Raw genomic sequence first — 49283 nt, 5'->3', positions numbered from 1 at the left:
GATAGGTAACCACAGTTTTGTGTCTATCACTGCAGGCGGGAATCATACGTGTGGGGTGACCACGGATGGTGACGCCTATTGCTGGGGTTACAATACTTATGGCCAGGTGGGGATCGGGAACACGATCAACCAGCTTACGCCGGTGTTGGTGGTAGAACCTTGATAGTACAAGGCTATTGGTATCTAGGGAAATGTCATTTGGGCACCTTTAGCCTTGTTTAGGTTCAGGTTTTTGTAATCAACCAGGATGGTATAGGGACAAGTGGCACCCTCTAGTGTTTTGTTGTTTTCATAGTGACCATTACACACACGGTTTGTGGTATCAATTATAACCTTGTGTAGCAAGTTGAACTAGCACACAAAAGGCTAGCACACACCCAACACTGCCAGTCCTAAGAACAGGACGTACCTAAAAAAGTTTGGGACCCCGACGGTTGTTTCACACTTGTTTTAGCTGTGTGAAACAACAATATAGACGCTACACAATAACTGACACCCGTCTCTTATGTTAAGGAGCTGACACAGAAAATATTGAAAGTATGGTTTCACCAAACATTAAAATAAAAATTCGGCAACACCGCATCGGCACAACACCAAAACCCGGTGTTTTCGATGTGTATTACAACGAGAAACATATTGGTCAAGTCCAGAGACGCCCCTGGATAGCGGAAGGCTATTGGGGTGCTTGGGGTATCGGACCAACATCTGTGGGTTATGAAACTAAACGTGACGCTGTAACAGAACTAGTAGAACGACACGAACGTCAAACCGCTAAACATAAAGAACTTGAAAAACAACTCGGGTTGGAACCATTGAAGCTGCTTTAAGAGCTGTTGGCGGAACACCACAAAACCAGCACCATAACCAACGTGGAACATTCCCCAAAACCCGTGGTCGGAGCCACCTCAACCATGAACCGGTCCGACCGCCAAAAACCCAACACACATCTGGGACACCACAACCCCGCCTGGTTTGAGGAGCTACCCGTCGAAGGTGACACCCAACCAACTATTGAACTATTTGGCCACAGCGGGTTCTACCCACAAACCTTATACGCTGTTAACAATCCTTCTACCCCGGACAAAAAACACCAGATTATACGTTCTGTTATCGGCGGGTTCATAGGAGGGTTTGTGGCTTTAGTGGTGTTGTTCTTTTTACAGGTAGGCCCGCAACTGTCCCCCTATGTAAAAATTGTTCCGGGGCCTGTTACCAACTTGAAACAAGCGGTAACTATTAACAACGCGTTAGCGTCTTATGAAACCGAAAACCCTATCCTGTTCACCACAATCCAAATAGAACCCTTAACTTGGCAGGCATGGTTGGGAACAAAACTACCATGGGCAACCAGCGTAGAAACCCAAAGAACAGTTGGTTTAGGGGACAGTTCAGACACACAAATCAACGCCCACATCCAAATGGTTGAATCTAAAACGATTGCTGTACAAACAACCCTGCAACATCTCGGTATCCCGATCCCAGAGGGTTACGGTGTGATTGTAGGTTCCACAAAACCACAATCGCCAGCTGAACACGCCGGACTCAAAACAGGCGACATTATTGTGGCTGTAAACAACGAACCTGTCCAACAATTTGAAGACCTGATCGGTTACATCGAAAAAGCTGGAGCTAACAAACAAATCCAAATAACACTCCAACCACCCAACCAACCCAACGAATCCTACACTGTGACCTTAACCGTAGGTCCCGACGGTAAAATCGGGGTCGAAGGTGCTACCGCCACCCCACCATTTTGGTTAGACGCCGAAACAGGAAACGTTAGCGGCGGCTCGGCAGGGCTCATGTTAACTTTAGCGTTCCTCGACGCGTTATCCCCAGGGGACCTAACTGGGAATCATGTGCTTGCTGGGACAGGAGCGATCCTAAATGATGGTTCTGTAGGAACAATCCGTGGCGCGGCCCACAAAGTTGTTGGGGCACAACAAGCCGGTGCCGACATATTTTTTGTGCCAACCAAAAACTATAATGAAGCGCTCACACACAAAAACAACACACTAATGTTGGTACCTGTTGACACCTATCTAGACGCATTAGAATGGTTGTGTAACAACGGGGCAACCGACGAGCTTTGTGAAACACTATGAAATGACAAACCAACCGTCTACACCAAACACAAAGCAACACACACAACACCTAAACAGTGACAACCCCGGCCAAGGTTGGTTCAAAAACGTGGAACAGCAAGAAACAGAGAGCAACACTTTTGGGATGCCTGGTCAACGTCGAGCGCAACACCCTTCATTTGGCCATCAAACAACACTGCACCGGCCGTTAGTGTTACATAACACAACCAGCCCAGGACAAACAACCCAACCTGGTGTCACAAACCCGACCTCTAACCAGACCCGCCCGCTACGGGTTGTTTGGTGGTTTGTGTTAGCCACAGTTGTGTTAGTTGTTGTTATCCTCGGGCTTAGATAAAACAATCTCGCCCCGTTTAGTGGCCACAACTAAAGCGTCCGCCAACCTAGATACCCCTAATTTTCGGTAGATAGTTCCTAAACGTTTCTTGATAGTCCAACGTGAATAGTGCAACATCCGAGCTGTTTGGGAAACCCCTTGTTCCGCTGTTAAAAGCAACAAGTCACGTTCGCTGAAAGTTAGCAAAGGTTCTGGTGTGTAAGCAGCTGGCACACCACTGGCTGGCAGCTCGTGCTGTTCAGTACGTAAAAACCCTTGTAAAACATCTGGCGATAACACCAGCTTACCGGTAGTAGCGTCACCAATAGCGTCCAAAACATCAGCGAAACTAGCGGTCTTTACCAGGTAGCCCCCAGCCCCTTTAGATAACGCTAACTCCACAATACTACTATCAGCATGCATGGTAAGCATCAGTACTGTTATCCCAGGCACAGCTTCCACCAACGGTTCTATAAGATCGACACCTAAACCTGAAGGTAATGTGTGATCAAGTAAAACAACATCAGCACCACTAGCAACAATAGCGTCAAGAGCCCCAACCGAATCGGTTAAGGCACCCACCACCTCAAAACCTGCTTCTGACAGCGAAACCTGCAAAGTTTGTAGCAATGATTGGTGGTCTTCCACCAAAAAAATCTTCATACCGCCCAACCCCACCAGCTGAACCGAATACTAAGAACTACCAGGATAGTCACGGTAACCCCCTAGGTCACCTTAAACAGGTATCAGACTAGCGTACCACTGACCGGGCGACTAACGGCACTCACCAACAACACCCGAGGTTTACACACAAACCGGTACAAGAGTAGCGGTGTTCTACAAAGTTGGGTTGGTATCGTAGGCGACGATAGTAGCTAGTGTGCAGCAACCACATTCTCTAGTGGGCACTCTGGTCACAACTAACTTCGGGACGGACTCTTTGGTCCGTACCCCTAAATGGGTAGCTAACTGGTTAGCCAAAATTCATTGTGACCCGTCTACTAGCGATGCTGATAGGAGTGCGATAGCGCACCACGCACGAAACCTGCCAAAAACAGGGTGTTGTTTGTTTGGAACTTCCGACGAAAACAACCCCAGTTTTGACGGTACAACACCGTTGTGTGAATGCCGCTACATAAAAATCGCTGAAGAACTCCTCAACGAGTACACCCAACACCCAACATTACGTTGGGGACAGGTCTCGTCGCTGTTTAACCTTCCCAATGAAACATCCGGGTTGTTACACAGCAAACATGCACAGCAACAAAAGTTGGATCATCTTGTTTGGGCCGCTCAACAAGCAACCGTGCCGTTCGTTCTAGAAACTGTTGCTAAATGGGTGAAAACCAACTTTACAACACCACAACCCAACGCAGCTTCAACAGTAGGGTTGGTGGACGGTAGGGACGCCGCACGAAGTTTTGAGACGTGGCTAGTTAACACTATCCTCACAAACCATGAGGTAATACGGCAACACGTAAACAGGCAGCTAGCTAACCAACAACAAAATCCGAACCTTTACAACATCCAGGTGAACAGGTTCGAAACGGTTTCTGGAGGGTCAAACACAACCCGCGCACCTTGGGATATAACCCTACAGCTACAACTTGTAGGGCCAGACCCAACACAAAACACAGTTTTTGATATCCATATAAACATCAAAAACGTGTTAGGGGACCAGGCGTGCAACACGGGCGGTAAAGCCATGTTTGACTGGGTTTTGTTAGGCGACATTAGAGGAACACCAACTGTGATCCAATCATTTGCGCAAGCGAAACACCTCTTAGATAATGGGGACCGGTTACCAGCAAATGACTACTGGTTTTGGGTGTTCGAAAAAACCAGAAACCCTGACGAACCTTTCGGGGAAGTGTGGATATCTTCACTTTTGAGCGCTGACCCTGACAAAGCGTTCGTGTACAACCCTACCCAAACGTTTCCTGGTGTTCAGGCCCGGTTCGAAACCGCGGCGAAAACACGAGAACCGTTAGCAACAGCAGGGGAAAGCCGGCTCCGGTTTTTACGGTGGCAACGCTCCAACCATTTCATGGTCTTATTTGAACTAGCTCAACATTTCGGGCCGAGCGACAAGATCAACATCGAAAAAATGGTGAGCCGCGAAAACGTTTCGGTCGAATATTTAACATCGTTACGAAACGCGTTGCTGGAAGTAAATAAACAACACAAGCTTCGATAATTAAACGGGCTTAACTGTTACTACGGGTGAAACAACGATGTTTGTTGTTTCACCCGTTAGTTGTTAACAACCCTTTCGTGTCAACACGACACAAATCTGGACGATGCCCCTTATGGCATCTTCCCACCAAACCCAACTGGGACAGTTTTTTACGAAATCACCTAAAGTACAACAACTAATAGCAAACCTCATCCAGAACCCCACCGGACATGCGTTAGAACCTTCCGCCGGTGAAGGCCACCTAGCCCAAGCCATCGGACAACACCATCCGGCACTGACCCTCACTAGCGTAGAAATTGATGGTGAGCTCCCCTGGGTAGGCCCCAACCGTCCAATCATCACCGATTTTTTTGTGTGGGCAACACAAACCACGAAACGTTTCACAACAATTTTTGGTAACCCGCCCTATGTGGCCTGGAAAAACGTCACAGACCAAACAAAACAACACTGCCACGAAATTAAACAAAACTATTCTGGCAAAACAAACCTGTACCACCTTTTCATCGACCGGTGTATAGACCTGTTAGAACCCAAAGGGGAACTGATCTTTATCGTTCCCAAAGAATGGTTGTACGCGACCGCAGCAGCACCGCTACGCCACAAACTTTTAACCCATGGGGCCATCACACACCTAGTTGATTGTGGCGAAGAAAAACTGTTTGGTGACGCTACACCACCAGCACTCATAGTGTTCCGCTACCAAAAAAACACCCAACAATCCACAATCAAATTCGCCAAAACTATAGACACAGCCTTAAGCACAACCTGGGATCGTCTAAAGTTACATACCAACGCCGATCGATGGATACTACTTGAAGAGTCCTTAGCTACACAGATAGCTTCCTGGGGACAGTTCAAAGACCTCTTCGACGTGAAAGTAGGGTTAGTTACAGGTCTTGACCGGGCCTACAAAACCGGTCCTGACTGTGTAGAACCAGAAGCGACACAAACACAAATAACCACCAAAAAAACGGTGGAACATTTTATCAACGTCAACTGGGCAAACACCGAAACAGAAATACCTCCCCTAGCGTTAAAACATCTCCAAACATGGAAACCTCAGCTACTAAACCGAAAAATAGCGGACTTTAACGAAAACAACTGGTGGAAATATGGGGCGGTACGTAACGAAGCGCTCATGAGTTCAAAAACCAACCGGTTTTATGTGCTCGCCAAAACCAGAAACCCGGAACCATTCTTTGAAAACCCGCAAGGTAGTGGTGCCTACACCGGGGGAGTGCTTGGTGTGTTTATCAAACCGCATTGTGACACACCCGTAGCGTCCTTGGTAGCGGCCGCTAACAGTGCCTTGTTCAGACAAGTCCTCGAAGCAATGTTTTTAACCACCGGAGACCGTTTATCGTTACAACCCAAAACGTTAGAAGAAGCGCCTTTTCCTACAACACCAGAAGGTATCGAAACGTTAGCAGCAACCAACAAAAACACACCTTAAGGCCAGCTACGGTGAACAAAGACACGGTTAAATCAATGGCACCCACAAAACTATCAGTGTTCCAAAAAAAACTTGGGCAACACAAAACCAGGGCTAAACAACGAGGAACAACACTGTTAGAACAGGTGTTGACCTTGACTTTAACTATGGCGTTAACCATCACTCTAGGAGTATGGCTGTTAAATCTGGGGACCACTATCAAACCAGACAACCAAAAGTTTGGGACCTACCCCAGAAATGTGTCGGTTTTAAAAACCAGGTTTCAGGATGACATCAACCATCTACAATCCTGTGATAAACACCAAAGTGTCAACCCGCTAATCATGTTATCACCAACCAAGGTTGTGCTGACTGTGACAGACGAGACTCAACCAGGGAACGTTAAACAAATCGGATGGGAATACATACAGGAACCGGGCAACAGTTACACAAAACTGGCAAGAACCGAAACCGCTTCGATAGAAAATTGTGAAGAGCTTCTACAAACCCCACCACCACAAGTCACCCTTGAAGAACACTTAATGGTAAACACCGGGCTTGTGGATGCATACTTTACCGGATGGGCCGAAAATCAGTTGTACGATTTCACCGATAGTGAAGGTGTGTCGTGTGTAGAGGACAACACAAACCCACAGTGTGCCCTAGACCGGCTTGTCCTCAACATTATAAACCCACCAAAAATTGGTGACGACCATACACGCATAGAGACCCACATCCCAAGATAACTACAGCGCTCAGATTTTGACCGCTGTTGGGGTCGCTCAACATCACAGACAACACCATAGGCCCCTAAACATCTGTTTAAAAAACGGTTTGTGGAAACCGTTTGCCTTATTATTCGGGTAGGTCACCAGAGATACCAGCTGGCCAAAACTCGTTGATAAACCGGGAAGGGTTGTCTTTGTTTGCTACGATCACAAGTTGTTGTGAAGCGCGTGTGATAGCAACATGAAACACACGGCGTTCTTCTTCCAAATTTGAGGCTAACTGGTGGGGGAACAATTTGTTGTTTAACCCCACAACCACCACAGCAGGGAACTCTAAACCTTTTGCTCGATGGACAGAAGATAACCGGACCCCATCTGGGTTTTCTTTCTGATGTAAATGTTGCGATAACCAGCCTTCTAAATCACCGTCTTCGATGTGGCTGGCAGCTAAAACAACCGCTTCAACATCGTCAAGATGTGCTGATGCCCCAACCGGGCTTGAAGAGTCAAGTTTAGCTAAAGCGTCGTTAAGTCCAGTGTGTTGTTGGATGTGGCGTAAAGTTTGAACAAGATCGCCGCTACTACCAAGTGTTGCTAAAAGCGAAACAATGTTTGCCCCATCTTTTAGTTCGCGTGTCAAAAACTCGGCGGTAACCGAAAGACGCGAAGCTAACATAAACCGTTCTTTTCGAGAAACAACAAACTTTGATCTTGCCAAACACTCTGCAACCACAGAACCCTCCCAAGGCCCCACAGGGTTACGGGCACAGCGGTACCAAGCCAGCAAAGCACGCACACCAGCTCTAGACAACAGTTGCGAACCTACAGTATGGACCACTGGAATATCTCTGGAGTCAAGTTCCAGCTGTAACCCTAAAAGCTGGCTGTTAGTCCTCGCAAGAACAGCAATATCGGCAGGTCGCGTTCCAGTGGAAACCCAACGAGATATCGTGTCGGCAACAAAACCAGTTTCTTCGTCACTAGCACAATACTTGATAGCAACCCCACCAGGGTTTGTTTTATGTGCCACAACCGTTTTAGAGATCCGTTGCCGGTTATGAGACAATCCCAGGTTGACCGACTCTACCACACTTGGATAGCAACGATAGTTGGTGGTCAACATGTGGTTGGACGACCCAAAAAAATGGGTGTCGAAATCGATCAGAAAATTAGGGTTGGCACCCATGTAAGAATAGATACATTGGTCGTCATCCCCAACCGCGAACACCTGGGCTGTAGGACCTGCTAACAGTTTCAAAAACAGAAGAAACGCTGGTGTTAAATCTTGAGCTTCGTCTACCAACAAATGCCGGCAACGACGTTGCGCTCCACGCCGCAAAGCAGGGTTTGTGAGCAACAGTTCGATCGCTGAATAAACCTGATCATCAAAATCGGTAACCCCCAACGCTTTCATCCGGGACCGGTATTTGAGGAACCCCGCAGCGAACCCTGGGATATCTTGTTGTCGTTTCTCAACAACCTGTGGTGATACAAGACCTAACCGTACAGTGGCTAAAGCATCAATATACGGGCCGAACGGGTCAGTGTTTTTCACAAAAGGCACATTGAAACACTCTGCTAAAAGTGCTCGCCGTTCATGCTCATTCAAAACTTTTGCACGTCCCCTACGCCGTAGCAACGCATAAGCCAACGCATGGATAGTTTTGATTTGGGTCAGATCGTTAGAACCTATCCCTAACCGGCTACCCATCTCTTTAGCAGCTTTCGTGTTATAAGCCACAGCGGTGATTAGCCTGGGCGACAACCCACAAACATCCCGCAAAAACTGGGTACGAGCTGTCAACACACGGGTTTTACCGGCACCAGCCGGAGCTAAAACCCTAGCCGGCCCAACCCCATGCAACACCGCAGCACGCTGATCGGGTGCCAAAGACATCGTAGGAACACCCCAACGCAGCGGCGACAAACTACCAGCGTCAACTTCTTCACGATGTAGGAGACGTAACCCCCCGGCTTCTACAAGAGGTCCCCTGGGTCCCGCATCAACCCAAAACCGTTCCCCACCAACCACAACATCACCCACACCATCCACAACTAGCTCAGCACCCAAGTTGTGGGCATGATGCGACCACCACCACATAGGGTCTCCGCTGCGAACATCCACATTGTTAGCAAACACAAAGAACGCTAAACGTTCTTTCACGAACTGGAAAGAAGCCCCCAAATGGTATGGTTCTCTGGTTTCAGTTTCTGGTTCTACTAAAACCTCGTCATCAACTTCTAACACTACCACTACCGGCACACGGTGTAACCACGCTGTATGTAACCGTTTAACACGCGAACGAAGATGGGCTGTATCCAGATCAGATATTTTAACAACAGGTAGGTGTTGTGCCCATGAAGGGACAGGGCCTTTCGTGACAAGACCTCTACCTAGTTCTGGTGGGCCTAAAACCATATATTTACAGGCTCCTAACTCGAATGACTCCTCCTAAAGTGCTCACACCCCTTGATTCGGCAAACAAACCCAAACCGACCGTCACCAAAACCAAAACCCAAACGGCCCTGTTTAGATTGTGACACCTAAAAACCGTTTTAAGGTTTGAGGCAAGAACCTCAAGTTCTGATGCCCGCATGCCTATATCTGGGGGGCTGTTGCTCGTCAGTGGTGGTTCTGCGCAGCGGTAACTATTGTTAAAAGGTCTTCCAACAACTCACCGGCCAGCTTATAGTTTTCGACGGTTAGTTTTAGAGGTGTTTGGTTCGCTATCGGGTCTTTCACCGCTAAACGGGTAGCTGTTAAAGCCCGAGCGACATCCCAAATTTGGAACGCGTTCCACCGCTGCAGCGGTAACCAGCGAAGTGCTGTGGATAAAACCACCACCCGATTTTCGGCTAAAGTTTGGAACTGTTGCGGTTCGGTCGCTACTAAAACAGGGTTGGTTGTTGTGTTTGGTGAGCTAGAAAGTGTGTTTATGGTTTGAACCAAAACAGTTTGTAACGTCTTAACAACATAGGGTTCCCAAAGAAGGTCAACACTTGTTGGGGTTTGGGTAAGATCGGTTTTGAACCAGCCTTTAGGGGAAACTAAAATAGAACTTCCAGGGAGGTTAGGGTTGGGGTCGGTCGGTTCGGAGTCTGGATCGTGGTGTGGGACGTGTGTGGTCATAACGCCATCCCGTTTGAAGCTTTAATACCAGCGGTTAGGAAACGTTCCAACCAGTCCTCACATTCAGAAAACGACCCAGAAGCAACTACAGACTCACCAGTTTGGGTGATCTGGGTTGTTAACAATGATGCTTCTTGGTATGTGATGTGTAACACTTGGGTCAATACGTAGGTGAGATAGTGGACACTGTAGAGGGTGCTGTGGGAAACAACCACAACAAAAGGTATTTCAAAATCAACAAAAAGACCTTCATCTATCCGGTCCAACACAGCCATGAACACTACTTCCGATCGTACGACCAAATCCTCTGTCTATAAGAGTGCCTAAATAGCACCGGAACGGCTTGCAAGGGTTTCCCAACACAGCCCCTAGAGTTTGTTGAGGGTTGTTCCACCAGCGAAGCGACCCGTATCAGGGTCTATGGTGTGTTCTAGGGTGCTGGCGTTGTTTGAAGTAGGTCCCTTGGTGGTCTCCTAACACGCAGCCACAACAGTAACGTTTTGTGGAACGCATGCTTATCTTGTGTGAAAAACCATCTGTCGCGGCAGATGTGTCTCGGGCGTTAGGAACAAACACAGAACAGTTCCGTAAAACCAGCTGGGGTTACGAATCACCCCGATGGCTTGTCACCGCGGCGGTTGGGCACCTGGTTTCTGAACTACCCCCAGAAAAATATGATGCCACCTACAAAACATGGTCGTATGAACATTTACCGATCATACCTACCAAGTTTTTATATCAACCTAAAAACGCTGATGCTGCTAAACGACTAAAAACTGTTGCAGAGCTGATGCGCCGTGAAGATGTCACAACCATAATAAACGCTTGTGACGCTGGTCGAGAAGGTGAGCTGATTTTCAAACTCATCTACCAATATGCGCGTCTAACACCACAAAAAACAGTGTTGAGGGCCTGGTTTGCTTCAATGACAACCCAAGCTATCCAAACAGCTTTCAACAATCTCAAACCTGATGTGGAACTACTACCCCTTGAAACTGCTGCTAGATGCCGAGCAGAAGCCGACTGGCTGGTCGGTATGAACGCTACCCGAGCAGCAACAACAACATTAGGTGGTCAACGGGTACTACTTTCTTTAGGACGGGTCCAAACCCCAACCCTTGCCCTGGTGGTAACACGAGACCTGGAAATAGAAACGTTTCAACCCGAGAACTATTGGAAACTTAAAGCGACCTTTACACACCGAAACGGTACCTATGAAGGCTACTGGTTTAACCCCACCAAAAACCCGCAAAACAAGTTCGACAAAGAAACCGACGCTACAGAAACCCTCGAAAAGCTTCGCCAATACAAAAACGGTGCTATAGAAACGGTTGAAACGAAACCTGAAACGATCAACCCACCAAAACTTTTCGACCTCACCGAACTGCAACGCGCCGCCAACAAAAAACACGGTTTAAGCGCCGCGCAAACATTAAAAGCAGCGCAAAGCTGCTACGAAATACACAAAGTGTTGTCTTATCCGCGTACGGATAGCAGCTACATCACCTCCGACATGGCCCCGGTGATCCCCAGCCTATTAAACCATGTAGCTAACAGCGACCCGGACCTGTATCGACCGTTAGTTGAGCTTGTCACAAACCAAAACGAACTTCCAATACAAACCTTAGTAGCAGACCACAAAGTCACTGACCATCACGCCTTGTTACCTACAGACACAAACCATGACTTAACAAAACTTAGCACCCCTGAACGTCAAATCTATGATCTGGTAGCTCACCGGCTGATCGCAGCACTTTTACCAGCCCAAAAAAAGTTACGAACCACCATAATCACAACTTTAACCCCCGAGCTAGAAGACCGGTTCAAAACAACAGGAACACAAATAATTGTGAACGGTTGGAAAGATGTTGAACCAGACACAAAAACAACTCCAATCAGTGACGAAGACCAAACAGAGTTGTTACTCCCACAAGTACAAAAAGGCGATCCGGTCGACGTGTCCGAAATGGTTAGCACCAAACATGTTACTAGCGCACCGAAACATTTCACAGAAGCAGCGCTGCTAGCGGCCATGGTCGGCGCCGGCAAACTTGTGGAAGACATAGAACTTAGTGACGCCATGAAAGGAACAGGTTTGGGAACCCCAGCAACAAGAGCAGCGACGATAGAAACACTTTTAGGACGCGAATATTTAACCCGAGAAAAAAGAATCCTTAAAGCAACAAGCAAAGGTCGGGGTTTGATCTTAGCGTTAGGAAACAACCCGCTTGTTCTACCTGATCTGACCGGGCAATGGGAACGACGGTTAGCGCAACTCGAAAAAACAGCTCCGAACGAAGCGTTAAAAACAGGGCAACAGTTCTTAGTAGATGTGAAACACTTCACCAAAGAAATAACAGACAGTTTCAAAAACGCTAGCCCTGACCAGCTTCGCGCCGGCCGACGAGTTTTAACCAGCTGCCCAGTCCCACAATGCACCGGTTCGATAGTTGAAACAGCTAAAGCCTATGCGTGTGACTCGTGGCAAAACCAAGAAAACCCTGGCTGCGGGTTTGTGTTTTGGAAAAAACAAAACAACAAAACAGTAGGGGAAACACAGCTCTACAAATATGTGGACGGTGTAACCACCGGAAAAATAGTTGTTGAACCCCCACCAGATGGTACCCCGCTAGGGGAGTGCCCTTCACCTAACTGTCAAGGACAAATCAAAGAACGAGCCAAAACGTATGGTTGTACGTCTTACAGGTCCCCTAAAGAACCAGGTTGCGGTTATCTACTATGGAAAACAAACCCGGATGGCACACCCCTAGACCGTGCCAGTGCCACCAAACTTATAGCGACCGGCCAAACCAACAGCAAACCGAAACCTTTAGCGTTTAGGGCGTGTCCTCGTTGCGACGGCACCATCAGAGAACGAGACAAGGTGTGGTCCTGCGATAGCTACAAATCACCCAAACACCAAGGATGTCGTAGCACTGTTTGGAAAACACGTCGAGATGGCACCACGGTAACATCCCAAGAAGCACACGAACTGTTCGAAGCAATGGTAGGCACACCCTCACCCCAACCGTTTAAACGCAACAAACGGTCCCCCCGAAAACCATCCAAATAACTCTCACCCGAAACAAACACACAAATCGAGAATGTTATGTTATACCACCAAACCCGAAAACAAACCCGTGAAACCCACCAAGCACACAACCCAACCCGATGCCAATGGTGCGGACGGCTAATCGAAACATACCCCACCCCTAGCTGGGACCCGACAGCCACTTTTGGGACGAAACAATCTGTTGAACATAACCCGGTGAGATACTTTGGGAACGTCACCTGTTTTAACGGTCAATGTGTGACTGGCTATAACACAACACTAAACACCGCCAGCTAACACCACCAGCACCGGACGATAACAACCCCAACAATATCCTGTGTTGTCACCTGCCCTATTGGGGTGGCCACCAAAATTGGGTCAACCCAAACAAAGATGTGGGCCACCTAGATGGTGATGGAAACAAAAAGGTTTGTCGGGTTGGTCACAAATGTTAGCACTAGGGGTAAAGACATGTTGATAACAACCACCTAGTTGTGTGCATGCCACGCAACTGTTGCCTTTAGGAGGCTCCCCTTATGAAATTGTCTTTACCAAAAACAGTAGCAGTGTTAGCGTTAACATTTTTAACAGCAGGTTTTGCGGGGAACGCACAAGCAGCCCCCCAACAAGACACCTCCGAAAAGTTAACATTAGCAAACAGTCATTGTGTGGTACGGGTAACAGACCAGCAACCGGACGGCGAGTACGTGTTAAGCGACCCTGCATGTTATGAGACGTTGACAGAACTGAACACGGCTTTAGGTTTCCAAAACCCGGATAACGAAAAAAGTGTTGGCAAACAAATCAGAAACCAAACCAAAGTAAACAGCGACATGTTATCGTTTTCCCAACCAGCGATGACCATGGGCGCTGAAGAAGAACCAGAAGAGTGGGTAATAGGACGCCACTATGACTACCTAGACTGGATCGGGCCTCCCACCTTTACCATCATGGGCTCTGACTGTGCCGGTGGCTACATTTCCCTCTATGGGCATCTGTGGGATCGTCGTATCAGCTCAACTATAAATGGGTGCGAACTGATCACACATTTTGATGGGTACAACATGTTGCCAGACATCTACGGTGGTGAAACCACCTTCGCTCCTGGAGGTAACTTGACCACCCTCAACAACAGAACAAGTTCTGTGCAATACTTCAGTTGGGACCTAAACTAAACCAGCCTTTGTAGGTGTTTAGCTGGGTGCGAGCAAAGACCTATGACCTTGGGCACCATTGTGGTCTATGGTCTTTCGGAACGACGCCACTGCGGATGGGGACCTTGTTACTTTGGTAGTGACAGGGAACCCGTCCGCATATGGCGAACTGTACAGACGGCACAAAGATGTTGTGTTCAAATATGTGCTGTACAGAACAGGTTCCCCCGAAGAAGCTGCCGACATCACAGCAGAAACGTTTACAGTAGCGTTAAAACGTCTCTACAACTACAAACCCGAAAAAGGAACGTTTCAAAGCTGGGTTTTAGGGATAGCGTCGAATTTAACAAAAAAGTTTTTTAGGCGACGCACCGTAGAAGCCAAATATCGCAACAAACTAGCTATCACAACCCCACCGGATTTATTGGAAGAGTTTGTTGACATCGCAGCCTACAAAACTGTACACCCACACCTAAAAAACGCGTTGGATGCTCTGCCACGCTCCACCGCAGAAACAGCTTGGCTTCGAGTTGTTTTAGGTTTCAGTTACCAAGACATCGCACACATTACCGGCGTGACAGAAGCCACCGCACGCAAACGTGTTTCCAGGGGACTGCAAACCTTGAAACAAAAACTGGCATCCGAATACACATTATTATCTGAACTGTTAGGAAACTAGTGTTGCCTTTAGAACAACAGCTGGTCGCCGCAGCGGCACAACTGTACCCGAGAGAACCCAAAACAAACTGGTGGAAACCTGTCACACAGGTTGGTCTCAGCGTTGTTCTTATCTGTCTCGCTACTTTTGTGATGACCACAACTAACCAGGACACTGTAACAGCTGATCTGCCCACCCCTTACACCGTGATCCGTATCAGTAACACCACCCACACCAAAGAAGAGTTAGTGAAGCTCATTACCAGCCATGACTTGCGATGGGACATTGTGGAAATACCGGTCCCAGCCGAACAGGTAGGGCAAATAATTTATGTTAACAATCTTTGGTTACAATCTAACCCTGATTACGTTTCGATCCGGGGGACACCTGAGCTAGGTACTTTAACTCTAGGGCGTGACCCCATGCCTGGGGAAGTTATTGAAGAAACGTTACAGACGGTCCTGCCAAACGTTACCGGAGATTGCCAGGCGTGGTTCGGGCGTAAGTTGAGCTCCATAGTTGAAGAGCTAGAAACCCTCGCAATACTAGGTGTTGATGTGGCTTATGTCGGTCCCAATGACGGGATCATAGTGGGTGTTACAACACCTGACACCAACAAAATTGTTGTTGCGACGGTAGAGCTCTCTACCTTCAACGAGAAACTGTGGAACACTGTTAACTGCAACCAAAATAGTTAGCCACAGTCGACCAGAGAAACTAGGTGTTGTTGTTAAACGGTCACAGCCCGACAAGATGTTGAGCAACCCATTCAGGTACTTCTTGTTGAGCAACAACTTCGATAACATCTTGGAAAGGGCGAAGCTTCGGATCTCCACACATGAAACCGGACCAGCCAGACACACCGAACGTTTCATGATCTAACCACATTCGAAACGCTGTCTCTATATTCGCTGCAGGATCTAACGGTTCTAACGTTTCAGGTAAATACTTGTCGATAGCCCCAGTGTCTAGTTGGAACAACCCTTGCCCGGTTTCTAACTGTCCGGTTTGGGGATGGGGCGACTCAAAATATTTGCCGTTGAACGCTACCGCTGCTGGGTTAAACCCAGAAGCACAGTTCGCTACAAGTAGCGCTTCCGTCACAATCGTCACAACATCGTTTTCAGAAAAGCCTTGTGTTCGTAACCCGCAACCCCAAATCGTAACAATCAGCTGTGGCACAGTTTTGTTTCGATTAGGGTCACAGTCACTAGCCAAATCGGACTCTAACGGAATAGCTAACTCAAGATGGTTTGGGCTGTTTCGTACAGGGTTGGTAAGCCCATAGGTAGAAAGTCGTGACACAGGAATCGTCTCTGAGGGACAAGGTAGCTGGGCACTGAACGTACCGTTGTCTAAACAACCAACGGTTTCGTTAAGCCACGCTAAAACGTCAGGATCTGGTTGGATATCAACAGCGGTCCCGGCACAATGTTTAGACCAACACTGGGTTTCTGTAGCTGGTGTAACCCATTTTAAAGCCTGTTCAACTCCACCATAATATTTTGTGGCCCGTTCAAATCGGGCTTGTTGTTCGGTGGTGGTTCGTAACCCGTCAAGAAGTTTTATAGAAATACCAGCCGCACCAGCATCCTCACAAAGAATGTTCATAAGCGCTGCCAGTTCGACCAGCATCAACACTTTTGGTGTGCCACACTGGTCCGGGTAGTCAAGTTCCCATGTTTCGGGGGCTGCGACCGGATTATGGGAACCCATCCCTGTTTGTGCCAACGGTAAATGTTTATACCACACAGGACGCACAGCGTTATCCCCAACTTCGAAATACAATGTTGAAGAACGATAAGGGGAAAGTAACGGTAGCCGTGTTGGAAGATCACAGTTCGTGTCCCAAAACACTAAAACTTTCCAATAGGCGCGTTCTGTGTTGTAGGGCAGTTCAGCAGCGATCGCTGCTACTGTGCGATAATCATCGCAATGGGTGGCAGGTACCCCCACAAAGAACGAAACCCACCTGTCACGATTATGGCTGGTAACAGCAGCTTCCATTATTTGGGCTGCAGTGGCGGCAACAACACCAGAATCGGGGTGGTGTGTCACAGCTTCTTGTTCAAAGTTGTGTAACACATCCTCGGTCAATAAAGCGTCACCACCAAGATACGGTTGCCACCAATCTGGTGCCCACACATCCGGCGGGTCAAAGTGTTGAACAACAGCTAAAGACGTTTTATCTGTGTTTGTACAGCTTGCTAACACCCCAACAAAAAACAGGACCAATAGCGGTATAAACCAACGTAGGGACCGGGCTGGGCGCATGGTTGTGTGTGCGTCACACCTTAGTAGGGTCGACCCTGCGGACGGTGTAAGGGTTTTTGTAGATGGGTGCAATATGGACAAAATCATTGTAACGGTACGTGTGTACCATCCAACCGTCCGCTAAAACCATGGCCACGTGACCAGGCGACGAAAAAATAAGATCCCCAGGTTTTTGTTGAGAACTATCAATTTCGACAGCCCAACGAGCAGCCCTGATAGTAGCGGTAGTTTGAGCGTTTTGACCAGGTGGCGCTATAGGCACCCCAGCCGCTTGCCAAGACCGGGACACTAAAGAAGAACAATCAAAAATACCTACCTTGTTCCGCTCGGCTTGTGAATAGGGGGACCCGATTTGTTGTATAGCCCAAATCACAGCTTTAGCTGCTTCTGCGGTTGGTGCTTGTTCAACAGAACGCTTACAAATCTCATAAACCCCAACTGACTCTGCCCCGTTACGTAACCCGTTAGGCAGCACCGAAGTTGGGCAACCATCTGGACCGATAACGTTCTGGGTTCCTGCTAAAGCTTTAGCTTCTTCCGCTTTTCGTGCTAGTTCCGCTTGGCGACGTTCTTCAGCAAGTTGGCGGGCCGCAACCGCTGCGTTTAAAGCGTCTTCCCCGATAGCCCCAATCGATAAAAGATCGGCAACTACTACTTGTTGTTCGCCACCCATAGACAACACCGAGGTGGGGGACAACGCCCCACTGATAGGATCAAGATCGGCGAGACTTTGTGGCGACCAGATCAGCGAATCAACCCCACTAGAAGTAACAAAAGATAACTGATTACCTCCCAAACCAGCACCTAAAGTGATATCTACACCACCCCCATACGGATCTGTAGCACCAAACGCGTTCGACGTTCCAAACCACAAACCTACAGTGGTAACAACCATAATAAAAAGGCTTGTGAAACTGAGACGTCGCATACCTACCCACAGTTATAGGGACACTGGTAAGAACAACTAGCACAAACCCGACCCCGAAACGTGTTCCCCGCCAAAGATCAGTGCTTGTTTTTGTGGTGATCCCAGAAACAGTTATGAGGGTCTCGCACATGAGACCAATTATAAGAAAGAAGTGTGTAACAAATGGTGAAACAAATCAACGACCGGTTGTGGAGTTGGGCATCATCCCTTGACGATGGGACTCTCCGCCAGGCAGAAACACTGTCGAGACTACCGATCATTGAAAGCCACGTAGCTTTAATGCCCGATGCGCATCTTGGTATAGGTGCCACTGTAGGTAGCGTTATCTCTACCCGCAACGCCATTATACCCTCAGCTGTAGGGGTCGATATCGGATGTGGGATGGCCGCCACCCAAACTTCGTTGTCAGCTTCAGACCTACCTGAGGATCTGAACCCGTTCCTAAACATTTTGGGGGCTAAAGTACCAGCTGGGGTTGGTAACTCTCACAAACATGCTGGTGACCCGGCGTTGGAGTTTATGGCCAAAAACCCTACCCCTCAACAGCTGGAAACTAAACAAACCCAAACAGCTTTAACACAGTTCGGGACTTTAGGGTCAGGTAACCATTTTGTAGAAGTCTGCTTAGATGAAAATGAGCAGGTATGGCTAGTTCTACACTCAGGTTCTCGTGGAATCGGTAATCAGCTAGCACAACACCATATAACCAAAGCAAAACAGCTAGCAGAACATCTAGAGGAACGTTTAGAAGACCCAAATTTGGCGTATTTTATGGAAAACACCCCAGAGTTCCAAGCGTACATTGCAGACATGCTTTGGGCGCAGCGCTATGCACTTGGCAACCGCGAAACCATGTTGGGCACCATCACTACCGAGTTTTACAACTTTGTTGGGGCAGGTAATACCGTTGAAATAATCAACTGTCACCACAACTTCGCCCAACAAGAACTGTTTCCGTTCAACAACAACCCATCAGATATGCGACCAGTATGGATCACCAGAAAAGGCGCTATAAAAGCAGCTGTAGGCGATCGGGGAATCATCCCAGGTTCGATGGGTACCAACAGTTACATAGTAGAAGGGCTCGGGAACCCGTTGTCGTGGAACTCATGCTCCCACGGAGCAGGCCGAAAAATGTCTCGCACTAAAGCAAAACGTACGTTTAGTACCGAAGATTTAGCAAACGAAATGCGAGGTAAAGTGTGGTTAGAAACCAAAGCTGAAAAGTTGGTTGACGAAATTCCAAGCTCATACAAAAACATTGAGCAAGTTATGGCAGACCAAACAGACCTGGTACGAAAAACACACACTCTAAACCAAGTTTTGAACTACAAAGGCACCTAAACCGTGTAGTTATGATAGAAGGGAACTCTATATGGAGTTCCCTTCATTTTTGTGTGTCTCCACCTTACAACCGTGAAATAAAGTTGCGATCATCACCTGTTATGGGACAGGGGTTGTGGCTGGTAACAAGGTTTAGTGTTGTTCCCAGTCACAGAACAACCTGCATGTGGGATGTTGATCCAGTGAGAGGGGCTGTGTGTTAGGTATCCCACCAAACACACAGCCCCAAAAGCCTCACAAACACAAGGTAGTAAAGGTTGTTGATGGCACAGCGGACCCGATCAGAACAGAAAACACACCATGGCGGGCAGCTTCCCTTATCATGATGTCCTGTAAGGCCCAAAGACCACCTATCCTGCAGTCAACGACACTAGAGCCGGGGTCCTAATCGGATTTAACTACACCTGTCGGATTCGTGGTGTCCGGTAGGAACAGTAACGCGACATGCCATTAGCCACCCCAAAACCCGCTACCCCTACCTATGTTCATAGAGGTTTAACTCTTGTAGAAATCATTTTGGGTTTAGTGGTGGGTGAGTATGTGGGTGTTCGCAGTGTTCGTATCATTCCAAAACGTTTTCACTAAAACCCGTGAACAAGCTGAGCTTGCTGCGTTGAAATCGGTGGCTCGTGAAGCCCAAGCCCTGCTCGCCATATCAGGTGCAGATCGGTGGGATACTCAGGATGGGCTCGATGCTGTTATGAGTGTGTTAGAAGATTGGCCCCCAACCCAAGCCCTGAGCGTTGGTGTTGTTGCTGATGATCATGGGGTAGTGGTTACCGAAGCAGATGTGTGGCCTGAGGTGTCCGAGCTCACCTTTTCCCGTTCTCTCGACACCTTATTGATGGTTGTGGCGTTGGATGCTGGAGCATGTGTAGTAGCAGCCCCTCAAACCGGTGCTTCCCAAGGCGGCTGTGTAACCAACCTAGATGCTATTGGTGAAAGTTCTCCGTCCGAAGCGGTCACAAACAAGCAAATACCAGGTATCGACAACACCACCGCACAACCAGAACAACCAGTCTCAACAACGACCACTACCGAACCTGAGCCGGAATCAGGGTTCTGGGCGCAAACCGCTGCAAGTGAGGAGCACTCGTGCGGGATAACCTCAAACGGTGATGCCTACTGCTGGGGCCGGAACAATTATGGCCAGTTGGGAATCGGGAATGTTATAGACCAGACCACACCCACCAAAGTCTCAAGTCATCTTAACTTCCGAGAGATCACTGCTGGTTTCAACCATTAGTGTGCGCTAACCACAGACGGTGACGCCTACTGCTGGGGAAGTGGTGGTAACGGCCGATTAGGTTACGGGAGCAGCATAGACCAACACACCCCTGTAAAAGTGTCAGGCAACCACAGTTACGAGTCTGTCTCCGCAGGTGGGGATCACTCGTGTGCTCTGACTGTGGGTGGTGACGCCTACTGCTGGGGAGCTGGTACTCGTGGCCAGTTAGGGATCGGGAACACCACCACCCGTACCTCACCTGTAAAAGTGTCAGGCAACCACAACTTTAAAGAGATCTCTGCTAACAGCTCACACACCTGTGGAGTTACCACAGCTGGTGACGCCTACTGCTGGGGTTCAAGTGTCAATGGTCAGTTGGGGACCGGGAACACCAACCAGCAGACCACACCAGTCAAAGTGGTAGGCAATCACAGTTCTATGGGGATCATCGCAGGGGAAAGCCACTCGTGTATGCTAACTATAGGTGGGGATGTCTACTGATGGGGCAATGGTGGTAACGGTCGGTTGGGGAATGGGAACACCACCGTCCAGCTTATACCTGTGCTGGTAGCGGAACCGTAACAAAACACTACCGATGGTCACGGCCCAACCGTGCTACTGTTTAGGACCTCTGCGACACTAACTGTAAAAATATAGGTTCAAACAAAAAGCCCGTGTGTCCTCACAAGACAGCTCACACAGAAAACCATGTAGTTAAGAAGCTGAGCCACCCGGTGTAAGCCGTTTTTCGTAAAAACAAGGGGCTCAGCACAAAACTAGCGGCTGTAACCGAACGGAACACACTTTAACAACAAGTGTTGAGTGAAACTTTCGTAGCTCACAAGACCCCACATCTGACACTATCCCTAACCCCCAAAACACGAGACATTTCAAATGTGTTTCACCCTGAAAACCACAAAACCCGACGTTTTAGGGCAGGGTGTTGTTTAGTGCTGTGATCGGCCCGCTTGTTTGTGGAGTTGGGTAGCTAAAGCTCTTGCATCAGCCGATCGCGAGTTCAAAAATTCAGGGTCAGGAAAAACGCTGCTATCCGCATCACGGTCACACCCCGTTCCGAGTTGGCGCAAACTACGCAGATTCACAAAATCGGCGTAGCGTCTCAAAGGGGAAGTGAAACGAGCATAAGCGAACACGTCAAGATCGGGCCGTAAGGTTGGTTCTGCTACATAGGCACCTACCTGGCGTGGACCTTGACCGTTATGAGGAGTGTCTACCACCCGACGATAAATAAGCGGAAACTGTGTTTCACTAACCAAAATCGTGGCAGCAATATTAGCTGAACGCATAAACAACCCATACGTGTCAGCAGAGGTTAAACCTATAGATCCTGTAGAAGGTTCCCACCGTTGTTCAAGACGTTTCACTACCTGTTTCGCGGTGGCAAAGCTCACCAGTTGTGGGAGACCGGTTTCGAAAGTGTGTTTGTTAACCAACACGACATTAGAACGAACCACCCCAACAGGAACTATTTTCCCGCAACGTTCCACCAGAAACGAAACCCCTACCGCCGGTTTAGGTTGATACAACGAAAACCCGGTATGTTTAGCGACACTAATATCAAAAATTGGGGCGACCGCCCCAGGAGTGTAACAAGCCTCCCCCACAGACCGTGCGGCTTGTTCCGGGAAACTATCTTTAGAAACAACACTGGGCACATCAACAACCCATACAGTTACCAAACCTGATGTTTCACAAATAGTGATAGCGTCCTCCGCTACACTGTCACTAAAACTGTCAAGAGCGACAGCCTCAACAACAGGACGACACCCTACAACTCTACCCTCGATACCAGTTTGGATTGGTGGTAAAACAGGCCAATACCCATAGGTAGCAAGAAGTTGTGCCGATATCGAACTAGTAGTGTCATGCGGTGTTGGTTGGGTAACAACAGTACCGTTATGCGCGATACCCCATGTTTGGCGTTGTCTCACATGTTCAGGGTTAACAATAGACAACGTAGCGTTACCAGCTGGCGCCCCGATTTTTAGCTGTTGATCTTCAACTTGGCCCCAAACAGACCGCAACGGACGTTCAACCACATTAACCGCTCTAACTTGAGGCAACAGTTGTGAAACACCTTGTTTAGACCGGTGATCACACTGCCCAACTGTGGAGGTAGTGTTAATCTGATCCCCAGAAAGCAACCCTTTTGTCAACCTGTTCGGGATATGGGCAACACTGACACCATTGTTAGTAACAAACGAATGGCCTTGGCGGTTAAACGCAACTCTCCCAGTGATCGGCACAGCCACCGAGACAGCCCGTTTCTGAGAAGTTCTAGACATAGCTAGTGTTACCTTACCCCACCTGTTTTGTGACCAGACAGCAACTACCTGTGCGCACCGCAACCGCTACCAACACCCCACAAAAACATCCACAACAAGACGCTTATAGGTCTGTGTCGGGTTGTGTGTCAAACACACAGATTCATCACAATGTTAAACAGCACAACCAGTGAAGGAGCTGCTTTGCCACATGATGCTGACCATTCAGCTAACCTAGACCTTGCTACAAACACAAACCGCTATTCTTATTGCAACACAGTCACGCTAGACACAAGTGTGCTAATAGCAGACCCTGACGCGATCCTAGCGTTCCCAGATACCGATGTAGTGCTACCGTTTGTGGTCGTTGAAGAACTAGACCAACACAAAATACGTCAAGACAGCGTAGGGCAAGCAGCCAGGGAAGTGTTACGACACCTTGAAGAACTAAGAGTCAGTGCCGGCGGATCGTTAAACCAACCAGTCGCTATAGCAAACGGGGCCACACTTCGTATCTCATCCGAAACAAAAATAGCGGCGCTAGAACAAATCGGGCTAGATATCCACACCCCAGACAACCGAATATTAGGCTGTGCTTTAGCTTATGCAGAACGTTCCCGGACCACAGTAGTCACACAAGACACCGCTCTTCGGTTAAAAGCCGGGCAGCTAGGGTTAGCTGCCCAACTCTATTTACCATCAAAAACATTAACACAAGAACGCAACCGTAAAGGATGGCAAAAACAGCAGGTATCTCAACAGTTAATAGACACGCTACACACACAAAACACGGCACCTATTGAAACGTTACACCCAATAGATCTTTCCACAGCCCAACAACTTGGTATCAACGAATACCTACAAGGAGTCTGTGGCTCAGCATCTGTTCTAGCTAGAAACGTGGGCGACACACTAGAAAAAGTAGATACCCACACCACCGCCTGGGGTTTACAGCCACGATCCACAGAACAACGCTTAGCGCTAGATTTACTGTTGAACCCTGAAATCCCCATCGTTGCGTTATCCGGTCAGGCTGGTACCGGCAAAACAATCTTGGCGTTAGCTGCAGCGTTAGAACAAACATTTGAACCCAACTCGAAACACCACCATTACGCCCGAGTCATGATCGTAAGACCTGTGGTGTCAGTCGGCCGAGCCGAACTAGGTTTTTTACCAGGCACCGTAAATGACAAAATGGGTCCCTGGATGCAAGCCATAGTTGACGCTATGGTAGCCCTAGGTACCGACGTGTCCCACCAACAAGCAGCGTTGACATTAGCTGGCTGGGAACAAGACGACCAGCTCCGAATGGAATCAGTGACCTATCTACGAGGACGTTCCCTCCAAGCCACCTACGTGTTAATAGACGAAGCACAAAACCTTGACGCGTTAACATTAAAAACAGTGCTCACACGTATCGGGCAAGGATCGAAAGCAGTCCTTGTAGGTGACACCTCCCAAATTGACAGTCCTTGGCTTTCAGACACCAACAACGCTCTAGAAGCCGCTAAAGCTAGTTTCGCTAACCACCCCATGTTCGGATACCTACATTTGGAACGAGGAGAACGGTCCGCTGTAGCTGACCTTGCAGCCCAAGCCCTCTAAACAAACAACACCCCTACACCAAAAATAGTGTAGGGGTGTTTCTAAAAGTTTAGGTCATAGGTTAATAGTTGGTAGTTATCTTGTAGCTAATACCATCCGGTGTTGTGTAACAGTTGGGGCATACCTTGGTCTAGTTTGTCAAGATCAACATGGTCTATATGTTCTAAAAGATATTCAACAACAGCCGTGTAATGCTCTGGGACAGACAGCAGTGGTTCTTCAGCCCACCCAAACTGGACGTTGTAATGTTCAAGGATTGCTGTTATGCGCCCATGTTCGTCTTGGGTGAACTCTGATAAATCAAACGTTACCCATTCCACTTCAGGGTCGTGTTGATCTGTCAGAAGGTCTTGTTGGGACATGTCAACCATTGCGGGGTCGATTAGGGCGCTGGTCGGGTCGAACCCATAGTCAACTAGTACTTCAACAGCAACGCTAGAATCGCCTTGGATTGCTAACATGTTATGCACCCAAACACCTTGAATACCTCGATTAGATAAAGCCCGGCGAAGTTCTTCTTGTTCAAGGTGTTCTACATCTTCTAACAAAAAAGCAGCGTCGAACGGTTCAGGGCTTTGCATGTTGTGTGTTACTGAAGAATGCATAAGATCTACAGTGCAGCGCTTGGCAAGAACCGCAGCCACGACCACACCGTCAAATCCCGGTTAAAGATATAGCCCCAAACCAGCTAAGGGTATTCCACGGACACAATCACAAAAGGCAAGTCACCCTGAGGTGTTTGAGCACAAACATTGTCCCCAACCTGCGCACCAATAAGAGCCTCACCAACCGGAGAGTTAGGTGTCACTACAGGGTATTTGCTGTGACGTTCCACGATACTACCAACAACAAACGTTTCAGTATCACCCTCACCCCAAGCGATTGTAACAACAGCACCCACCCCTATAGACCCATCATCCGCACCTTCTTGATCGGTGTTGGTAGCATTCTTCAACACGTCTTCTATGTAGCTGACACGACTCAATAAACGTTTCTCATCTTCCAACGCAATAACAAAATCGGTGTTCTCTGAAATGTCACCAGCTGAACGGGCGTCTGTAACACAAGCTCTAGCAGCAGGTAGTTTCACATTTTGTAAATCGTTCAACTCTTCAACAAGAGCAGCTCTAGTTTCACTACTAATAACCATTTCGGGGCCTTTCTAAAAAAATATGGTTGTGGTAACACCAGGGTGCCAGGTCACATTTTCTGACCTGGCACCCTGGTGTTACCTACCTAAACTATTTGTATGGGTACAGTGTCGCCCCCACCCCAACAACCCACCACCAAAACAGGAGGTGACTATTCTTTAGAAGGTTCTTGGGCAAGGACTTGCACACGGGAAGCAGATAACCCTGTCAGACGCACAATGTCCGCATTAGTTAACCCGCACAAACGTAACTTTTGGACTGCTTGTTGCCGATCTTTCGAAGCGACTTCTAAATCTGCGGTAGCTTTATCCATCCGATCAGCAGCATCATAAAAAGCATCCACTGCTTTAGCAGCGTCCTGGGCTTGACGCAAACGTTCCTCTGCTAACTTCTTGGCAGCGTCAGCGTCACGTTTCCCACCAAAATTGCGACGTTTGCTACCCTTAAAACTCTTCTGCACATCACCCTGGCCACCGTTGTCAATGTCTGTTGCTAACGGGTTTGAGGTTGGCGAGTTCCACTCCTGGATTTGGTCACTCACAATAAACAACCCTTTCTTAGTGAGCAGCAACCGTGTGTTGCCACCGCACACATGTTGTTGCAGTAGGCCTAAACCCAACAGAGCTGGCTACCAACTAGCCGTATGAAACAGTTGGTGCAACACACCTCCAAACCAGAACAGACATATCAACAACACACAACGTTTAGATGTGGTCGGAACACAAAAACAGGTCGTGTCTAGAACACCTGGTTTTACTATCAAACTCTACGATGCGTACAACAAGAGCCGTAACACTATGTGATAGGCACAGCCAATGTTGTTGTGTGGCCCACTAAAACTATGGGTTGTTGGACAACCGGACGCTTTAACAGTGGGTAAAGCAGCCACATAGATAGTGGTGCTCAGTCGAACAAAAAGAAAGGAAACAGAGTGAAGCTCTCTGTCGAAAGAGACCTCTTAGCTGATTTAGTGAACCGTGCTAAAAACGTTTCAAGAAACGGCAGCATCCAGGTTGAGGCCACTACAAACAATGAGCTCATTGTTACTGTGGGCGGCCCGTACGCGTCCCTAGTGCAATCCTGTGAAGCTAATGTCACAACAGAAGGCGAGGTAGTGTTACACACCCCAACTTTTAACGACATTCTCTCCAGAACTAGCGGGACCCAACTTGAAATAGAAGCTGACGAAGATCAAGTCGAAATCAGAGGTAACGTAGCAGCATTCAACATTGGCACGGTTAAACAACCACCGCCAACACCGTTTGAGATGCCAGCAGGAGAAGGGCTAGTTATCGAAACAGATCAGCTGTTCTCAGCCATCAAAACGGCTGCCACTGCCACCGCAACAGGTTCTTCTAACGCTGCTCTTAACGGGGTGAACATTGCACCCACACCTGAAGGGTTACGTATCGTAGCAACAGACCAGTTTGGGCTCGTATCTATCAGCTTACCAGATCAGTTGGTGTTTAGCGGAAGCGTAACTATCCCACAAGAAGTCTGCTCCCAAGCCTCCACGATACTTAACGGCGAAGACAAAGTTGTGTTACACCTCACCGACAAACAAATATTTTTTGAGAGTGATACGAAACAACTTAGGGCACAGCTAATATCTGAACCGTTCCCTAGAATCGACCCGCTCCTCAATGTTGGTGGCAAACACGCAACGTTTGATACCACAGATTTTGAAGAAGTTGTGAAAGCAGTAGGTATCGCCCCGAAGGCAACGTTCACATTCACCCCGATCTCAGCAACGGAAGCAAACTGTATCGTTACCGGACGGCTGTTAGAAACCGCGGTAACTGCACAAGCTGTCGTCGGCTGGGACGGTGGAGATATGGAAATATCGTTCCTTTTGGCACAACTCACCGCCGCCCAAAAATTCATGGCAGACACTGAACAGGTGAAGCTACAAATCGCGGCGCCACTAAAACCAGTGATGGTCCAATCGGAACAAAAACCTGACACACTATATGTGATGTCACCCACCCGGTAGGTTACCGGGTACCTAACAAAACAGGACTCCTTTTCTTAGGGGTCCTGTTTTTGTGTTCACCACCCACACCAGCCACCAAACCTTCGAACCCGCATCTACCCTCAGCTAGATACCTGCACCCACACTCACCACCCGCCAGGAAAACAAGTTGATCTCAACCCGAACAAACCAACAACCAAACACACCTGTACCCCAAGACAGGCCTATCAAGAGATCAACAAACCAGAACGCAACACCAAATAGCCCACGCAGAACTAACCTCAACACACACCACAGGCAACAACAAAACAGACGCTTAACACCTAGGCCTAGCACCAGTCCCAAAACATCCCAGAATCGGACGGTAAAGACCCGCACAACACACAGGCCGCTAGCTATCACAAAGTTGGGGCACACCACAAAAACAAGCTGTGTTTAACACAAACCTGCTAAACCCATATCTACTAGGCACAAAAACCTTATAGCCGGGCCCTAGCAGCAACAAAACCTAGACACCCACAAGGTCACGTAACCCTAGCTGGTTAGATGCTGAAACCGGGCAGTCCTGAGGATCGACAAACATAAAAAACTGTGCAACCGGAGACACCACCCGATCGTGTGCCACACGCAACGCATCAGACACAAAACTACGCTCCACACCAAGAGTTTCTGCCACGCCCCGCAAACTTGACGCACCCCTCCCGTTACCTTCTAAACGTTGCTGGACCGCAGAATACATAACAGGGTCTAAATCGTGTAGCAACACTGAAACCACATCACCATCAAACAACCCCACTGCATCACCATCAAAACTTGACGAACCCTCTCTGGGAACATCAACACCATTGTAGGAATGCGTATCCAACGACACCTGCGGCTGTAACGACTGGCGAGCCTGACCAAACTCGTCACGCAGAACTTTAACCAGCCCCCTCTTAGTTAACTTAGCTAAAGCCAACCGGTACTGCTCTTCCTCATCCAGCGCGGTACAAGCAGTAGGCAAGTTAGAAACTGTCTGTGCAATAGCCTTATCCAACACTAACGTTCGTAATGTGTCCTCACCAACAGACACACCTTCTGCTGCCAAATCCGACTCTACACTAGCTGCTAAGGACGCAACTTGTCGCCACACACGCGGCACAGACACCCCTTGGCGGCACGAACGAAACGTTTGCAGCCGGGTCCGCACTGACCCTGTAACTACAGATACAACGTTCTTGTCACTAAACACGTCAAAAGAAGACAGGCCTTCTAACAAACCCGCAAAACCTTCTGCTAGCAACTCATCTAAAACACTTTGCCGTTCCGAACCAGACACATCCTTGGCTTCTAACAAAGCTTCCCTACGCACAATACCGCCCAAGGAATCCAAAAAACGTGTCTCAACCTCTGCCCCAAGACGCAACGCCCTACGTACCCTTCGGTCACGACGACTAACTGAACCGGACCGCTCCGCAGCGTCTACCAACCAACGATAAGCATTACGAGCCACAACACACTGCCGCATCCCCTCATCACTCAAACGCACCCGCCCCCCAACCAAAACCGCCTCGGAAAGCGCCACGTCCCCCAACGAAATAAACCCCAAAACTTCATCCAACGAAAATTCTTTAAAAACATCCATACCAACACCGTGGCCACACACAAACCCACCACCACACCCCCAAAACCAGTTACATCCATTACAAACACAAAAACCCAAAACACCAAAAACAGTTAGGCAACAACAAACCACCTAAAACCCCAGCACAACCACTACAACCACCAACCCCACCAACATGCAACCGACGCCCAAAAACGTTGCTTACCAGATAAGAGCTTCTTTAGCTCGTCGTCTGTAACCCAAGTTTCTAGCGTGTTTTTGGGTTGATCCTAGGGTTTTGGGTGGGTTTTGGTCTAGTTACCTTGTTGGTAGCGGTTTCTTACATTACCTAGGTGGTGTGTTTGTTGGGTCGAAACTAGTGGTGTGTTTTACGACCAAGACGCCGCAGTTGTGACAAAACCTGTTGAGCCGAGATGGCTGTCTGATTTACAAACCTCCAAAAAAGTTGTGTGGTTGTTTAGACGTTCGTTGTTTGTTGGTGGGATGGGTTCGTTGGCAGCTGTTATGGCGTCTAACTCTTTGAAGGTGGGTTTAGTAGTTTTTGGTGTGTCTGTAGGGGTCAGCGCTGTTTTAGAGGTAGAACGCACACGGTCGTTATCAACAACGAAACGTTTGAAGGTGTTGTCTTATGCTCGTTTAATCGATGCTGCCCCGTCTCGGGACACAGTAGCAGGTTTAAATGACTGTCTTGGTCGGATTGAACAGGCTCAACAAAACGCTGCCAGGTTTAACACTTTAGCTTTCAAACACTCACCACAGGAGGCGTTAGCGTTAGGGGACACCTACAATCGTTTAACGGAATCCGCTTTAGCGGTGTTAGATGACACTGTGATTGGTTTGGAAGCCAATACTTGGCCGGGGATACGTCCCAGCGACCAGGTAGCTACCGCTTTAGACCACGCAAACTCATTAGTTACCCAAAGCGAAGCCATGTTACAGAACCTTATAGAGCTAGACACTAAAGCAACCTAACCAACACTTCTCATAGTTTTGAAACCGTAAAACCGACCAAGTTGAGGGTGTTCGCCTCAAACAACAACTAGGTAGTAGGGGAGGCCCAAAGATTGTAATAGGGTCTTTAGCGTCAAATGTGACCGACAGTTACCCCTACCGGGTTTAAAAGTTGTGTAACACTACACCTGGTACAGTCACTTCACACAAAGGAGCCCAGGAATGGTTACTACACCTCATAGCCATCTATGTGGCTTACTAACCTATGTGACCTCAGAAACAGTATTACAGATCGCTTTAGATGCCCGAAACGAACTCTTAACAGCAGCTGTGGCCCAAAACGCTTTAGTGTCTTTACCGTTTTTCCACAAAAACGTGGTGTTAGATCGCAGCAAACATGTTGAACAAATAGTTGCTGCAACCCAAGACAGTGACCTTATCGAACACGTTGCCCGAAACACTGAGGGCTATAAACAAGCGATACCAGCCCTGTTAGACCACTGGTATCTACCAGAAGAGCTCTATGAGGTTTGTGTAGCAAACATGTCGTCTGACAAAGTGCTATTCACACTACTTCGGGGTGATGGTTACTCTAACGAAACAAAGACCCGTGTTGCTCACACAGCGGCTCTAAGTGATGTGGATCGGATTTATTGGGATTTGTTAAACGGGTTACCCGTTTCGGACCGTCGAATCATCCGGGCTACTTCAGCGCTTTTGAAACCTCATTCTGCATCAACACGTTGGCTTGTTTCCGAACTGTTAGCGTTACGGGAAGATATCATTTGGGAAGCGTTAAGCTATCTAGGCCCCCCATTACTGTGGGCCGCAGCGTTACATGCTAACAAACGTAACGTTTTAGAGAGAATAGTTGGTTGGGCATCATTTGATGGTGCAGGAGAATCGGACAGAACCCACAAAGAACAGTTACCTGTTCTGAGTCTGATGTGGGGTCGGACAGATGTACCCACAGACATATCTCTACGAGCATTTGAAAAAGCGATGCGTAACCTAAAACCAGGCACAGCTAGCCCTGTTCTATCAGATATAGCGTCTATGCCTAAGGTTGGGTCGTTACGTACCAACACCAACCCTGATGAGGTTCTAACCGTCCTTGGGAGTGTGGCAAACAACATCCGTACCGATTTGTTTCTAAAATGGGTGTTAGATTTAGCGTCGAACCCGGTTTTGTGGCAAAACCATAATATCCGCCAGTGGGTAGTGTCCCCTCCGACAGCGTTTTGGGGCAACATTTCCACACGGATAGTACCCACAGCGACTATCACACCTCTGCAACAACTGGTTGATGACCCAACGTTAGACTGTCACCCAAACTTTACTAAATGGGTATCGCAACTACCGAAACAAGATGTTGATGCTTTGGTTAGGGAACCCGTTTTGGTACCTACACGCAAACCTAACAACAAGACTTGTCAGGATAACCCAATCAGTTATGACGCAGCTGTTGTTGCAGAACAACGTTTAGGGGATGGGAGCAGCACCGCTTCCCAAGCACAGTGGCAAGTGTTCTGCAGTCTTCTACCTGAATGGGAACGTTCGTTAAACGATCTGGTAGAAGCTGCTCAACGAATCACCGCACCTTAACAAAACAATCGTAACAGCCAGCTCACAGATCGTATAGTGACTGGCTGTTTTTGTTTTCGGAAACACAGTTGTGTTACCCAGAACACGTTTACGAGAAACTCTACCCGACATGGCTCATCTTACAGCAAGGCTGTTACAGGTCGTCCCCAACCAAGTTATACGGACTATTCTAGCAACAGAGTTCAACAGCGACCTGGTTGTTGCTGCGGCTACAAATCCGTGTTTGTCGTTAGACGTTATCAAAGAATACCCAAACAGTTTCAAATCTATAGAGCCGGCTATACAACTAGCTGAACATACCAACGACCCGGAAATCATTGAGTGGTTGGTAACAGATCCTCACACACCGTGGGTGGCTTTAACACATGTGTTGAAAAATTGGTATGTGTCCGAAACGATTTTTTATAAGCTGACAACCTCTCCAACACGTCTTCCCCTGTGGTTCAGAGCATTCGAGTTTTATCCACCAGAACTGGTTGAGAAAGTTATCGCCGCTGTGCCGCCAGAGCAACAACTTCTTTGGTATGGGCTGCACAAACCCACGGTGGCTCAAAATGTTGTTCTAGAACTCTCTTCACAAGTTGGGGTGTTAGATGTAACTACACGAGCCGCGTTAGCAAACCTGATGGCCGCTCACCCTACATTACCGGCACAGTTAGTCACCCAAGGAAATGTTTTTGTAGGTGAGGTTATAGCTGCGGTAACTACTGATGTTACGCTTCTTGTCGATATTGTTGAAAACACGAAACGGTTCGACAATCGAGCTGTGCGTAACACGTTAGCCACGATTTGGGAACGTCCAGATATCCCGGCTCGTGTTAAGGGTTTGGAGCAATCCCAACTACAAAGCCGCTATGAGGACTATGCCCCTAAAATGTGGGACGGTCCTTGTGAGACACACAAAGCAGGTTCCTGTACTCTCATAGATGCTGGTATAGTGTTAGGCGCCACGCTGGCAGGTTGGTTGGAAACCACACAAAATGCTAGCAACGCTTGGGATGTCGCTAGTTGCGTCGCTAGTTACAGAAACTATTTAGAACAATACTACGGGTTGTTATGGGAAGGTGGGATGTTTCGCAAAGAGGGCCAACCGGTGCCGTATGTGGATATACCTACCCGTCGTGTAGAACCCGCTAAAAACTCTCACCTTGTAGCGGGCGCAGTTACCCAGTTGTTAGATTTCAGAATGTTACACCCGAAGGACACCGTTGACCTTCTTCTTGTATGGGAAGAGGTTGGTTCGTGGCTGGTGGAGAACCTGGGGGACAGCTCGACTCCCAAGTCATCGAGGCATTGGCAACTCTTAGTAACATTGCTGCCTAACTGGGACCGTAGTTTTAACAGCCTTTTAGACGCTGTTACCCGTCTCTAACTAGCATAACACCACCAACACTAAACAAAAGCTGTTATTGGGTTGGTGGTGTTATCTAACTATAGTGTGCGTGTTTATTGCGGTTTTCCACATACACAACCATGATTATAGGAGGGTAACATCACTGGTTGGTGTGTACCGTTGTTTTGTTACAGGTTGGTTGGTGTGGTGGTTATGAGTGGTTTGGGTATTGGGTGTATGTCGTGGGTTGGTAGGTCGGTGCATGCCGGGTTGGTGCAGATTTGGCGTAACAGGTGGGTGTGGGGGATGTGTGGCCAGGCGTGGGTGTGTGTATAGGTGCCGTGTTTGTGTGGGGCGGGGGCGGAGAAATCGGCTCGCCAGCCTGGTTTTGGTAGTTGGGTTTTGTTGATTTTGGTGGCTGGTGTTGGGGTTGGGTTGCCTGGTTCAAGTTTTAGGATGGCGGTGGTGTTGTTGGTGTAGAGGTCTCGGTAGTCGCGTTTTCCTGTGATTGCTTCGTAGGCGGCTTGTGTGTTGATGGGTGCTGCTAGTCGTGTGTTGGTCGTTGGGGGTTTCCAGGTTGCGTACCATTGTTGGTTGGGGTGTTGCCATAGGTTGGCTGGTGCGTTGGGGTCTGGTAGGTAGGTGTTGGTTTGCATGGTGGGTGTGTTAGCTTTCTTTCGGGTTTAGGTATTGTGTGGGTTGTTGTTTGGGTTCCACAGGTTGTGGTGTGTTTAGTGTTGGCCCTGTGCCGGGTTGGGTCCTCATGTTTTAGTGGGGTGTAACAGTTTGTGGGTTACATGTTTTGGTGACAGCTCTTCATCTGTGTGGCTGTCGCTGTTGTTGTTGTGTGGTTAGCGTGTTGTTTATGGGTGGTGTTGGTGGGACGGTGTTTGTTATGGATAGTGGTGTGAGACCGGTTCGTGGGTTGTTGTTGGTTGGGTTGTTGTTAGTTGTGGTGGTGTTGGGTGTTGTTGGGTTGGTGGCTGCGAACACATATTTGGGTGACAGCGGGGTTGGTGGTGTTGGTGGTGTTGGTTCTGGTGGGGTGGTTGGTGGGGTTGAGGATCGTGTGACGGTTGATCGGTTGAGGGTGGTTGGTCGGGAAGCGCAGATGGGTTTGGTGTTGGCGGGTGTGTCGGGGTGGGATGGGTTAGATGTTGGGGTGTTGCGTGGTTTGGTTGGGGTTGGTGGGCGTGTGGTTGGGTTGGATGTGTGGCCGGAGGTTGGGGAGGTTGGGTTTGAGGTGGTTGGTGAGCGGTTGTGGTTGGTTGGTGAGAATGGTGGTCGGGGTTGGTGTGGGGTTTCGGTGCCGGTTGCTGGTGGGGTGGTTGGGGGTTGTGTGAGTGTGGAGCGGGTTGGGAGTTGGTTGCCTCGTAAGGCTCTGTTGGATGGGTTGATTCCTAATATGGGGTGAGTAGTGGTGTTTTGGGTTTGGTGTTGGGGCGTTTAGGTGTGTGTGGCATATCTGTGACATGGGTTTGTGTTGTAGGTGTGTAGATAAATGATTGTGGTTTGTATAAAGGAGTGGTTATGAGAACGTCTGTGCCAGTGTTTGGGGATCTTGTTCGTTTTATCCCATCTAGCCGTGTGTTAGCGTTAGCGTTGCAACGGGTTGGTGGTGCTAGTGTTGTTGAAGCTGTGGCGTGTAACCGGTTTGCGAATCGGGAGGTTGTTGAACCTATGTATTCGCAGTTTAGGTCGGCGAAACTTTCTAGACTGTTGTTAGAAAACAGTGAGGATGGTGCTTTGGCCGAGTTTTTGTTGGGTCGGGGCGAGTCTCGCGTGACAGTGTTGCAAGCAGCTGTTAATAACTGGTTTTTACCTGACGATCTGTATTTGGATGTGCTTAGTCGGATGCCTGACGAACATGTGGTTGGTGTGTTGCGGTCTTTGGATGGTTACCGGTTGGGGTTAAAAGATATGGCAGCGGCCAGGTTGGATGGGTCGTTGCGGTCTGAGTGGTTCGCGTTGCACATCTCTGGGAGGTCCGATGAGGAGCTTTTAGAGTTGGTGTTGGACGAGCAACCTACCGAGTCGTGGGCTGAGCTGGTAGAAGCTGTGATGTTTCATCGGCCCCATTTGGTCGACTATTTTGAGGGTAAGATCCCGCCTGGTGTTGCGGGCGTGTTGTCAGCTGGTCCGCTTGATGAGCGTGTTTTGTTTGACATTATGGGTTGTGTTAGCAGGTCTCCTCTAACCTATGTGCGTGTGGTTGAACAGTTGTTGATACAGCCGTGGATTTCACCAGATGCTCAGCTAGAGCTATTAGCGTTTGTAAACACGTTTAGGAAGATGTCTGGTTTTGATTTAAAAGCATCATGGCTTCATCTCTATGAGAATCATCGCTGGGTAGCGGGGGAAAGTTTTAGGGAATGTTCCGATCTGGAACAGGTCGCTAAATATTTGTGGGCGGTACCATCTTATAAAACGTTACGGAAACATCTGATTTTAGATGTGGTTCAGAACGAACGGTTCTTGAGTTACGACTCGATAACAAAATGGGTGATAGCCAACCTTGATGTGGTTGGTGGGGGTCGGGCTAGCTGGTTCCCTAAAAACGTTACTGACAGGCTACGGTTGCTGGTAGCATCAAATCAGCCTTACAGCGACTTTCTAGATGCCTTAGATACACCACCTGATCCTTTAACGTGGTATTACGGTGTAGGGTTGGGTTACCGGTGGGAACACTGGTTACGGTTGGGGACCTTAGGTGCGTTAAACTATGTAGAGCTGGAACCTACAACAACACCGGTGGTTCGTAGGAATCGGACCGACCCGAGAACACCTCGTAAAGAAGTTGTTACGTTAATAGGTAACGATAGGTTTCTACGGGAACGGATCGGTGACCTTACGATAGAAGGCTACATTGAAAAAGTGCCCCCGATTTTAGGGTCAGAGATAGGTGTTTGGTTACATCACAGATTAGGTGACGCTGACACTGTTGAATCTGGTAATGCTTGGGAAATGTTTTTCAGGTTGTACCCTAACTGGGACCGCACGTTAAACGAGCTTGTGGCAACCGCCCAAAAATTGGGGGCTGACACCCCTAGCTGAAACACCGCAGCAAACGTGTTGATATTAAACACCAAACAAACACGTTTGTTTGGTTGGTTTGTGTGGCTAACACCTAGACAGCTTTGTTTAGAGGTTAGCCACATTTTACGTTACCAACCCAACAACACAGGTTGAGGTCACTGCGGTGGCACAGTTCTAGACGACGACATGGTATAGGGTTTGGCGGTGGCGGTGGTGGTGGGCTCAACCGGTTTAGGTTGGGGTTTAAGTTTCGGCGTTGATAAGTGTTGATGAAACCTGCTGTTAAACTACAGCCGGTTTAGCCTGAAACAAGGCTACAGACACAAACGAAAAAAGGGAGGGTAGTACCTATGCCACGTTTAGAAGCGGTACTGGAAACAGTACCGTCAGAACATGTAGTTCGTGTAGCGTTAAAAGTGTTAGGTTCTACAGCACCGACACACCACATCATAAACAACCGTGTGATAACTGTGGACACTGTGAAACTGTTCCCGCGGTTGTTCGCACCGGCGCAGGTAACACAACGTTTGGTTTCTGTGACGAACGATCCGGCGATTGTGTCACATGTTGTTGGGGAGTTAGAAGATCGTCGTAGTTCGGTGTTGTATGCGGTTATGGGCCGTTGGCGACTACCCATCGATCTGGCAACCCTGCTAGTTAAACACGCACCACCAAAAAGTTTGGATATTCTGTTAGAAGACCCAGAATATTTTGTTGGTGTGCAACACCATCTGAACCGTTTAACTGATAAACAGTTGGTGCGTTGGCTTGTCCGTGGCGGTCACCGTTTCTTAGACAACACCCAACTAGTAGGGGTGTTACAACGACCGTTGTCGTTGCCGGTAACAGCCGTATTGGAGGCACGTCCTACCATAGTGGAACAAATAGCGTTAGAAGGACATAGCACCTTGTTACCTAGTGTCGCTGCTGTTGCCTCAGCCGAACTGCTTAGCGCTGTTATGGAACGTTTACGTTCAGTACAGGATTCAGGTATTGTTGTGGCTAGTGCTCAGTCGTTGGTTTGGCGGAGCGACACTCCACCAGAGGTGTATGATTGGGCCCGACAACAACTTTTAAACTTGTCTGATAGCACACCTCCTTTAGGTGCTCATAGACCTCTAGTTGATGTCGGATTAGGTGACGTGACAGACCCGGATTTGGTGTTGTTGCATTGCGAGTTGTTTCGTAACCCGCCTCGTAACCTGTTTCCAACGGTTGTGACCCAAATCGTTAGAAACGAAAAGTTGTGGGCGTCACAAGATATCAGACGGTTTGTTGCGTTGTGGTGTCATCCGGCGCTACCAGCTAAATACAGTTGGATAGAACCTGATGTGTTAACCAAAATCAGTGGGTTAGCTCACGATGAACAGCTACCGTATCAGGTTCGTTCCAGAACAAACTTTGGTGACTACCACACACTCGAACCAGACTTGTCAGACATAAAACTGGTTCCTACTTTAAAAACACCAGAAACGCTGGTTGAACACGACGGGAACGTCACTGATTTCACCCATCATAAACCACAACAACGTTCAGAGTCCCTACATATAGACCCTGCTACGGTTGTACCGGCTTGGGAACTGGGTCGATGGTTGATACAACAACTTGGGGACGGCACCGACCCTACATCAGAAACATATTGGGAAAACCTGTTTAGATTGTTCCCTAGTTGGGAACGGACCTACGGGGAACTCATACAAAGCGTTAAACGCATCTCCCGCTAAACACCCCAGAATCGTTGCTGACAGTGCCGCCAATACCAGACCCGTCTTATGTGGGGTTTGGCTAATATTTTACGGTGACCAGTAAAACATTCATGCCCTCTTCTTTCAGGTTGGGGTGGGTGTTTAGCTGGTCACCGTTTCACGTTCACCAACAACAAAAGCACCGTTCCAATGTTGGTGGGTTAGTTAAAAACGGTGTGTGCTTATGATGTTCGATAGGGTCAATACCTCACATAACATGTTTAGAAGAGGGAATGTTGCTTTACATGTTTATTGTGACGGTTTTGTGTGAGATTCCACACAAAAAACAGGTTGGGTAGCAGGTTGGGGTGTGGGGATTGTTTCTGGGTTCAGTGTGGGGCTATAGGGAAATTCGGGGGTGGTAGATCGCTATTGGTCGTATGTGTTTGGTGGTGTTGTCAGTAACACAAACATGTTAGTTATAAGGTTGGCTCCTGGTTATTTTAAAAGGGGGGGGGACAATAAACCCCTATGTCACCAACCACACCGACCCCCGCCAGCCCTGTTCGTGTTTATGTTCGTAGGGGTTTAACTCTTGTAGAAATCATTTTGGGTTTGGTGGTGGGTGCTCTTTTGGTGTTCGCAGCGTTCGTATCATTCCAAAACGTGTTTAACAAAACCCGTGAACAAGCAGAACTCGTAGCACTAAAATCTGTGGCTCGTGAAGCCCAAGCTTTGCTAGCCATATCGGGGGCAGAGCGGTGGGACACACAGGCTGGGCTCGATGCAGTGTTAGGCGCGTTAGAAGATTGGCCACCAGCCCAAGCGGTGAGCGTTGGGGTAATCGCTGATGACAGTAACTTAGTGGTTACGGAAGCCGATGTTTGGCCTAGTGTCGCCGAGCTCACCTTCACACGATCCGCCAACACCTTATTGATGGTTGTGGCGTTAGACGACGGGGCATGCGTGGTGACAGCCCCACCTCACAGTGGAACCATACAAGGCGGCTGTGTTTCGAACCTGGATACCGTTGGTGAAAGCTCTCCTTCCGAGGCTGTAACCAACCAACAAATACCAGGGATCAACAACACCACTGTCCAACCAGAACAGCCGACAACCACTGAACCGGAACCACCTACCACCACAACCACAGCCGAACCAGAACCAGAACCTGGGTTTTGGGCACAAATCAGCGCTGGACTAGGGCATACGTGTGGGGTAACTACAGATGGTGACGCCTACTGCTGGGGTAGTGGTGGTTCTGGTCGATTGGGGAATGGGGACACCACCCAACAGAACACACCAGTAAAAGTGTCAGGTGATCTAAGCTTTATATCTATCACTGCTGGCGACAGTCACTCGTGTGCGATAACCACAGACGGTGACGCCTACTGCTGGGGGTACAACGGTTATGGCCAGTTAGGGAACGGGAACACCACCTACCAAACCACACCAGTAAAAGCATCTGGTAACCACAGTTTTGTGTCAATCGCTGCAGGCAACAACCACACGTGTGCAGTGAGCATAGATGGTGACGCCTACTGTTGGGGTGCTGGTGCTAATGGTCGGTTAGGTAATGGGAACACCACCGACCAGAACACACCTGGCAAAGTGATAGGTAACCACAGTTTTGTGTCTATCACTGCGGGCTACTTTCACACGTGTGGGGTGACCGCAGGCGGTGACGCCTACTGCTGGGGCGGTGGTACTAGTGGTCAGTTGGGGAACGGGAACTACACCGACCAGAACACACCTGGCAAAGTAGCAGGTAACCACAGTTTGGTATCTGTCAGTGCTAGAGTTTATCACTCATGTGGGCTAACCGCAACTGGCGATGCCTACTGCTGGGGGTTCAATTACGATGGTCGGTTAGGGAATGGGACCACCACCGACCAGACCACACCAGTAAAAGTAGCAGGTAACCACAGTTTTGTGTCAATCGCTGCAGGCAACAACCACTCGTGTGGGGTAACTACAGCTGGTGACGCCTACTGCTGGGGGTACAACGGTTATGGCCAGTTAGGGAACGGGAACACCACCTACCAAACCACACCAGTAAAAGCATCTGGTAACCACAAGTTTGCATCCATCACCGCAGACCAGTACCACTCGTGTGGGGTGACCGCAGGCGGTGACGCCTACTGCTGGGGCCGAAACAACCAGGGTCAGTTAGGGATCGGGAACACTGGCAACCAGCTTACACCGGTGTTGGTTGTAGAGCCGTAAAACGCTGTTGCTAGTAGAGATATCCAAGAGTGTTATCTCTGGAAGTGTTCCTATCTGTGTTTATGGCTTTTGTTAGCCTAACTTAAAAGTGGGACATGGTACTAGGCACGGTTTGTTGCATTTGGTCTATACAGTGTTAGAAGTCATCATCACAAATGTTGATGCGCCGCAAACCGGTCTTATAATTAGGAAGATACACCGGATTCCTGACGGGCGCAGAACAGTTAGCCTACAGGTCACCAACTCTCCCGAATCATAACCCTGACCCTGTTTCATGTGTATAGGGGTTTAACGCTTGTAGAAATCATTTTGGTGCTAATGGCGGTACCTGGGTTGGTGTTCGCAGCGTTTGTGTCGTTCCAACAGGTGTTCACTAAAACCTCTGGACACGCTGCGCTAGTAGCGTTGAAATCCGGGGGCAGATACCTGTAATACCTAGGCAGTGGGTATTACCAGGGTTGGGTGTTGGTGATAGTGTCGTAGTGTGGGCAGAAGCTGTTGTGTGGCCTGCTATGTCAGAACCCATTTTCACAAGACCCTTTAACGTCTTGTTGGTGGTTGTGTCATTGGGTGGTGGGGAGTGTGTTGTAACCACTTTACCACACGGTGGGACGATCCATGGCGGTTGTGTCACCATTCTAGAGGACGTGTTTCAACCGGTAACGGTCTCTGTTCGATAAGCAGTTGTTGGTTGCGTCAGGCTGGTTATGACAGTTGTGTTGTGGGTTTTAGCGGTAGTGTTGTGTGGGGTTCATTGGTGGGGTGTTGTGTGGGGGTGAGGAGTATGGCTGTGGATGCTGTTATTCCTGCGAGTAGGGAGATGTAGAGCGGGTTGGTTAGGGCCCTGATTAGGTTCCCTCCGGCGGGTATGACGTGTTTGGTTTTGCCGGTGATGTCGGTGTTTGTGGGGCGCCAGTAGTCTTTGTAGTCGCGGTTGTCGCCTTGGGTTATGTATTGGGTTTGGTTGGGGTTGTGGTAGCCAGTGATTCGGTGGACGATTTGTAGGTTTGCTCCGGTTTGGTCGGCGGGGATTTTGAAGGTGATTATGTCGCCTTGTTGGTAGTGGTTTTGTTTTTGTACAAGGAGTAGGTCTCCGTGGTTGAAGGTGGGTTCCATGGAGTTTCCTGCGACGATGATCCAGGAGGTGTTACCACCTAGGGTTGCGGGCCATAGGGACCATAGGATTCCGGTTATGGTGATTGTGGTTAGGAATGTTAATAGTTGTGTGAGGTTCCAGTGGGGGTGTTGTAGTTGGTGGTGTTGGGTGGGGGTCATATTTGGGTCACGGTGAAGTGTGTGTAGTAGGTGAGGTTGTCTTTGTCGGTGATGATGCCGTGGCGGGTGTTGGGTTTGAAGAGGTTGGTGTCGGTGTTGTTGAGGTGGTGGGTGAGTATGTGGGTGTTGTCCATCCAGATGGTGATGGTTTGGTTGTAGGACACGACTTTCATTGTTGTGGTGTTGGGGCGGCCGATACCGGTTTTGTCGGCTAGTAGGGTTCGTGTTCCGTTTATTGTTTTGGTGAGTTGTATCCGTCCCGAGTTGTTATCGGAATGTATTACAGCTAGGTAGTTGTTGGCGTTGGGGGATGCGTGGAGCATAACTCCGGCGTCGCGGGGTTGGTATCCGGGTAGTAAACTTCGGTGGAATAACATGTGGGTTGTTATTTCGATGTTTGTTTGGTTTGTTTCGATGGATGCTCGTGAAATCCCTGGGAGGAGTCTGGTAGATGACACTTGTTTTGAGAGGTCTACGGTGAGTGTGCCTTGGTCTGTGCGCCAACGTTGTCCTGTTTGTAACGGCTCTCCGTTTAGCAGCCCCCAACGTGTTTCAGAAAAAGTGGTGACAGCTATTGGGGTGGGTGTGGGGTGTTGTACGTGTTGGTGGGTGTATGTGTCTAGGGTGGCGGTTCGGATCGTGAGTGTTGCTGCGGAACCTGTTGTTAATGTTGCTAGCCCGATAAACACAACAGCAACAAGTGTTGTTAGTGCTGTGTGTACAGCTGTCACGGATCTGGTTGGGGGTTTAGGTAAAGTGGGGTGTTGGTGAGACATCACAAACCAAACAAAGGGTGGTCCTTTAAGGCTTTAGGGGGTGTTATTGTGTTATCTAAAGCGGGAGTAGGTGTGGGTGTTAAAAAGCTTTCGGTTTCCTTGTTGGCGATGCTGGTTAGTTGTTGTTGATCGTTACCAAACGGGCACCGGTTTTCAGGGTGGTGACGGGTTTAGGTGGCAACATTCACAACCGTGTTACGGTTTTGTTACCAGCTAGTTTAGGTGTGTGTTGGGTTGCTGGTGAAACGTGTTGTGTAGCCCGTCACAAGTGATAAGGTGTGTGTTGCAAACTGGTTGGTCAGTGTAGCACACGCTTAGATGGGGTTGTTGTGAGAAGTGTTTCTCTGTGGATGTGTGTTTGAGCATCAAACCAGTAAACCTGTTAGGTATCTTCGTGGTAGGTGCTGCCACCGACGCTTACCTGTCATTCATAAAGTATGCGCCTGTGGCGGGTGCATGTAACTGTGGTCATCTAACGTTTTGTGGGTGTGCGGGTTGGGATGGTAACCAGTTGTTGTCTCGTTGTTGCTGTGGTGTTGGTTTGTGAAACCTGATAGTGGTAGTAGGGTTTTGGTGATATTTATGGGGTGCCGGTGGGACTGTTCTCACACATATATAAGTGTGTGTGTGTTTAGATGTGTTCGGTGAAATCTAAACCGCTGGGGTTGGTGTTGTTAGGTTGTGTTATGTGGTGGCGGGTCACAAGTTGGGTGTTGGGGGTGATGTTGGGTACTGAGTGGTGGGGCCCACAAGTCGTGCTAGACGTTGTGCTGATTGTTTTTTGAAGACGTTTTGTGTGTTGTGTGTTGTAGGAACAGGGACACCAGTTGGGTGTTGGGGTGATGTTGGGTACTGAGTGGTGGGGCCCACAAGTCGTGCTAGACGTTGTGCTGATTGTTTTTTGAAGACGTTTTGTGTGTTGGGTGTTGTAGGAACAGGGACACCAGTTGGGGATGTTGGGGTAGACCTTTGTTTGTAGGTAGGACACAGGACGGTTCAATACCTGCCTGCTAGTTATGGGAGGGCTGCATATCGTCAGGGTTAATGGGTGACGGTGTGGTTGTAGGGGTGGTTGTTGCTACAGAACCGTTGCTGATAACCATTCTGGTTTCTGGGTTGGGGTCTGCGTTAAGTGGTGCTGGCCTGTGTGTGGGTTATGTGTTTTTCTGGGGACAGTTAAAAACAGGGGTGTTCTTAAACGTTAAGGGCAAGGTTTGTGTTGTGGTGGGGGTGTAGCACAGTTGTTTGTGATGTAGGGGGTAACGGTGGTTGGGTGACCGTATTCCAGAGTTGTTTTTATATAAAAGGAGTTGTGTGATGGTGATTCGTAGTTTAGTGCCGTATATTTGTCATGACGTCGTGTTAGATGTGATGGTAAATGTGGTGTTAGATGTAGAGTTTGGTTCTGGTGCGCAAGATCGGTTGCTTGTGCAAGGTGTGGCTAGTCACCCGTGTTTGTCTGCTGCTACGGTTGATAAATATTGGGATGTGTTTCAACCTGAAACTGTTACTAAATCGGTGGTGACGGGTTCGTCAGATCCGAACATTGTTGAGGTGTTGCTTCGTAAAGGTGAGCAGCGTGTGCCTGTGTTGGAATCTATGGTTAGGACATGGAAACTGCCGGTTTCGCAGGCGGAACTTGTTGTAGAACGGTGGCCGGAAACCAGTGTGGATCGTCTTGTTGGGTTGTTTAGCAACTATCCAGCTAGCTTGTTGGTAGATAGGGTGTCTGAGATGGATCCTCAAACCCAGTTGCGATGGCTTGTTGAGGGTGGTTGTGCTCTTGTTGGGGAGGAACAGGTTTGGGATATTTTGGTTGATGTTGCTGCATCTAAAACGTTAGATGTGGAGTCTAAGGATTGTTTGAAACAAATTTTGTGTTTGTATCCAGGTCTTAGAAGTCTTGTTGTCGCTGGTGATAACATGGTGTTGTGGGACTGTGTTGTACATGCTCCGTTATCGAGTGAGGAGCTCGGGGTGTGGGTTTCTAGGATTGTGGGTTTGGTTTTAAACTCTGATCGTGACGTGCTCGATGTTGCGTTGGGTGTTTTACGTCGCCCTGATTTAGATGACGACATGTACATGTTGTTGCGGGAAACGTTAGCGGAACGTGGCGATGTTCCAGTGAGGTTGTTAGGTCCGACAGTTAGGTACCGTCCGATGCGGGGTAAAACGTTAGCTGAGTGTAACGACCCGGAACAGGTACTTACATATTTGCAACAGTTACGTTCAGGTTGGTTTATGGACGGTCTGCCAATGTCGGTAGTGTTGTATTTACTTGGGGAGATAGCGTCCAACCCGGTGGTGTGGGAACATGTTGAGCTTCGTAAGTTTATTCAACAAGAAACCTGTTGGGGGTCGCTTCGCGGGTCGCTGCAGTCAGTTCCACCAGAAATAGTGCCGGTGTTACAAGAACTTTATGATATGCCATGGGATGACCTGTCCAATAAGTCGGGTAGGTCGCTCGCCAAGTTTTTGTTGACGGGGCATCCCGACCAAGACGGTGGGGTTGTATCTGAACCTCTACTGTACTATCCGCCAGTAGCGTTAACCGCCTGGGAAACTAGTAGCAGTGAGCTAACGAACGGGAGGTTTGTGGGGCAACTAACCCCACAAGATATTGATGTTAACAGTGCTGTTTCACCGTACAGTTTAGCTGTTTGGCTAACCGATCAGTTAAAAGACGGGTCAACACCGGAATCTAAACAACGTTGGGTGATACTGTTTTTGTTGCTCCCTGAATGGGAACACACATTTCAAGAGCTTGTAAATATTACTAACAAAACTAACTAAACCAGTTACCGCAAATTGTTTATGTTGTAACAAAACAAGGGTTGGTGCCATTCGTGTTGGGTCCAACCCTTACTATTAGCAACAGATAGCTCTATGAAGAACCCACCAAAAACATTCGCCTTTGCAGGGCAAAGCTAGCAGCTACCCGTAAGAGCTTCACATGCCCCTGATAGTCGTTTGGATGGTCGGTTGGAGGGTTGATGGTCGGGTGGGTTAGAGGGTGGCTTGGTTGGCTGGTTGGTGGGCTCCCCAGGGTAGGTTTAACCATAGTGGGGAAGTTCAGGGGCTAAGACCATGTTTCGGGTGTTGTCGGGTTTGTTGGGTCGAAAAGAACAACGTGCTGGGGTGTTTGTTTGTGGGGGGTTAGCGTTGAACAGTGTTACACACCAGCCACTATCGGTTTAAATGTTTTGGTGGTGGTTGTGTGTTGTTACAAACGAGTTGTCTAGGTGGAGGTTGGGTTTAGGTGATTGTACCCTCTTTTTTGGGGTGTGTTTCATCGCCACATGTTTTAGATGTGGCTATGAGAGTGTTGGGGGAAAACAAGGATGTGGTAGCAAAGGTTGCTGCTAACCCTAATGTTACTGTTGGGGTTGTTGAACCGTTTTATGAACGGTTCAAATCGGCAGAGGTTACACGACTATTGTTGTCTAACAGTCGTGATTCTGGGCTGGTAACGTTTTTGTTGGGTCGGAAAGAACGGCGTGTGAGTGTGTTACAAACGGCGCTGTTAAACTGGTTTTTACCTGACGAGTTGTATCTGTCGGTTATGGGTAGCTTGTCAAGTGAAAACGCAGCAGTTTTTGTTGATGCTGCGGATGGGTATACGAAACAGTTAAAAACACGGGCTGCTCGTAAACTTGAACCGGTTGACATGGTTAAATGGGTGGTGTGGGACGACACAGGGTTTAGCGATGACGAGTTGTTACAGGTATGTAACCTCGGTTCGTTTTATTTGGGTGGGGGAGAAAGTGTGTATCGTCGAGCTATTGAAGCAGTTTTGTTTCGACGCCCACATCTTATAAACCAGTTGAAAATGCCGTACTACCCTAATTTGGCGGCTTTATTAGCAGGGCTGTCGGTTTCGGAACAGGTTGTTGCTAATATTATTGTATCGTCGCTGGTGCGCCCTGAACAGTTTGGTAAGGTTTGGTTTACTTTGCTACATAATCCGTGGTTACCGTCGTCAATGTTTGAAACGGTACGGGCGCAGATGGTACTCCATCTGGTACGTAAGCATTTCGATGAGCAGCGTGAGTTGTTACGAACCGAACCGGTTACCTGGTCGGAACTAACCCAAAATTTTGGGGAGTTCTGGTCTTTTAATAACATATGGGGTGGCTATTTGTCGCCAACGTTGCGTCATAGAGTTCTTCTAGAAATTTTGTTGGACCGGGAGCTGATGGCTAACAAACAGTTTGTTGAGTCGTTACGACTAGTGTTTCATAACAGGTTTCGGTATAAGGTTCCGTTGAGGGAATGGTTCCCTAGAAAAGCTGTGGTGGCGTTACAAGACATTGTAGGGGTTGACCAGTCTATGTTTTCACAACGTTGCTCGCTTCATTGGGGATATGAGGACAAGTTACCACAAGCACATGGGCGTGGTGCTGACCGTCCGGTTGTATGGCCACAACAGTTTGAGAATGTGATCGCAAGTAACGTTCCTATTAGAAGAACCGCCCCCGTCTTCTTTAACAACCCAGATCTGTTACCTGTTGGGCTTGACTGGTCGCACAGCACAATAGACCAGTTAGCATCAGAAGATAAAGCTTGTGATCAGGCAGCCTGGTTTGAAACAAAACTAGGGGATGGGACAACACCTCAATCGATCATGGAATGGGAAACGTTGTTTCAGCTGTTACCTGGTTGGGAACAAACTTTTGGAAAACTTGTAGAGACATCTAAAAAACTAGTGTCCTTACAATAAAATATGCGCATACTAGTTGAACAAGCGTGGCTGACCTGTTTTTGGTCAGCCATGTTTTGTGTTGACCAGTGACACCACAGCTAGGGGGCAGGGTTTGAAACAGGTTTTGAGAGGGTCTATCCAGAAAAACTTTGACAGCAAAAAAGTAAGCGTGGAATGTGGGCTGCAATGTACAAACATTGAAACCTGTGTTACCAAGATGGGTTTGGTACAACCATTTTACATGACTCTAGCTGTTAAAACCACAATGTTAGACACACCACAAACCGAACATACACCACCGTGTTCCTCTTTAGAACACCGGTCATGCAACTCTTCTACGTCACCAGGGTCTTGTAACTACTAGTTGTTTGCACCTGAAACTATGGGTGTTACCGTTTTAAACTTTGAAAACAAACCCACAAAAAACATGGTGGGCTATAAAACGGGCGTCCGGTTTTAAAACCAGGAGCAGGGGACAATAAACCCCCATGTCACCAACCACCCCCAAACCCGGCCATAACCCCACCACTACTTCTGTACGTGGTCGGAGGGGTTAAACACTGATAGAAATCGTGTTGGGTTTAATAGTGACAGTCTGGTTAGCCCTCCCAGCGTTTGTGTCGTTCCAAAATGTGTTTAACAAAACCCGTGAACATGACGAGCTTGCAGCACTAAAATCTGTGGTGCGTGAAGCCCAAGCACTCTTAGCTATATCGGGGGCAGATGCGTGGGATACCAAGCCGGGTTAGACGCAGTGCTGGGGGCGTTAGAAGACTGGCCACCCACCCAAGCCCAGACCATCGGGGTTGTTGCAGATGACAGTAACACAACAGTTATTGAGGGAGACGTGTGGCGCGAAGTGTTCAAGCTCACCTTCACACGTTCCCCAAGAACCCTGGTCATGGTAGTACTGTTGGACGACGGAGCATCGTAACCGGACTAGAGGCTATTGGTGAAGCCTCTCCGTCCGAAGCGGTCACAAACAAGCAAATACCAGGTATCAACGCCACTATCGTCCAACCCGGACATCCAGCTCCCACTACAACCGAACCAGAATCTAAACTGGACCCAGGGATTTGGGCACAAACCAGTGCTGGTGGAGGGCGCACGTGTGGCCTAACCACAGGCGGTGACGCCTACTGCTGGGGTGTTGGCAGAGAATGTGTTGGGTTACTCGGTAGATCATCTGGTGTTTCGAGTGGTGTTAGTGTTGCAACAACGATCGGATTTGTCTGAGGAGCATTACGCACGTATGCGTGGGTTGTTACCTGAGATTACTAGGGGGTGGGACAAGTTAGGTCGTCGGCCGGGTTGGTGTGCTATTGATGGTGACACGTTGTCTGAGTGTGGTGATGTTGATCGTGTAGTTGTGTATTTGAAGTTGTTTCCAAGGTTTTCTGGCGTTCTAGGTCCTTTACTTTTTGAAGAGTTGTGAAGGGGTTCGTTGTGTAAGAGTCTCGGACGTGTTTCGGGGGACGTGATAGTTGAGTGTTGATTGGTGCCGGCCCGCGTGTATTTGTGTGGGCCGGTTAAACCTGTTTTATGGGGTGTTAGCCTGTGATGATGATGTGGGCGTTGGTTACTGCTTCTGCTGATGGTGTGGTGGTGAGGGTGACAGTTTCGCTGGTGGTTGTGATGGTTGTGGTGCCGGTGGCGAGTGCTGTGCCTTGGGTGTCGGCTAGGGTTACTTCAAGGGTGTGGTTTTCACAGTTTTCGGAAATGTCGGAGATAGTAACGTTTTCTACTTGGTATTGGCCGTTGGTCGGGTCGTAGCTGTGGTTGTAGTCTATGTTTACGCCGTCTGTGTCGCAGGACGCCACGATTGTGTCGCCTGCTCCAAGGCTTTTAGAGTTTACACCTCCGAGTGATGCTGCTGACGCGAATGTGATTCCGAATAGGGTAGCGCCGGTTGCTACAGCAATCAGAGTTTTGCGGGTGCGTGTTAGTGACATAACGGTTTCCTTGTTGGTAGGGGTGGTTATTTGCCGTTATTGATCGTTACCAAACAGGCAGCGGTTTTCAGGGTGGTGACGGGTTTAGGTGGCAACAATCACAACCTGGTGGTGGTGTGTTACCTGCTGGTAGAGCTATGTGTGTCGCTGGCTGGTATTTCGGGTTGGTTTGGGTGTTGGTCCATATCGCCAAAGGTGTGGTGACAGGTTGGTTGGTGAAACCGAATAGTAGTAGCAGGGTCTTGTTGGTATTTATGAGGTGCTGGTGGGATTGTTCCTGGGTATGTGTGTTTTTGATCGTGGTCGCCGTGCTCAGAGCGGGTTTAGTTTGTTAGAAGTTGTGTTAACCATTGTGGTTGGTGCTCTTTTAGTGTTGGGGGTGTTTGTTGGTTTTCAAACCGTGTTTAACAAAGCCCAAACCGAAACCGAACTTGCATCGTTACGATCGTTAGGTCGTGAAGCACAAGCACTGCTGGCCCTGTCGGGGGCGGATCGTTGGGACACACAGGCCGGGTTGGATGCTGTGTTAGGTGCTATTGAGGACACCCCCGGCGCTACAAGCTTTGGAACACTGGCTGAT

General features: G+C 48.6%; 41 protein-coding genes. 26 read left to right on the top strand and 15 right to left on the bottom strand.

The window, feature by feature from the left end; genetic code table 11:
* Positions 1-19: 19 nt before the first annotated feature.
* From WC184_11765 to WC184_11755, 3 genes are all read left to right on the top strand, one after another.
* A complete protein-coding gene (locus WC184_11765; GenBank protein MFA7478542.1) occupies positions 20-163 on the top strand; it encodes a hypothetical protein in 144 nt (47 codons plus the stop codon).
* A 376-nt stretch (positions 164-539) separates the two neighbouring features.
* Positions 540-827, top strand: a complete 288-nt coding sequence (locus WC184_11760; protein ID MFA7478541.1) for a hypothetical protein — start codon at positions 540-542, stop codon at positions 825-827.
* Between the two features lie 42 nt (positions 828-869).
* Positions 870-2105, top strand: coding sequence for a PDZ domain-containing protein (locus WC184_11755; GenBank protein ID MFA7478540.1), 1236 nt, complete (start codon positions 870-872; stop codon positions 2103-2105).
* 307 nt (positions 2106-2412) lie between these two features.
* Here WC184_11755 and WC184_11750 read toward each other — a convergent pair whose 3' ends face one another.
* Positions 2413-3084, bottom strand: coding sequence for a response regulator transcription factor (locus tag WC184_11750; GenBank protein MFA7478539.1), 672 nt, complete (start codon positions 3082-3084; stop codon positions 2413-2415).
* A 1087-nt stretch (positions 3085-4171) separates the two neighbouring features.
* Here WC184_11750 and WC184_11745 point away from each other — a divergent pair.
* On the top strand, positions 4172-4618 hold the full coding sequence (locus tag WC184_11745) for a hypothetical protein (protein ID MFA7478538.1): 447 nt from the start codon (positions 4172-4174) through the stop codon (positions 4616-4618).
* A gap of 112 nt (positions 4619-4730) precedes the next feature.
* Entirely contained in the window at positions 4731-6071 is a 1341-nt protein-coding gene (locus WC184_11740; protein ID MFA7478537.1) for an N-6 DNA methylase, read from the top strand.
* An 834-nt stretch (positions 6072-6905) separates the two neighbouring features.
* Here WC184_11740 and WC184_11735 read toward each other — a convergent pair.
* The 3 genes from WC184_11735 to WC184_11725 form a co-directional block, all read right to left on the bottom strand.
* Positions 6906-9041, bottom strand: a complete 2136-nt coding sequence (locus WC184_11735; protein ID MFA7478536.1) for an ATP-dependent helicase — start codon at positions 9039-9041, stop codon at positions 6906-6908.
* Between the two features lie 360 nt (positions 9042-9401).
* The gene (locus WC184_11730) at positions 9402-9908 is read right to left on the bottom strand and encodes a hypothetical protein (GenBank protein ID MFA7478535.1); all 507 of its coding nucleotides are present in this window, start codon (positions 9906-9908) and stop codon (positions 9402-9404) included.
* A complete protein-coding gene (locus WC184_11725; protein MFA7478534.1) occupies positions 9905-10183 on the bottom strand; it encodes an ATP-dependent Clp protease adaptor ClpS in 279 nt (92 codons plus the stop codon). Before WC184_11725 ends, WC184_11730 begins: the two co-directional genes overlap by 4 nt.
* A 236-nt stretch (positions 10184-10419) precedes the next feature.
* Here WC184_11725 and WC184_11720 point away from each other — a divergent pair, with 236 nt between their 5' ends.
* The 4 genes from WC184_11720 (at position 10420) to WC184_11705 (ending at position 15470) form a co-directional block, all read left to right on the top strand.
* Positions 10420-12981, top strand: coding sequence for a DNA topoisomerase (locus WC184_11720; GenBank protein ID MFA7478533.1), 2562 nt, complete (start codon positions 10420-10422; stop codon positions 12979-12981).
* A 515-nt stretch (positions 12982-13496) separates the two neighbouring features.
* Positions 13497-14135, top strand: coding sequence for a hypothetical protein (locus tag WC184_11715; protein ID MFA7478532.1), 639 nt, complete (start codon positions 13497-13499; stop codon positions 14133-14135).
* Between the two features lie 67 nt (positions 14136-14202).
* Positions 14203-14793, top strand: coding sequence for an RNA polymerase sigma factor (locus tag WC184_11710; GenBank protein MFA7478531.1), 591 nt, complete (start codon positions 14203-14205; stop codon positions 14791-14793).
* 131 nt (positions 14794-14924) lie between these two features.
* Entirely contained in the window at positions 14925-15470 is a 546-nt protein-coding gene (locus WC184_11705) for a hypothetical protein (GenBank protein ID MFA7478530.1), read from the top strand.
* Positions 15471-15510: 40 nt separating this feature from the next.
* Here the strand turns inward: WC184_11705 and WC184_11700 are convergent, their stop codons facing one another.
* Together WC184_11700 and WC184_11695 are read right to left on the bottom strand one after the other, a co-directional pair.
* A complete protein-coding gene (locus WC184_11700; protein ID MFA7478529.1) occupies positions 15511-16869 on the bottom strand; it encodes a hypothetical protein in 1359 nt (452 codons plus the stop codon).
* Between the two features lie 190 nt (positions 16870-17059).
* Positions 17060-17941: an NlpC/P60 family protein gene (locus WC184_11695; protein ID MFA7478528.1), complete on the bottom strand. Its 882-nt coding sequence runs from the start codon at positions 17939-17941 to the stop codon at positions 17060-17062.
* A gap of 195 nt (positions 17942-18136) precedes the next feature.
* On the opposite strand from WC184_11695, the gene WC184_11690 reads away from it, so the two are divergent.
* Positions 18137-19318: an RtcB family protein gene (locus WC184_11690; GenBank protein ID MFA7478527.1), complete on the top strand. Its 1182-nt coding sequence runs from the start codon at positions 18137-18139 to the stop codon at positions 19316-19318.
* Positions 19319-19856: 538 nt separating this feature from the next.
* Positions 19857-20564 carry a hypothetical protein gene (locus WC184_11685; protein ID MFA7478526.1) on the top strand — a complete coding sequence of 236 codons (708 nt, stop codon included), beginning with the start codon at positions 19857-19859 and terminating at the stop codon, positions 20562-20564.
* A gap of 929 nt (positions 20565-21493) precedes the next feature.
* Here the strand turns inward: WC184_11685 and WC184_11680 are convergent.
* Positions 21494-22630: a hypothetical protein gene (locus tag WC184_11680; GenBank protein ID MFA7478525.1), complete on the bottom strand. Its 1137-nt coding sequence runs from the start codon at positions 22628-22630 to the stop codon at positions 21494-21496.
* A 372-nt stretch (positions 22631-23002) separates the two neighbouring features.
* Between WC184_11680 and WC184_11675 the strand changes: the two genes are divergently transcribed.
* Positions 23003-24436, top strand: a complete 1434-nt coding sequence (locus WC184_11675; protein MFA7478524.1) for a PhoH family protein — start codon at positions 23003-23005, stop codon at positions 24434-24436.
* Positions 24437-24522: 86 nt separating this feature from the next.
* Here WC184_11675 and WC184_11670 read toward each other — a convergent pair whose 3' ends face one another.
* From WC184_11670 to WC184_11660, 3 genes are all read right to left on the bottom strand, one after another.
* Positions 24523-25041, bottom strand: coding sequence for a hypothetical protein (locus WC184_11670; GenBank protein ID MFA7478523.1), 519 nt, complete (start codon positions 25039-25041; stop codon positions 24523-24525).
* 83 nt (positions 25042-25124) lie between these two features.
* Complete coding sequence (locus WC184_11665; GenBank protein ID MFA7478522.1) at positions 25125-25586, bottom strand: GreA/GreB family elongation factor; 462 nt, start codon at positions 25584-25586, stop codon at positions 25125-25127.
* 152 nt (positions 25587-25738) lie between these two features.
* Positions 25739-26128 (bottom strand): hypothetical protein, encoded by a 390-nt coding sequence (locus tag WC184_11660; protein ID MFA7478521.1) that lies wholly within the window; start codon positions 26126-26128, stop codon positions 25739-25741.
* Positions 26129-26518: 390 nt separating this feature from the next.
* Between WC184_11660 and WC184_11655 the strand changes: the two genes are divergently transcribed.
* Positions 26519-27580, top strand: a complete 1062-nt coding sequence (locus WC184_11655) for a DNA polymerase III subunit beta (GenBank protein MFA7478520.1) — start codon at positions 26519-26521, stop codon at positions 27578-27580.
* A 487-nt stretch (positions 27581-28067) separates the two neighbouring features.
* Here the strand turns inward: WC184_11655 and WC184_11650 are convergent, their stop codons facing one another.
* A complete protein-coding gene (locus WC184_11650; GenBank protein MFA7478519.1) occupies positions 28068-29183 on the bottom strand; it encodes a hypothetical protein in 1116 nt (371 codons plus the stop codon).
* Positions 29184-29666: 483 nt separating this feature from the next.
* Between WC184_11650 and WC184_11645 the strand changes: the two genes are divergently transcribed.
* The 3 genes from WC184_11645 to WC184_11635 all read left to right on the top strand — a co-directional run bounded on the left by WC184_11645 (position 29667) and on the right by WC184_11635 (position 33090).
* Entirely contained in the window at positions 29667-30134 is a 468-nt protein-coding gene (locus WC184_11645; GenBank protein ID MFA7478518.1) for a hypothetical protein, read from the top strand.
* A gap of 201 nt (positions 30135-30335) precedes the next feature.
* Positions 30336-31718: a hypothetical protein gene (locus WC184_11640; GenBank protein MFA7478517.1), complete on the top strand. Its 1383-nt coding sequence runs from the start codon at positions 30336-30338 to the stop codon at positions 31716-31718.
* A gap of 385 nt (positions 31719-32103) precedes the next feature.
* A complete protein-coding gene (locus WC184_11635; protein ID MFA7478516.1) occupies positions 32104-33090 on the top strand; it encodes a hypothetical protein in 987 nt (328 codons plus the stop codon).
* A 149-nt stretch (positions 33091-33239) separates the two neighbouring features.
* Here WC184_11635 and WC184_11630 read toward each other — a convergent pair whose 3' ends face one another.
* Positions 33240-33707 (bottom strand): hypothetical protein, encoded by a 468-nt coding sequence (locus tag WC184_11630; GenBank protein MFA7478515.1) that lies wholly within the window; start codon positions 33705-33707, stop codon positions 33240-33242.
* A gap of 251 nt (positions 33708-33958) precedes the next feature.
* Between WC184_11630 and WC184_11625 the strand changes: the two genes are divergently transcribed.
* The 4 genes from WC184_11625 (at position 33959) to WC184_11610 (ending at position 39998) form a co-directional block, all read left to right on the top strand.
* Entirely contained in the window at positions 33959-34465 is a 507-nt protein-coding gene (locus WC184_11625; protein MFA7478514.1) for a hypothetical protein, read from the top strand.
* Between the two features lie 116 nt (positions 34466-34581).
* Positions 34582-36105 carry a hypothetical protein gene (locus tag WC184_11620; GenBank protein ID MFA7478513.1) on the top strand — a complete coding sequence of 508 codons (1524 nt, stop codon included), beginning with the start codon at positions 34582-34584 and terminating at the stop codon, positions 36103-36105.
* Between the two features lie 332 nt (positions 36106-36437).
* Positions 36438-37811 (top strand): hypothetical protein, encoded by a 1374-nt coding sequence (locus tag WC184_11615; protein MFA7478512.1) that lies wholly within the window; start codon positions 36438-36440, stop codon positions 37809-37811.
* A gap of 492 nt (positions 37812-38303) precedes the next feature.
* Positions 38304-39998, top strand: coding sequence for a hypothetical protein (locus tag WC184_11610; GenBank protein ID MFA7478511.1), 1695 nt, complete (start codon positions 38304-38306; stop codon positions 39996-39998).
* A 705-nt stretch (positions 39999-40703) separates the two neighbouring features.
* Here WC184_11610 and WC184_11605 read toward each other — a convergent pair.
* Both WC184_11605 and WC184_11600 read right to left on the bottom strand, forming a co-directional pair.
* Entirely contained in the window at positions 40704-41273 is a 570-nt protein-coding gene (locus WC184_11605) for a signal peptidase I (protein ID MFA7478510.1), read from the bottom strand.
* Positions 41270-41596, bottom strand: coding sequence for a hypothetical protein (locus tag WC184_11600; GenBank protein ID MFA7478509.1), 327 nt, complete (start codon positions 41594-41596; stop codon positions 41270-41272). The genes WC184_11605 and WC184_11600 overlap by 4 nt, the downstream gene beginning before the upstream one ends.
* Positions 41597-43366: 1770 nt before the next feature.
* Between WC184_11600 and WC184_11595 the strand changes: the two genes are divergently transcribed.
* The 5 genes from WC184_11595 (at position 43367) to WC184_11575 (ending at position 48186) form a co-directional block, all read left to right on the top strand.
* A complete protein-coding gene (locus tag WC184_11595) occupies positions 43367-44842 on the top strand; it encodes a hypothetical protein (protein MFA7478508.1) in 1476 nt (491 codons plus the stop codon).
* Positions 44843-45308: 466 nt separating this feature from the next.
* Entirely contained in the window at positions 45309-46769 is a 1461-nt protein-coding gene (locus WC184_11590) for a hypothetical protein (protein ID MFA7478507.1), read from the top strand.
* A 569-nt stretch (positions 46770-47338) separates the two neighbouring features.
* Positions 47339-47500 carry a hypothetical protein gene (locus WC184_11585; GenBank protein ID MFA7478506.1) on the top strand — a complete coding sequence of 54 codons (162 nt, stop codon included), beginning with the start codon at positions 47339-47341 and terminating at the stop codon, positions 47498-47500.
* On the top strand, positions 47479-47685 hold the full coding sequence (locus WC184_11580; protein ID MFA7478505.1) for a hypothetical protein: 207 nt from the start codon (positions 47479-47481) through the stop codon (positions 47683-47685). Before WC184_11585 ends, WC184_11580 begins: the two co-directional genes overlap by 22 nt.
* 195 nt (positions 47686-47880) lie before the next feature.
* Positions 47881-48186: a hypothetical protein gene (locus WC184_11575; GenBank protein MFA7478504.1), complete on the top strand. Its 306-nt coding sequence runs from the start codon at positions 47881-47883 to the stop codon at positions 48184-48186.
* 115 nt (positions 48187-48301) lie between these two features.
* Here the strand turns inward: WC184_11575 and WC184_11570 are convergent, their stop codons facing one another.
* A complete protein-coding gene (locus tag WC184_11570; GenBank protein MFA7478503.1) occupies positions 48302-48703 on the bottom strand; it encodes a hypothetical protein in 402 nt (133 codons plus the stop codon).
* A 283-nt stretch (positions 48704-48986) separates the two neighbouring features.
* On the opposite strand from WC184_11570, the gene WC184_11565 reads away from it, so the two are divergent.
* Positions 48987-49283, top strand: a 297-nt coding sequence (locus WC184_11565) for a type II secretion system protein (protein MFA7478502.1), incomplete at its 3' end; no start/stop codon positions are given.

The sequence above is a fragment of the Acidimicrobiia bacterium genome, assembly GCA_041676705.1.
Classification (GTDB): Bacteria; Actinomycetota; Acidimicrobiia; order Acidimicrobiales; family SKKL01; genus Actinomarinicola.
This window is presented reverse-complemented; position numbering and strand designations above follow the sequence as displayed.

What these genes read in the sequence shown, in the direction of transcription:
- WC184_11760 (MFA7478541.1), top strand. Translation starts at nt 540, where the DNA reads ATGGTTTCACCAAACATTAAAATAAAAATTCGGCAACACCGCATCGGC.
- WC184_11750 (MFA7478539.1), bottom strand. Translation starts at nt 3,084, where the DNA reads ATGAAGATTTTTTTGGTGGAAGACCACCAATCATTGCTACAAACTTTG.
- WC184_11740 (MFA7478537.1), top strand. Translation starts at nt 4,731, where the DNA reads ATGGCATCTTCCCACCAAACCCAACTGGGACAGTTTTTTACGAAATCA.
- WC184_11730 (MFA7478535.1), bottom strand. Translation starts at nt 9,908, where the DNA reads ATGACCACACACGTCCCACACCACGATCCAGACTCCGAACCGACCGAC.
- WC184_11725 (MFA7478534.1), bottom strand. Translation starts at nt 10,183, where the DNA reads ATGGCTGTGTTGGACCGGATAGATGAAGGTCTTTTTGTTGATTTTGAA.
- WC184_11720 (MFA7478533.1), top strand. Translation starts at nt 10,420, where the DNA reads ATGCTTATCTTGTGTGAAAAACCATCTGTCGCGGCAGATGTGTCTCGG.
- WC184_11715 (MFA7478532.1), top strand. Translation starts at nt 13,497, where the DNA reads ATGAAATTGTCTTTACCAAAAACAGTAGCAGTGTTAGCGTTAACATTT.
- WC184_11710 (MFA7478531.1), top strand. Translation starts at nt 14,203, where the DNA reads ATGGTCTTTCGGAACGACGCCACTGCGGATGGGGACCTTGTTACTTTG.
- WC184_11705 (MFA7478530.1), top strand. Translation starts at nt 14,925, where the DNA reads ATGACCACAACTAACCAGGACACTGTAACAGCTGATCTGCCCACCCCT.
- WC184_11695 (MFA7478528.1), bottom strand. Translation starts at nt 17,941, where the DNA reads ATGGTTGTTACCACTGTAGGTTTGTGGTTTGGAACGTCGAACGCGTTT.
- WC184_11690 (MFA7478527.1), top strand. Translation starts at nt 18,137, where the DNA reads ATGGTGAAACAAATCAACGACCGGTTGTGGAGTTGGGCATCATCCCTT.
- WC184_11685 (MFA7478526.1), top strand. Translation starts at nt 19,857, where the DNA reads ATGTGGGTGTTCGCAGTGTTCGTATCATTCCAAAACGTTTTCACTAAA.
- WC184_11675 (MFA7478524.1), top strand. Translation starts at nt 23,003, where the DNA reads ATGTTAAACAGCACAACCAGTGAAGGAGCTGCTTTGCCACATGATGCT.
- WC184_11670 (MFA7478523.1), bottom strand. Translation starts at nt 25,041, where the DNA reads ATGCATTCTTCAGTAACACACAACATGCAAAGCCCTGAACCGTTCGAC.
- WC184_11665 (MFA7478522.1), bottom strand. Translation starts at nt 25,586, where the DNA reads ATGGTTATTAGTAGTGAAACTAGAGCTGCTCTTGTTGAAGAGTTGAAC.
- WC184_11650 (MFA7478519.1), bottom strand. Translation starts at nt 29,183, where the DNA reads ATGGATGTTTTTAAAGAATTTTCGTTGGATGAAGTTTTGGGGTTTATT.
- WC184_11645 (MFA7478518.1), top strand. Translation starts at nt 29,667, where the DNA reads ATGGCGTCTAACTCTTTGAAGGTGGGTTTAGTAGTTTTTGGTGTGTCT.
- WC184_11640 (MFA7478517.1), top strand. Translation starts at nt 30,336, where the DNA reads ATGGTTACTACACCTCATAGCCATCTATGTGGCTTACTAACCTATGTG.
- WC184_11630 (MFA7478515.1), bottom strand. Translation starts at nt 33,707, where the DNA reads ATGCAAACCAACACCTACCTACCAGACCCCAACGCACCAGCCAACCTA.
- WC184_11620 (MFA7478513.1), top strand. Translation starts at nt 34,582, where the DNA reads ATGAGAACGTCTGTGCCAGTGTTTGGGGATCTTGTTCGTTTTATCCCA.
- WC184_11615 (MFA7478512.1), top strand. Translation starts at nt 36,438, where the DNA reads ATGCCACGTTTAGAAGCGGTACTGGAAACAGTACCGTCAGAACATGTA.
- WC184_11610 (MFA7478511.1), top strand. Translation starts at nt 38,304, where the DNA reads ATGTCACCAACCACACCGACCCCCGCCAGCCCTGTTCGTGTTTATGTT.
- WC184_11605 (MFA7478510.1), bottom strand. Translation starts at nt 41,273, where the DNA reads ATGACCCCCACCCAACACCACCAACTACAACACCCCCACTGGAACCTC.
- WC184_11600 (MFA7478509.1), bottom strand. Translation starts at nt 41,596, where the DNA reads ATGCTCCACGCATCCCCCAACGCCAACAACTACCTAGCTGTAATACAT.
- WC184_11595 (MFA7478508.1), top strand. Translation starts at nt 43,367, where the DNA reads ATGGTGATTCGTAGTTTAGTGCCGTATATTTGTCATGACGTCGTGTTA.
- WC184_11570 (MFA7478503.1), bottom strand. Translation starts at nt 48,703, where the DNA reads ATGTCACTAACACGCACCCGCAAAACTCTGATTGCTGTAGCAACCGGC.